Annotated in this window: 56 protein-coding genes (1 of these 56 only partly in view); 33 read left to right on the top strand and 23 right to left on the bottom strand. The window is 37.1% G+C overall.

Annotated features, from left to right (window positions below; all coding sequences use genetic code 11):
* Positions 1 to 145 precede the first annotated feature (145 nt).
* The 7 genes from BM084_RS06455 to BM084_RS06425 form a co-directional block, all read right to left on the bottom strand.
* Positions 146 to 2,365 (bottom strand): NADP-dependent isocitrate dehydrogenase, encoded by a 2,220-nt coding sequence (locus BM084_RS06455; RefSeq protein ID WP_093303736.1) that lies wholly within the window; start codon positions 2,363 to 2,365, stop codon positions 146 to 148.
* Between the two features lie 607 nt (positions 2,366 to 2,972).
* Positions 2,973 to 4,391 carry a S8 family peptidase gene (locus BM084_RS06450; RefSeq protein ID WP_075328014.1) on the bottom strand — a complete coding sequence of 473 codons (1,419 nt, stop codon included), beginning with the start codon at positions 4,389 to 4,391 and terminating at the stop codon, positions 2,973 to 2,975.
* Between the two features lie 233 nt (positions 4,392 to 4,624).
* Complete coding sequence (gene rplS / locus BM084_RS06445) at positions 4,625 to 4,975, bottom strand: 50S ribosomal protein L19 (protein WP_037319936.1); 351 nt, start codon at positions 4,973 to 4,975, stop codon at positions 4,625 to 4,627.
* 114 nt (positions 4,976 to 5,089) lie between these two features.
* A complete protein-coding gene (trmD, locus tag BM084_RS06440) occupies positions 5,090 to 5,776 on the bottom strand; it encodes a tRNA (guanosine(37)-N1)-methyltransferase TrmD (protein WP_093303734.1) in 687 nt (228 codons plus the stop codon).
* A gap of 50 nt (positions 5,777 to 5,826) precedes the next feature.
* The gene (locus BM084_RS06435; protein WP_232228859.1) at positions 5,827 to 6,411 is read right to left on the bottom strand and encodes a hypothetical protein; all 585 of its coding nucleotides are present in this window, start codon (positions 6,409 to 6,411) and stop codon (positions 5,827 to 5,829) included.
* Between the two features lie 197 nt (positions 6,412 to 6,608).
* Positions 6,609 to 8,057: a glyceraldehyde-3-phosphate dehydrogenase gene (locus BM084_RS06430; protein WP_093303731.1), complete on the bottom strand. Its 1,449-nt coding sequence runs from the start codon at positions 8,055 to 8,057 to the stop codon at positions 6,609 to 6,611.
* 214 nt (positions 8,058 to 8,271) lie between these two features.
* Complete coding sequence (locus tag BM084_RS06425; protein ID WP_093303764.1) at positions 8,272 to 9,669, bottom strand: S1C family serine protease; 1,398 nt, start codon at positions 9,667 to 9,669, stop codon at positions 8,272 to 8,274.
* Between the two features lie 135 nt (positions 9,670 to 9,804).
* Here BM084_RS06425 and dapF point away from each other — a divergent pair, with 135 nt between their 5' ends.
* The 4 genes from dapF to BM084_RS06405 all read left to right on the top strand — a co-directional run bounded on the left by dapF (position 9,805) and on the right by BM084_RS06405 (position 13,039).
* Positions 9,805 to 10,599 (top strand): diaminopimelate epimerase, encoded by a 795-nt coding sequence (gene dapF / locus BM084_RS06420; RefSeq protein WP_075327575.1) that lies wholly within the window; start codon positions 9,805 to 9,807, stop codon positions 10,597 to 10,599.
* The gene (locus BM084_RS06415) at positions 10,587 to 11,111 is read left to right on the top strand and encodes a GNAT family N-acetyltransferase (protein WP_075327574.1); all 525 of its coding nucleotides are present in this window, start codon (positions 10,587 to 10,589) and stop codon (positions 11,109 to 11,111) included. The genes dapF and BM084_RS06415 overlap by 13 nt, the downstream gene beginning before the upstream one ends.
* Positions 11,111 to 12,154: an endolytic transglycosylase MltG gene (gene mltG, locus BM084_RS06410; RefSeq protein WP_075327573.1), complete on the top strand. Its 1,044-nt coding sequence runs from the start codon at positions 11,111 to 11,113 to the stop codon at positions 12,152 to 12,154. Before BM084_RS06415 ends, mltG begins: the two co-directional genes overlap by 1 nt.
* A 213-nt stretch (positions 12,155 to 12,367) precedes the next feature.
* Positions 12,368 to 13,039, top strand: coding sequence for a peptidoglycan-binding protein LysM (locus tag BM084_RS06405; protein WP_075327572.1), 672 nt, complete (start codon positions 12,368 to 12,370; stop codon positions 13,037 to 13,039).
* Here the strand turns inward: BM084_RS06405 and BM084_RS06400 are convergent.
* Genes BM084_RS06400 through dnaA form a run of 3 tightly spaced genes read right to left on the bottom strand, consistent with a single transcriptional unit; the run spans position 13,036 to position 15,669 of the window.
* A complete protein-coding gene (locus BM084_RS06400) occupies positions 13,036 to 13,761 on the bottom strand; it encodes an SAM-dependent methyltransferase (RefSeq protein ID WP_093303727.1) in 726 nt (241 codons plus the stop codon). The genes BM084_RS06405 and BM084_RS06400 overlap by 4 nt on opposite strands.
* Positions 13,761 to 14,231 (bottom strand): low molecular weight protein-tyrosine-phosphatase, encoded by a 471-nt coding sequence (locus BM084_RS06395; RefSeq protein WP_075327570.1) that lies wholly within the window; start codon positions 14,229 to 14,231, stop codon positions 13,761 to 13,763. Before BM084_RS06395 ends, BM084_RS06400 begins: the two co-directional genes overlap by 1 nt.
* 10 nt (positions 14,232 to 14,241) lie before the next feature.
* The gene (gene dnaA, locus BM084_RS06390) at positions 14,242 to 15,669 is read right to left on the bottom strand and encodes a chromosomal replication initiator protein DnaA (protein WP_079714042.1); all 1,428 of its coding nucleotides are present in this window, start codon (positions 15,667 to 15,669) and stop codon (positions 14,242 to 14,244) included.
* Positions 15,670 to 15,874: 205 nt separating this feature from the next.
* Here dnaA and BM084_RS06385 point away from each other — a divergent pair, with 205 nt between their 5' ends.
* Complete coding sequence (locus tag BM084_RS06385) at positions 15,875 to 16,270, top strand: acyl-CoA thioesterase (RefSeq protein WP_075327568.1); 396 nt, start codon at positions 15,875 to 15,877, stop codon at positions 16,268 to 16,270.
* Positions 16,271 to 16,380: 110 nt separating this feature from the next.
* Here the strand turns inward: BM084_RS06385 and BM084_RS06380 are convergent, their stop codons facing one another.
* From BM084_RS06380 to ribD, 4 genes are all read right to left on the bottom strand, one after another.
* The gene (locus BM084_RS06380; RefSeq protein ID WP_075327567.1) at positions 16,381 to 16,989 is read right to left on the bottom strand and encodes an IMPACT family protein; all 609 of its coding nucleotides are present in this window, start codon (positions 16,987 to 16,989) and stop codon (positions 16,381 to 16,383) included.
* Positions 16,990 to 17,051: 62 nt separating this feature from the next.
* The gene (locus tag BM084_RS06375; protein ID WP_075327566.1) at positions 17,052 to 17,924 is read right to left on the bottom strand and encodes an EamA family transporter; all 873 of its coding nucleotides are present in this window, start codon (positions 17,922 to 17,924) and stop codon (positions 17,052 to 17,054) included.
* On the bottom strand, positions 17,921 to 18,529 hold the full coding sequence (locus BM084_RS06370) for an HAD family hydrolase (RefSeq protein ID WP_093303724.1): 609 nt from the start codon (positions 18,527 to 18,529) through the stop codon (positions 17,921 to 17,923). The genes BM084_RS06375 and BM084_RS06370 overlap by 4 nt, the downstream gene beginning before the upstream one ends.
* A complete protein-coding gene (gene ribD, locus BM084_RS06365) occupies positions 18,522 to 19,559 on the bottom strand; it encodes a bifunctional diaminohydroxyphosphoribosylaminopyrimidine deaminase/5-amino-6-(5-phosphoribosylamino)uracil reductase RibD (RefSeq protein WP_093303721.1) in 1,038 nt (345 codons plus the stop codon). Before ribD ends, BM084_RS06370 begins: the two co-directional genes overlap by 8 nt.
* A 28-nt stretch (positions 19,560 to 19,587) precedes the next feature.
* On the opposite strand from ribD, the gene BM084_RS06360 reads away from it, so the two are divergent.
* From BM084_RS06360 to BM084_RS06330, 6 genes are all read left to right on the top strand, one after another.
* Entirely contained in the window at positions 19,588 to 20,073 is a 486-nt protein-coding gene (locus BM084_RS06360; protein WP_093303719.1) for a GNAT family N-acetyltransferase, read from the top strand.
* Between the two features lie 274 nt (positions 20,074 to 20,347).
* On the top strand, positions 20,348 to 21,193 hold the full coding sequence (gene prmC, locus BM084_RS06355; RefSeq protein ID WP_093303716.1) for a peptide chain release factor N(5)-glutamine methyltransferase: 846 nt from the start codon (positions 20,348 to 20,350) through the stop codon (positions 21,191 to 21,193).
* A gap of 50 nt (positions 21,194 to 21,243) precedes the next feature.
* On the top strand, positions 21,244 to 21,849 hold the full coding sequence (locus BM084_RS06350) for an LOG family protein (RefSeq protein WP_083634205.1): 606 nt from the start codon (positions 21,244 to 21,246) through the stop codon (positions 21,847 to 21,849).
* Between the two features lie 11 nt (positions 21,850 to 21,860).
* A complete protein-coding gene (locus tag BM084_RS06345) occupies positions 21,861 to 22,529 on the top strand; it encodes a VOC family protein (RefSeq protein WP_093303714.1) in 669 nt (222 codons plus the stop codon).
* A gap of 14 nt (positions 22,530 to 22,543) precedes the next feature.
* Entirely contained in the window at positions 22,544 to 24,538 is a 1,995-nt protein-coding gene (gene ligA / locus BM084_RS06340; protein ID WP_075327559.1) for an NAD-dependent DNA ligase LigA, read from the top strand.
* Positions 24,539 to 24,930: 392 nt separating this feature from the next.
* On the top strand, positions 24,931 to 25,215 hold the full coding sequence (locus BM084_RS06330; RefSeq protein WP_093303711.1) for an addiction module antidote protein: 285 nt from the start codon (positions 24,931 to 24,933) through the stop codon (positions 25,213 to 25,215).
* 71 nt (positions 25,216 to 25,286) lie between these two features.
* Here the strand turns inward: BM084_RS06330 and BM084_RS06325 are convergent, their stop codons facing one another.
* Together BM084_RS06325 and BM084_RS06320 are read right to left on the bottom strand one after the other, a co-directional pair.
* Entirely contained in the window at positions 25,287 to 26,195 is a 909-nt protein-coding gene (locus BM084_RS06325; RefSeq protein ID WP_075327557.1) for a bifunctional metallophosphatase/5'-nucleotidase, read from the bottom strand.
* A gap of 3 nt (positions 26,196 to 26,198) precedes the next feature.
* A complete protein-coding gene (locus tag BM084_RS06320) occupies positions 26,199 to 26,957 on the bottom strand; it encodes a 5'-nucleotidase C-terminal domain-containing protein (protein WP_093303709.1) in 759 nt (252 codons plus the stop codon).
* Between the two features lie 341 nt (positions 26,958 to 27,298).
* Between BM084_RS06320 and BM084_RS06315 the strand changes: the two genes are divergently transcribed.
* From BM084_RS06315 to BM084_RS06230, 18 genes are all read left to right on the top strand, one after another.
* On the top strand, positions 27,299 to 27,997 hold the full coding sequence (locus tag BM084_RS06315) for a hypothetical protein (protein ID WP_143083626.1): 699 nt from the start codon (positions 27,299 to 27,301) through the stop codon (positions 27,995 to 27,997).
* Positions 27,998 to 28,198: 201 nt separating this feature from the next.
* Positions 28,199 to 29,077, top strand: a complete 879-nt coding sequence (gene dapA / locus BM084_RS06310; protein WP_075327554.1) for a 4-hydroxy-tetrahydrodipicolinate synthase — start codon at positions 28,199 to 28,201, stop codon at positions 29,075 to 29,077.
* Positions 29,078 to 29,362: 285 nt separating this feature from the next.
* A complete protein-coding gene (locus BM084_RS06305; RefSeq protein ID WP_232228858.1) occupies positions 29,363 to 30,190 on the top strand; it encodes an outer membrane protein assembly factor BamD in 828 nt (275 codons plus the stop codon).
* Positions 30,191 to 30,203: 13 nt separating this feature from the next.
* Positions 30,204 to 30,539 (top strand): DNA-directed RNA polymerase subunit omega, encoded by a 336-nt coding sequence (locus tag BM084_RS06300; protein WP_075327552.1) that lies wholly within the window; start codon positions 30,204 to 30,206, stop codon positions 30,537 to 30,539.
* Between the two features lie 5 nt (positions 30,540 to 30,544).
* Positions 30,545 to 31,750 carry a bifunctional phosphopantothenoylcysteine decarboxylase/phosphopantothenate--cysteine ligase CoaBC gene (gene coaBC, locus BM084_RS06295; RefSeq protein WP_093303704.1) on the top strand — a complete coding sequence of 402 codons (1,206 nt, stop codon included), beginning with the start codon at positions 30,545 to 30,547 and terminating at the stop codon, positions 31,748 to 31,750.
* The gene (gene porD, locus BM084_RS06290) at positions 31,743 to 32,630 is read left to right on the top strand and encodes a type IX secretion system protein PorD (RefSeq protein ID WP_093303702.1); all 888 of its coding nucleotides are present in this window, start codon (positions 31,743 to 31,745) and stop codon (positions 32,628 to 32,630) included. Before coaBC ends, porD begins: the two co-directional genes overlap by 8 nt.
* A gap of 350 nt (positions 32,631 to 32,980) precedes the next feature.
* The gene (gene recN / locus BM084_RS06285; protein WP_093303699.1) at positions 32,981 to 34,633 is read left to right on the top strand and encodes a DNA repair protein RecN; all 1,653 of its coding nucleotides are present in this window, start codon (positions 32,981 to 32,983) and stop codon (positions 34,631 to 34,633) included.
* 153 nt (positions 34,634 to 34,786) lie between these two features.
* Positions 34,787 to 35,614, top strand: a complete 828-nt coding sequence (locus tag BM084_RS06280; protein ID WP_093303697.1) for an enoyl-ACP reductase FabI — start codon at positions 34,787 to 34,789, stop codon at positions 35,612 to 35,614.
* A 166-nt stretch (positions 35,615 to 35,780) separates the two neighbouring features.
* Entirely contained in the window at positions 35,781 to 36,083 is a 303-nt protein-coding gene (locus tag BM084_RS06275) for a nucleotidyltransferase family protein (RefSeq protein WP_093303694.1), read from the top strand.
* Entirely contained in the window at positions 36,073 to 36,408 is a 336-nt protein-coding gene (locus BM084_RS06270) for a HepT-like ribonuclease domain-containing protein (protein ID WP_075327546.1), read from the top strand. Before BM084_RS06275 ends, BM084_RS06270 begins: the two co-directional genes overlap by 11 nt.
* A 144-nt stretch (positions 36,409 to 36,552) precedes the next feature.
* Positions 36,553 to 36,774 (top strand): hypothetical protein, encoded by a 222-nt coding sequence (locus tag BM084_RS06265; protein ID WP_093303692.1) that lies wholly within the window; start codon positions 36,553 to 36,555, stop codon positions 36,772 to 36,774.
* Positions 36,774 to 37,082, top strand: a complete 309-nt coding sequence (locus tag BM084_RS06260) for a type II toxin-antitoxin system RelE/ParE family toxin (RefSeq protein ID WP_075327544.1) — start codon at positions 36,774 to 36,776, stop codon at positions 37,080 to 37,082. Before BM084_RS06265 ends, BM084_RS06260 begins: the two co-directional genes overlap by 1 nt.
* A gap of 37 nt (positions 37,083 to 37,119) precedes the next feature.
* Positions 37,120 to 38,127, top strand: a complete 1,008-nt coding sequence (locus BM084_RS06255; protein WP_093303689.1) for a glycosyltransferase family 2 protein — start codon at positions 37,120 to 37,122, stop codon at positions 38,125 to 38,127.
* Positions 38,120 to 39,076: a CdaR family protein gene (locus BM084_RS06250; RefSeq protein WP_093303687.1), complete on the top strand. Its 957-nt coding sequence runs from the start codon at positions 38,120 to 38,122 to the stop codon at positions 39,074 to 39,076. The genes BM084_RS06255 and BM084_RS06250 overlap by 8 nt, the downstream gene beginning before the upstream one ends.
* Entirely contained in the window at positions 39,073 to 39,663 is a 591-nt protein-coding gene (coaE, locus tag BM084_RS06245; protein ID WP_093303685.1) for a dephospho-CoA kinase, read from the top strand. Before BM084_RS06250 ends, coaE begins: the two co-directional genes overlap by 4 nt.
* Before the next feature lie 67 nt (positions 39,664 to 39,730).
* Positions 39,731 to 41,302: a sensor histidine kinase gene (locus BM084_RS06240; RefSeq protein ID WP_093303682.1), complete on the top strand. Its 1,572-nt coding sequence runs from the start codon at positions 39,731 to 39,733 to the stop codon at positions 41,300 to 41,302.
* A 4-nt stretch (positions 41,303 to 41,306) separates the two neighbouring features.
* Positions 41,307 to 42,029 carry a response regulator transcription factor gene (locus BM084_RS06235; protein WP_075327539.1) on the top strand — a complete coding sequence of 241 codons (723 nt, stop codon included), beginning with the start codon at positions 41,307 to 41,309 and terminating at the stop codon, positions 42,027 to 42,029.
* A 393-nt stretch (positions 42,030 to 42,422) separates the two neighbouring features.
* Positions 42,423 to 47,069: a T9SS type A sorting domain-containing protein gene (locus tag BM084_RS06230; protein ID WP_093303680.1), complete on the top strand. Its 4,647-nt coding sequence runs from the start codon at positions 42,423 to 42,425 to the stop codon at positions 47,067 to 47,069.
* Positions 47,070 to 47,535: 466 nt separating this feature from the next.
* Here the strand turns inward: BM084_RS06230 and coaD are convergent, their stop codons facing one another.
* Positions 47,536 to 47,988, bottom strand: coding sequence for a pantetheine-phosphate adenylyltransferase (gene coaD / locus BM084_RS06225; protein WP_093303677.1), 453 nt, complete (start codon positions 47,986 to 47,988; stop codon positions 47,536 to 47,538).
* Between the two features lie 553 nt (positions 47,989 to 48,541).
* Complete coding sequence (locus BM084_RS06220) at positions 48,542 to 49,516, bottom strand: D-alanine--D-alanine ligase (RefSeq protein ID WP_093303674.1); 975 nt, start codon at positions 49,514 to 49,516, stop codon at positions 48,542 to 48,544.
* A 178-nt stretch (positions 49,517 to 49,694) separates the two neighbouring features.
* Between BM084_RS06220 and BM084_RS06215 the strand changes: the two genes are divergently transcribed.
* Genes BM084_RS06215 through BM084_RS06200 form a run of 4 tightly spaced genes read left to right on the top strand, consistent with a single transcriptional unit; the run spans position 49,695 to position 51,902 of the window.
* Positions 49,695 to 50,312 (top strand): PASTA domain-containing protein, encoded by a 618-nt coding sequence (locus tag BM084_RS06215; protein WP_075327534.1) that lies wholly within the window; start codon positions 49,695 to 49,697, stop codon positions 50,310 to 50,312.
* Positions 50,312 to 51,358 (top strand): RluA family pseudouridine synthase, encoded by a 1,047-nt coding sequence (locus BM084_RS06210; RefSeq protein ID WP_075327533.1) that lies wholly within the window; start codon positions 50,312 to 50,314, stop codon positions 51,356 to 51,358. The genes BM084_RS06215 and BM084_RS06210 overlap by 1 nt, the downstream gene beginning before the upstream one ends.
* A 36-nt stretch (positions 51,359 to 51,394) precedes the next feature.
* On the top strand, positions 51,395 to 51,628 hold the full coding sequence (locus tag BM084_RS06205; protein ID WP_093303672.1) for a hypothetical protein: 234 nt from the start codon (positions 51,395 to 51,397) through the stop codon (positions 51,626 to 51,628).
* A complete protein-coding gene (locus BM084_RS06200) occupies positions 51,618 to 51,902 on the top strand; it encodes a type II toxin-antitoxin system RelE/ParE family toxin (RefSeq protein ID WP_075327531.1) in 285 nt (94 codons plus the stop codon). The genes BM084_RS06205 and BM084_RS06200 overlap by 11 nt, the downstream gene beginning before the upstream one ends.
* Before the next feature lie 122 nt (positions 51,903 to 52,024).
* Here BM084_RS06200 and BM084_RS06195 read toward each other — a convergent pair whose 3' ends face one another.
* The 5 genes from BM084_RS06195 to BM084_RS06175 form a co-directional block, all read right to left on the bottom strand.
* Complete coding sequence (locus BM084_RS06195) at positions 52,025 to 52,753, bottom strand: SDR family oxidoreductase (RefSeq protein WP_093303669.1); 729 nt, start codon at positions 52,751 to 52,753, stop codon at positions 52,025 to 52,027.
* Between the two features lie 360 nt (positions 52,754 to 53,113).
* On the bottom strand, positions 53,114 to 53,362 hold the full coding sequence (locus tag BM084_RS06190) for a hypothetical protein (protein ID WP_075327529.1): 249 nt from the start codon (positions 53,360 to 53,362) through the stop codon (positions 53,114 to 53,116).
* Positions 53,363 to 53,455: 93 nt separating this feature from the next.
* Complete coding sequence (locus BM084_RS06185) at positions 53,456 to 53,752, bottom strand: TIGR03643 family protein (RefSeq protein ID WP_093303666.1); 297 nt, start codon at positions 53,750 to 53,752, stop codon at positions 53,456 to 53,458.
* 400 nt (positions 53,753 to 54,152) lie between these two features.
* On the bottom strand, positions 54,153 to 55,133 hold the full coding sequence (locus BM084_RS06180; RefSeq protein ID WP_075327527.1) for an HNH endonuclease: 981 nt from the start codon (positions 55,131 to 55,133) through the stop codon (positions 54,153 to 54,155).
* Position 55,134: 1 nt separating this feature from the next.
* Positions 55,135 to 57,671: the 3' portion of a DEAD/DEAH box helicase gene (locus tag BM084_RS06175; protein ID WP_093303663.1), read on the bottom strand. It continues 607 nt past the right edge of the window; the window shows 2,537 of its 3,144 coding nt (coding positions 608-3,144); its start codon lies beyond the right edge, outside the window; its stop codon occupies positions 55,135 to 55,137.

Raw genomic sequence — 57,671 nt, 5'->3', positions numbered from 1 at the left:
TTTTAGGTAAAGATAGTGTAGAAACTCTGTAAAATTGAAAATATACAGAAATTATTAAGATTTGTTTAAAAAGATTAAACAAAAAAATAAAATAAAAAAGCCGAAAAATTAATTTCGGCTTTTAAAAACTATTAAAATTATAAATTTATCCTAGAATATCATTCAATAATTTGCTTGGTCTCATAGCCTTAGAAGTAAGATCTTCGTCTGGTTTATAATAACCTCCAATATTTACAGAAGATCCCTGAGCATCTATTAATTCCTTATTAATTTGCTCTTCGTTTCCTTCTAATTTTGAAGCAACATTAGCAAAATGTTCTTTTAACTCGGCATCCTTATCTTGTGCGGCCAAAGCCTGTGCCCAATATAAAGCCAGGTAAAAATGACTACCGCGGTTATCCAATTCGTTTACTTTTCTGGATGGCGATTTACTATTTTCCAAGAATTTATTGGTAGCGTCGTCTAATGCTTCAGAAAGCACAAGCGCTTTTTTATTCTCATATTTTTCGCCTAAATGCTCTAAGGAAGCTGCAAGAGCAAGGAATTCTCCAAGAGAATCCCAACGCAAGTGGCCTTCTTCAAGAAACTGTTGTACGTGTTTTGGTGCAGATCCACCGGCACCGGTTTCAAATAATCCACCACCATTCATTAAAGGTACAATAGACAGCATTTTTGCACTGGTTCCTACTTCTAAAATTGGAAAAAGGTCGGTTAAATAATCTCTTAACACATTACCTGTAACAGAGATGGTGTCTTTTCCAGCTTTTACTCGTTCCAGCGTATATTTGGTAGCTTCAGCAACCGACATTATTTTAATATCTACACCTTGAGTATCATAGTCTGGAAGATATTGATTCACTTTTTTAATAAGCTCAGCATCGTGAGCACGATTTTCATCTAACCAGAAAATTGCCGGCCAACCGGTAGCTTTTGCTCTGTTTACCGCCAATTTAATCCAATCCTGGATTGGAGCATCCTTAACCTGGCACATTCTCCAGATGTCGCCTTCTTCAACTTCGTGCTCTGTCAAAGTTTTTCCACTTTTATCAATTACACGCACAGTACCGGCAGCGGGAATCTCAAAAGTTTTATCGTGAGAACCATATTCTTCGGCTTTTTGAGCCATTAAGCCCACGTTAGGAACAGTTCCCATGGTAGTAGGATCAAAGGCACCGTGCTTTTGGCAGAATTCAATAGTTTCCTGGTAAAGGGGAGCATAACTACTATCTGGAATTACCGCTTTGGTATCTTGAGTTTCGTTATTTTTATTCCACATTTGGCCCGATGTTCTAATCATAGCGGGCATAGATGCATCTATAATCACATCACTTGGTACGTGAAGGTTGGTAATTCCTTTATCAGAATTTACCATTGCTAAATCTGGTCCTTCTTCAAGATCGGCTTTTATTTTAGATTCAATTTCTGCTTTTTTATCGGCAGGAAGTTTTTCAATGGCATTTAATATATCTCCCAGTCCGCTGTTTGGATCTCCTCCTGCGTTTTTAAGCTCTTCGCCATATTCGTTGAAAACATCTTCAAAAAATACGCGTACTGCGTGACCAAAAATAATGGGGTCTGAAACCTTCATCATCGTGGCTTTCATATGTAAAGAAAAAAGCACTCCTTTTTCTTTAGCATCTTTAACCTGTTCTCTAAGAAACTGTAAAAGTGCTTTTTTACTCATTAAAGTGGCGTCAATAACCTCTCCTTTAAGCAAGTGCAAATTATCTTTTAGAACTTTTTTATCGCCATCTTTAGAAGTAAATTCAATTTTTACATCGGTTTCCTCGTTAAGGGTTAGAGATTTTTCATTGGCTTTAAAATCTCCACCATTCATTGTAGCCACATGAGATTTGGAATCTGAACTCCATTCTCCCATAGAATGCGGATGTTTTTTAGCGAAATTCTTTACCGCTTTTGGAGCTCGTCTATCTGAATTTCCTTCACGTAGCACTGGATTTACCGCACTACCTTTTACTTTATCGTAAGTAGCCTGGATTTTCTTTTCTTCATCATTTGAAGGTTCGTCTGGATAGTCTGGTAATTTATAACCTTTTTCCTGTAGCTCTTTAATGGCAGCTTTTAACTGCGGAATAGAAGCACTGATATTAGGTAACTTAATAATATTAGCTTCGGGTTTTTTAGCCAAATCACCAAGTTCGGCTAAATCATCGCTTACTTTTTGATCGTCTGAAAGGTATTGTGGAAACTGAGATAAAATTCTACCTGCCAGGGAGATATCTTTAGTTTCCATCCCAACATTTGCCGCTTTGGTATACGACTTTACAATAGGATAAAAAGAATAGGTAGCTAAAGCCGGGGCTTCATCTGTTTTGGTATAAATGATCTTTCCAATCTGTGTCATTTTGTAATTTTTATAGCTGATTAATTTTGAAATGTCTAAACTCAATGAACGCCCAATTTTCACTGGGCGTTCGAGCTCTGCGCAATATAATATTTTTCAAGCTTTTATCATAGCTGAAGCAAGGTTAAAGCCTGTTAATTATTACAAAAAGGGCATAAAAAAAGCCATTTCATCTTAATAACTAAAATGAAATGGCTTCAACTGAAATAATACGTTCTCACTGAATTTTCGAAATTCTTTAAGGGAAAAATCCCGGTGTGCATTATTTCAATGATTCAAAAATAAAAACTTAGTAAAGTGAGATTTTTGAATCTAAAGGGTTTTTATCTTTCAAACTATTTTTGACCTGGCAAAACATGAGCGTTATATAGAAGATAAAAACCGTATGTAAAGGATTTTAAGCTTTACGCGGAATTTCAATTTAATAAGAAATCCTTTTGTCATTCCCTTCAACTAAATTCCATATTAAATATACAACAAAACGACAGTAAAATAAAATTTTTAACTTTTTGTTATACAGTGAGTTGGAAGCCTATAGAATGCCGATATTTACGCATAAAAAAGCCCCGAATTTCGGGGCTTTCTATATTATTAAATTTGAAGCAGTTTACTCGGTTACTGCGCGGTAAGCATTTATTCTTCCTTTTCCAAAGAATGTGCTTTGACCGTTGCCATCAACTTTATCTGCAGTTTTTTCAATTTGTTTTGTAACTTCTTGAGGATTCATGTCACCACCATTTTTAGCGATGATTAATGCAGCAACACCAGAAACGTGTGGAGCAGCCATACTTGTACCTGCGCTCCAGAATAATGAATTATTATTACCGGTGCTAAGAATCATATCATCAAGAGCAACGTCTCCATCTCCTCCAGGGGCAGCAATGTCTACTAAAGATTTCCCGTGAGTAGTGTAACTTGAAGGAATATCAAAGTTTGTGTAATCTGCAGTCCAGTCGTAACCTTCGGGTGCAGTTGCAGAGACAGTTACCACATTATTTAATCCACCAGGTAGTTTAATATATGCTGAATTTCCATCGTAATTTACCCCATCATTACCTGCTGAAGCTATAATTGTACTTCCTTTTTTATAGGCATAATCTATAGCTTTTTGCTGAGCATTTACAATTTCCATAACATACTTAGCAGGTATTTTATAGGGATCTCCGTTTGCATCAATTAATTTTCCGTTCTTATTCAAAGTAACACCTAAACTCATATTAATAACGTCAGCCGAGTTTTCGCCTGCATAAACAATACCGGCATTAATTGAACTAAAGGCGCCACTTCCTGTAAATTCAGAAAGAACTTTAACAGCTACAAGTTCAGCGTGTGGTGCAACACCAATAAGGCCTAATCCATTTTGAGCAGCAGCAATGGTTCCTGCTACGTGAGTTCCATGATTATCAAAAGGAGTGCTCTCTAAAACATTCCAATCTTCTCCGGGTACAAATGAAGCTGAAAGTGAAGTATTTAAATTGGGTGCCAGTTCTACGTGTTCGGCATCTATACCAGAGTCAAGAACAAATACATTTGCCCCGCTACCAGTAAAACCAGCATTCCATGCATCTGGAGCGTCAATAGCCTCTAATCCCCAAAGATAATCGTAGAAATAATAAGGTTCTGTGCTTCCAATACTAGGTGTGGCTTCTGGAAGATTTGCTTCTATACCTTTAGAGGTAGGTATCCATGCTATTTCATAATCTGGCACCACAGCGTTTATGTTCTTCTTTTTCATGGTGTTCTCTATGAAGTTTACATCTTTTGAACTTACAATAGAAATTCCAATTTCAGGAATAGAACTTACGATCTCACTACCGCTTGTTTTTAGAGAATTTTCTACACTTTTAGTTAAGTCAGAAGATTCAGAAATTACCATATAATTTTTAAATGGTGGCTCCTGTAAATCAGTAGCAAGGTTTTCCTCACTTTCACTTAAATTCTCTTCTTTCTCACATGAGCTAAATACAGCCCCAAATAAGAAAACGCATACAAGCATTTTCCATAATTTAATTGTTGTTTTTTTCATAAAATATGTTTTAGTTTTTTCAAGGCCATAAATTACAAGAATAACAACTATTAACAAGAATTTAATATCATTAAATTATAATATTTAGCATTTAGGTTAAAGAAATAACGATAAATACTAAAAAGATTAGTGAAATATTAATGATAAAATTGTAGTATGCTGGTTTACTTAAAAATAATCTATAAAAAAAGCCCCGATTTATGGGGCTTTCTATAATTTGAATAAGATGTATTCTATCTTTTAGCTTCCTTAATACGGGCTTTTTTCCCGGTAAGTTCTCTAAAGTAATAAATACGAGCTCTTCTTACTTTTCCTCGTTTGTTCAATTCAATTTTTTGAATTGCAGGAAGGTTTAAAGGAAAAATTCTTTCTACTCCAACGGTTCCACTCATTTTTCTAATGGTGAAAGTTTGTGAAGCACCGCTACCTCTTTTCTGAATTACTACCCCTTTAAAAAACTGGGTACGGGTTTTTTGACCCTCTTTAATTTCGTAATACACAGTAATGGTATCACCTGCAGAAAATTCAGGTAAATCTTTTCTTTCAACGAATTCGTCTTGTACGTACTTAATTAACGATTCCATAATTTCTTATTTAATGTAAAATCTAAAACAACATTCACGGACCTCGCCAGAGGTTATTTTAGAACGAGTGCAAAAGTATTAATTTTAATTTATAATGCAACTTAGAAATTGCAATTATTTTTCTGTTTCATCCAAAAGATCAGGCCTTAAGCGTTTGGTACGCTCCCAGGCTTTTTCTTCCCGCCAGGCTTCTATCTTAGGAAAATTCCCCGAGGTTAATATCTCCGGAACTTTCCATCCTTTATATTCAGCAGGTCTTGTATAAACCGGTGGTGCCAGTAAATTATCCTGAAAAGAGTCAGTTAACGCTGAAGTTTCATTACCCAAAACTCCGGGAATTAATCTTATAATAGCATCACAAACCACGGCAGCACCAAGTTCCCCGCCAGAAAGTACATAATCGCCTATAGAAATTTCTTTGGTAATAAAATGGTCGCGTACTCTTTGATCTACTCCTTTATAATGTCCGCAGAGAATAATGATGTTTTCCTTAAGGGAAAGTGCATTCGCCGTTTTTTGATTAAAACGATCGCCATCCGGGCTCATATAGATTACTTCATCATAATCCCGCTGATTTTTAAGATTAGAAATACACTTATCTATAGGCTCTACCATCATTACCATCCCGGCACCTCCGCCAAATTGATAATCATCAATCTGTTTGTAATTATCGGCTACATAATCTCGTAAATTATGAAGATGAATTTCTACATGACCGCTTTCTATAGCTCTTTTTAAAATAGAAGCCTCAAAAGGGCTTTTAAGTAAATCTGGAACAACGGTAATTATATCTATGCGCATATTTTCTAATAAAATGCAAAGATGCTAATTAAAATTTTAGGTGAAGAAAATTAATCTTTGGCTTTATTCTTTTCATCCTGAAGCATGCGGCCTAAGCGCTGTTCTTTTTCTAAAGCTTTCGCGCGGTATAGGTCAAATTCTTTTTCGGTTTCATCTAACCTATGCTTTGCTTCTTTAGTAGTAGCATTAGAATTTTTAAACTTATAGATAAAGAAAAGTAGTGCGAGAATTAAGACTCCTACAATTCCCCACATCAAGGCCATATAACTTCCTTTGCTAAAGGGCATCCCAAGAAATTTAATAGCATCTTTTTCTTCGTTTACACGCTGAAGATCTTCCTGGGTTTGGGCTAATTGATTTTCAAGATTTTCAATTTCTTCATTTTGATTGGAAATTGTGCTTTGCTCTTCCTGAAGCTCATTTTTTAAATCCTGAACGTGGCGTTTTGTATTGTCTCGTAATTCAATTAAAGCATCATAATCTACTACTTTGTAGCCCTGGTAGTTGTTTGAAGATTCAATAAGGTTGTCAAATTCGTCTTCAATAAAATTAGAAGTAGCCAGGGAATCCTGAGCCGATAAAAAACTGATTGAAAATATTAAAAGTAAACTTGAAAAAATAATATTACGCATCATTTAGGATTTTTCTGGTTGGAATTTATATGCTTGAACGCCTTCTTTTTTTACTTATTGTAAAAGAATTGGTTAATTTGAATCTAATTTTTATAAATTCCTTTAAATTAATTATTTGAGCGCGCAAATGTAAAGTATTCCCAATAAAAAACCCACCAAATTTAGGTGGGTTTTCAGGTATTTTAGCTTATTATAAAATATTAATAATAAGTAAACCTTCTCACTTTCGCGATATACTTTGCCAGCCTTATTAATTGGTGGCTGTACCCATATTCGTTATCATACCAGATATAAAGAATTACCTTTTTACCATCTTCAGAGACTATTGTCGCCTTACTATCATAAATAGCCGGGGCGTTAGAGCCAACAATGTCTGATGATACTAATTCATTATCCAGGGAATATTTAATTTGTTCTACAAGTTCACCTTCAAGGGCGTATTTCTTTAAAATATTATTTACGCCTTCAACAGTGGTTTGACCATCAATTTCCAGATTTAGAATCGCAAGTGACCCATTGGGAACAGGAACCCTAATTGCGTTAGAAGTAAGTTTACCTTCAAACACAGGTAAAGCTTTGGCTACGGCTTTTCCGGCACCGGTTTCGGTAATCACCATATTAAGGGCAGCAGCACGACCTCTTCGGTATTTGCTGTGCATATTATCTACCAGGTTCTGGTCGTTAGTGTAGGCGTGAATAGTTTCTAAATGTCCGTGCACCACACCAAGTGTCTCCTGAACGGCTTTTAACACAGGGGTGATTGCATTCGTAGTACATGAAGCTGCAGAAAATATCGAAATTTTATCAGGATTATATTCTTTATGATTTACACCATGAACAATATTGGGAATGCCTTTCCCGGGAGCAGAAAGTAAAACCTTTGCCGCTCCTTTCGCTTTAAGGTGTCTGCTTAGTGCTTCTTTGTCTCTAAACGCACCGGTGTTATCTATAATTAAAGCTTTATTTATTCCGAATTTTGTATAGTCAATATCCTCCGGTTTATCTGCGGAAATTATCTTAACGGTAGTGCCGTTTATAATAAGTGTGCTATTTTCTTCGTCTATACCAACAGTTCCAGAAAAATCACCGTGAACTGAATCATTTTTTAATAAAGAAGCACGTTTTTCTAAAACATTCCTATCTACAGCACCTCGAGTAACGATAGCTCGCAAACGCAACTGACTGCCCTTACCGGTTCTGGCCATTAATTCTCTGGCTACTAAGCGACCAATACGCCCAAAACCGTAAAGCACAACATCCTTAGGAACAACTTTATCATATTTTTTTGCATCTTTCAGTTTATCTGAAACAAAAGCCATAGCATTAAGATGTCCCTGGTCTTCTAAATGATACTCATAGGTTAATTTCCCAATGTCCAGTTTTGCAGGTGGCAGATCCATATCCTGGATTGCTTTTGCTATTTCTACCGTATCAAATATTGAGATTGGTTTTTCTACAAATTCCCCGGCATATTCGTGTAGATTTAGAATATCGCTTACATTTCGGTTAAGTAATTGATTTCTGAATAAGACCAGCTCAATAGATTTATCGTACCAAAGATCACTTATAATATTAATAAATTGTACGGTCGCTTTGCGCCGGTTTGCCTGAAAAGAAAGTTCCTTTTCGTAAACTTTGTTGAAGCTCATGTGTGGTTTGTGTTGTTTTCCCTCTTTGAGGGTTTAATTTTGCCGAGCCTTAGCTCGAAATTATAAAATAGTTTCTATCTCAAACCTCGTGGACTTCCCCAAGGTTCTTAATTATTGGCGCAAAAGTATATATTTCAAACGTTTTCGTAAAGAAAATTTTGCATAAAAAACTCCCTTTAATTAAGGGAGTTTTAGAAGATTTATTCTTTGCTTTCTATCGCCAAACCATTCGCTGTTTTTCGCCATTTCTATCAACTATGGTAATCACAATATCTTCAGCAAGATTTTTATTTCTAAAGATTCGTTCAACATCACTTACGCTAGCTACCTCTTTATTATCTATTGCGGTAATAATGGTTCCTACCAATTCTTCCGCAGGTAATCTAGGGGAAAGGGTACGGTGAATTCTTACGCCATTTTCAACATTCAATTCCTGTAATTCTTCCTTACTGGCATTAGAAACTTCTATTTTTATAGGTTCTATAGTGTAGGTTTCAAATTTTGTAAGGGTTACCTTAGCTTCTCTTTTCTTGCCATCTCTAATAAATAGTACATCAATTTCATCGTTAGGACGCTTTGAATTAATATATCCAGTTAGATCAGAAAATTTATTAATGTCTATATTATCTAATTTTCTAATTATATCCCCTTGTTTAAGTCCGGCTTTTTCTGCACCGCTTCCCTCGGTTACTTCAGCCACCATAACTCCCTGGGTAGTTTCAAGTCCTAATTCTTCTACCGCCCGTGGGTTAATATTTCCACCTCTAATTCCTAAAATTCCTTTTTGCACATCACCATACTCCATAATATCTTCTACGATTTTACGGGTATTATTAGAGGGTACGGCAAATGCATAACCTATATAACTTCCGGTTTGGGAAGTAATGGCAGTATTAATTCCAACCAGTTCGCCATTAATATTCACTAAAGCGCCTCCACTGTTACCTGGATTAATCGCGGCATCCGTTTGTATAAAAGATTGCGAAGTAAGATCGCGTGTATTTAAATCTCTTGCGGTAGCACTAATAATTCCAGCGGTTACGGTAGATTTAAGGTTAAAAGGATTTCCAACTGCAAGCACCCATTCTCCCAATTTTACATTGTTAGAATCGCCAAACGGAATATAATCCAGGCCTTCAGCATCAATTTTTAATAGAGCGATATCTGAACTTTCATCGGCTCCAACAATTTCTGCAGTATAGGTTTTGTTATTGTTCAAGGTAACTTCAACCTCATTGGCTTCTCTAATTACGTGGTTGTTGGTTACAATATAACCATCTGGAGAAATAATAACTCCAGAGCCGGCTCCCTGCAGTGCTTTTCCGCCACTATAATTCCCCTGAATTAGATCTCTCATAGTACGCGGACCTTTAAAAACAGCTACGTTTTTAACGTGTACCACTCCGTTAACGGTATTTTCTGCTGCTTCAGTAAAATCGGCATTGGTGCCGTAGATATTTCCTGAGTAATTTGCAGGAATTAATTCGGCTGTAGTATTAAAAACCGGGGGTAAACCTGTGGGCGTTTCTTCTTCAAAAAACATTTTATAGCTCCCTAAAGTCAACGTGCCTCCTAAAATAGAAACGAGAAGTAGTTTAGATAAATTTTTCATTTTCAATCTTGTTTTTATATAATTCAACTTTAAAATTATAATATTAGTATTTTCAGTTTTTAACTTTAACGGCCATTTAACACGGCCTAAAATCGTGTTATTTATAGTATCTTTGTTGCCCTTAAAATTCACGTAATGAAAATTCCATTTTATAAATATCAGGGCACCGGGAACGATTTTGTGATGATTGACAACCGTAAACAACTGTTATCCAAAAACAATACCAAAATAATAAAAATGCTGTGCGACCGTAAATTTGGCATTGGGGGTGACGGACTTATACTTTTGGAAAATCCTGACATAGATGGTGACGATTTTAAAATGGTATATTTTAATGCCGATGGTAATGAAAGCAGTATGTGCGGTAATGGGGGACGTTGTCTGGTAGCCTTTGCGAAATTTCTTGGAATAATAGAAAATGCAGCTACTTTTACGGCAATAGATGGTCCGCATAAAGCGACGATTAGCGACCACCAGGTTAGTTTACAAATGCAGAATGTTGCAGAGATAAAACAACTGGGAAATAGTGCTTTTCTTGATACTGGTTCTCCACATCACATAATTTTCACCAAAAATGTCGCCGATCTTGATGTGAAAAAAGAAGGCGCTGTAATTAGATATTCAGATGAATATGTAGCCAATGGCGGTACCAATGTGAATTTTGTAGATATGCAGGAAGATAATACCTTTTTAGTTAGAACATACGAAAGGGGAGTGGAAGACGAAACGCTTTCTTGCGGTACAGGGGTTACTGCAGTTGCGCTGGCGGCGCACGCTTCTGGAAAGGCAAATAAGAATACGGTAAAGCTAATTGTTCCCGGGGGCGAATTATCGGTTTCCTTCAGTAAAGAAAACGAAACTTATACAAATGTGTGGTTAACCGGCCCGGCAGAGCAGGTTTTTAAAGGAGAAATAGTATGCCAGGCTTAAGAGGAAATAAGGTTTATTTACGTGCTTTGGAACCCGAGGATCTCGATTTTGTTCATACTGTGGAGAATATAGAAGAGTTTTGGGAAGTAAGTGCCACCCAAACCCCTTATTCACGGTTTCTTATTAAGCAATACCTGGAAAACGCGCATCGCGACATTTACGATATTAAACAATTGCGCTTGGTGATTTGTGATCTTCAGGATAATGAAGTTGGTCTAATAGATATTTTTGACTTTGAGCCAAAAGACCGAAGGGCAGCTTTGGGAATCTTAATTGCCGATCCCTCTGAACGCGGAAAAGGATATGGTGCTGAAGCTCTAAAATTACTTTGCAATTACTGTTTTACCCATCTCGCCATGCACCAGGTTTATGCAAATATCACCGAAGGAAACGAAACCAGCGTAAAACTTTTTGAAAACCTGGGTTTCCAAAGAGTTGGTATAAAAAAAGACTGGACTTATTCTGAAGGCGGTTTTAAAGATGAAATTCTCTATCAATTGATCAATAAATAATGTACATCAAAAAAATTCTACTGGCTATTGCCATTCTTGGGCTTATAGGCCTTTCTGTTTTTAGCTATTATATTTATACCAGTATTTTTTCTGGAAACACCAGTTTTACGGGAGAGAAAAAGATAGTTTATGTGCCTACGGGTGCAGACTATCAAACCGTGATAGATAGCCTTCAGCCTTACGTGGAAGATATGGAATCATTTGACCTTGTTGCCCGAAAAAAGGGTTATGCATCAAATATCAGGGCCGGGAGATACGCTATTAAACCCGGGATGAATAATAATGAATTGGTAAATGCTTTGCGAAGCGGAAATTTACCGGTAAAAATTACCTTTAATAACCAGGAGAGACTGGAAAATCTTGCCGGAAGGGTTGCCCAGCAAATTGAAGCCGATAGTGCAGCTTTAATTAAAGCTTTTAAGGATAAAGAATTCTTAGCTGAAAATGATTTTACTGAAGCTAATGCCTTAGCAATGTATATTCCTAACCAATATGAATTTTACTGGAATACTTCAGCTGAAGAATTTAGAGAGCGAATGAAGCGGGAATACGATCGCTTCTGGACCGATGAAAAGAAGCAAAAAGCCGAAGAAATAGGCTTGAACCCTAAAGAGGTTTCCACACTGGCTTCAATAGTTCACAAAGAAACTGCCAAAGTAGACGAACGCCCAAAAGTAGCGGGAGTTTATATGAACCGGTATAAAAACGGTTGGAAATTAGATGCCGATCCTACAGTGATCTACGCATTGAAAAATAAAACGCAAAAATGGGATACCATTATTAAAAGAGTGCTTTATAAAGATCTGGAATTAGATTCTCCTTATAATACCTATATATACAAAGAGTTACCACCGGGACCTATTTTTATGCCAGATATTTCTGCTATAAACGCCGTGCTTAATTATGAAGATCACGATTACTTCTATTTTGTAGCCGATGTTAAAAATTTTGGCTATCATAAATTCGCCAAAAATTTAGCTCAGCACAATCGAAATAAGCAGGAATATGTGCGTTGGATTAACAAACAAGGTGTAAAAAGATAAAAATAATTTTTACTCAAAATTATTAAGAAAGTTCTAACGCCTTAGCATACGTACTCTTAGAGCGATGTTAAGTCATTCCATAACTTTATAATTTACTTAACAGGTTGTGCTTCAGATTTTTAAAATTTGTTGTACATTTGCACGGCAAAATTGAAAGGGGCGTAAGCTTAATTTTTTTAGCCCAAACCGTTAACCTTTCAGAAACAAAATGTAATGAGAAGGAAAATTGCAAAATTTTCAATCTTGCCTGTTTTTGCAGGCTGCATGTTTTTCAGTTTTTCAACTAGAGAAGCAGCGAATTTGGAAATTGAAGGTTATTCAACTTCCAATTTAGATCTAAACTATACCGTAGCCCTTGTAGAGGAAAGCGAGTTAGCAAAAGATCAAAGCCTTGAAAGGGCGTTACCTGAACTGGGAAAGTCCTATGTTGGTTTTAAAGAAGCGCTAGGTTTTAAAGAATCTCGCGGAAATTATCAAACAATTAATGAGTTTGGTTATATGGGGAAATACCAGTTTGGTATTGGAACCCTGGAATTACTTGGCATTTACAATAGTGCAGAATTCCTTAACTCACCACAACTCCAGGAAGCCGCATTTTATACCAATGCTTCCAGAAACAAATGGATATTAATTCGTGATATTGCACGTTTTGAAGGTAAAGTAATTAATGGGGTGAAAGTAACCGAGTCTGGTATTCTTGCCGCTGCCCATCTTGCTGGACCGGGAAGTGTGAAAAAATACCTTAGAAGCTGGGGAGCCCAGTCTTTTAGTGATGCTTTTGGAACTTCAATTAGAAATTATTTGAAGAAATTTGGCGGTTATGATACTTCGTTTGTAAAACCGGAAAAAAACCCGAGAGTAGATATTCAAGCTTTTAGAGCTTAAATTTCTTTCTGAAATATAAAAATAGCAGGCCTCTTATGGAGGTCTGTTTTTGTTTTACTCCATTCTGAAACCGGTTTGGTTACGATGTACTCTGTAGGTAAGGTAAGATCACAAGCCACGCAAAGCCTGGTCGTGGGATTTAAGAGCTGAAGCAGATCTTCAAGCAATTTATTGTTTCGGTAAGGGGTTTCAATAAAAATTTGCGCTTCCTGCTTTTCAATAGAAAATCGTTCTAAATCTTTAATTTCCTTTTTCCGTTCTCTTTTGTCTATCGGCAAATAGCCGTTAAATGTAAAACGTTGTCCGTTCATTCCGCTGCCCATCATTGCTAATAGAATTGAAGAGGGTCCCACTAATGGAATTACCTGGATGCCTTCATTATGCGCAATTTTCACAATTTCAGCACCTGGATCTGCAACACCGGGACAACCCGCTTCGCTCAATAAGCCTATATTTTTTCCTTCTTTACAATCGTTTAAAAATGAAGGAATTTCTGAAGCTTCAGTGAATTTATTTAGATGAAAAAATTTTAAAGTAGATTGTTGCTTTTCAGGAACCAGCTGTTTTATATGTCTCCTGGCAGTTTTTTCATTTTCGGCAATAAAAATATCCAGGTTTTCCATAATTTCTTTAACCTGAATTGGTAAAACCTGCGTTGGGTTTGCCGCTCCCATAGTTGTGGGAATCAGGTAAAGTTTTCCTGAATATCTAAAGTCTGTCATTATGCTTTGTTTTCTTCCTTCAGCTGGTCTGCTATTTTTTCGCAAGCTTCATCCAGCATCTGGTATACATTTTCAAACCCGTGGTCGCCACCAAAATAAGGATCTGGAACATCTACATTTTCAGAAGGGAATATTTCATTAAGAATTAAATGAACTTTCGTCCGGTCGTCATCGTTTCTGGTCAGGGCCATTACATCCTTAAAATTGGAATTATCCATCACATAAATGCGATCGAATTTATCAAAATCTTCCACCTGAAATTGTCTTCCGCGCTGGTATGTAATATCAAGGTTATTCTTTTTCGCTATTGCAACAGAGCGAGGATCTGGCGCATCGTCTATGTGGTAATCTCCGGTCCCGGCCGAATCTACAAATACCTTAGATTGGTCTACCTTAGATTTTAAAATTTCCTCGGCAAGCGGTGATCTGCAAATATTGCCGAGGCACACCATCAATACCTTAGTCTTCATAAAAATGCTTTTATATGGTAAGTTTTTTGTTGAGGTCTTCAACAAACTTTTTGAATTGCTTATCAGTCGTCGCCAGGTTATCTACCGTTTTGCAAGCGTGTAAAACCGTAGCGTGATCGCGTTTTCCAATTTGAGAGCCAATACTTGCCAAAGAAGCTTTTGTAAACTTTTTAGCAAAGAACATGGCCAATTGTCTCGCCTGTACAATATGCCTTTTTCGGGTTTTAGACTGCAAAGTTTGCACATCCATCTGGAAATAATCACTCACCACTTTCTGAATATAATCTATAGAAACTTCGCGCTTGGTATTTTTCACGTAGTTGTCTACGATCTTTTTAGCGAGTTCTAAAGTGATATCTTTTTTGTTGAAAGAAGAGTGGGCAATAAGAGAAATAATAGCACCTTCCAGTTCCCTAATATTGGTTTTAATATTATTAGCCAAAAACTCAACAATTTCTTCCGGCATTTCTACTCCGTCGCGATAAAGTTTGCTTTTAATAATAGAAATACGGGTTTCAAAATCGGGGTGTTGTAATTCTGCTGAAAGTCCCCATTTAAATCTAGAAAGCAGGCGTTGTTCAATATCCTGCATATCTACCGGCGCTTTATCACTGGTAAGAATTACCTGTTTTCCGTTTTGGTGTAAATGATTGAAAATGTGGAAAAATACATCTTGAGTTCCTGCTTTTCCTGAAAGCAATTGGATATCATCCACGATCAAAACATCAATAATCTGGTAAAAATGAATAAAATCGTTTCGGTTATTTTTCTTTACAGATTCTATATACTGTTGGGTAAATTTTTCAGCAGAAATATATAAAACCGTCTTTTCTGGATATTTATCTTTTATTTCAACCCCAATAGCGTGCGCCAAATGTGTTTTTCCCAATCCTACACCACCAAAAATTAGTAACGGATTAAAAGAAGTTCCACCTGGTTTATTGGCTACAGCTAACCCCGCCGATCTTGCCAACCTGTTGGAATCTCCTTCCAGAAAATTTTCAAAATTATAACTCGGGTTAAGTTGAGACTCGATTTTTACATTTCTAATCCCGGGAATTATAAAAGGGTTTTTTAATTCGGGGTTTTTATTTTTTAGTGGCACGTCTACTTCCTGGGAAGCCATATGACTGCGCTGCGTACTCGGGATTTTCTCGGTAAATGGCATTTTATTGCCGTAGGTATTTTCCATTTTGATCACATAGACCAATTTGGCTTTTTCCCCTAATTCTTTGGTAAGAGAAACTTTTAAGAGCTTAACATAGTGTTCTTCTAACCATTCGTAAAAAAACTTTGAGGGCACCTGTATGCTTAGTGCACAATCTGTAAGTTTTACTGCTTGTATAGGTTCAAACCACGTTTTATAAGCCTGTGGAGTGATGTTATCTTTGATAAAAGCCAGACAGCTATTCCAAACTGATTGCGCAGTTTTTGACATGCTTTGTGTTGTATTATTTTAGATTAGTAGTGGTTTATTAGCAGTTAAAAGATTTAGGAGTCTCTCAACTTTGGTAGAACAAATATGTGAACAAATTATGTAATAAAAAAACCGGTTTAGGGTTGAATTTTAAGAAAATTATGTGCATACTTAATTCCGCTTATGAAAGTACAAAACCTCATTCAATTTAGCTGTTAAATTCAATATGAAAAGTCACGTTTCTTATGTTAAAGTCCGTTATGCGGAAACCGATCAAATGGGTGTGGTGCACCACGGTAATTATGCTCAATACTTTGAAATTGCCCGTTTAGACTGGCTTTCGGCGCTTGGGATTTCTTATAAGTCTATGGAGGAAAACGGGGTGATGCTGCCTGTTTATGAGTTGAATACAAAGTTTTTAAAACCTGCGGTTTTTGACGATGAACTTAAAATTGAAGTGCGATTGAAAGAACTTCCCTCGGTAAAAATTACTTTTGAATATTTAGTTTTTAACCAATGTGAAGACTTAATTACAAAAGCTTATACAACATTGGTTTTTATGGATTCCAAAACCAAAAAACCAATTCGCTGCCCGCAGTATATTTTGGATAAGCTGAAGTAGATATTAAACAAACCTCACAGTTTTCAAAACCTCGTATGTTTAATTTTTACTGTGATCCTGTCCCGAAGTTTCGGAACTAATTTAAAACCTAATATTTTTTAAAATCACCTTCAATCTTCCAACCTTTTAATCTCAACCTTATATGTTGAATCAAACTTTTCAAAAATTGCTTCAGCGTCTTTTTTTCTAACCGAAATATAGATCTTGCAATCCAGCTCCAGTTTTTGTTCGATGATATTGAGATTGTTTTCTTTAATTAAACGCATCACAATATTCATTTCAGGATAATCAAAACTGATCTCAAAAGCTTCGTCTATGGTTCGGGTTACTATATTCGATTCTTCCAGCGCCATTTGTGAGGCCGTTTTATAAGCGTTAATCAAGCCGCCTACACCGAGTTTTACACCACCAAAATATCTTACAACGACTATTAATATATTAGTAACCTCAAAAGATTGTATTTGTCCGTAAATAGGCATTCCGGCAGAATTTGAGGGTTCTCCGTCATCATTGGCACGATATTGAAAATCTTGTTTTCCTAATTGCCAGGCGTAACACCAGTGCCGCGCTTTATGATGTTTGGTTTTTAGTTCTTCTAAATGAATATTGGCTTCCTCTTCTGTCTTTACCGGAAAAGCATAACCAAAAAACTTGGAGTTCCGGTCTTTAAACAAGACTTCGGGAGAGGCTTTGGTTATGGTTTTATAGGTGTCTTTCATTATGTATCGCTATTTTTTAGACCTCACAGGTTTCCAAAACCTGTGAGGTCTTTTCAGTAAAACTACTGGCTACTCGCCACAAGGATAATACTTATCACGGCTAACGCAATTCCAATCCAGTTTTTCTTCAAAAGAACTTCTTTAAAAAGTATAATTCCAAGAATTGTAGATGCTAGCACAATCCCTACATGGTTTAAAGTAAAAATAACCGAGTTTTCAATTCCGGGAGCACGCAATGCCATAACCAGGAAATAAATGGAAAAATAGTTCGGAATTCCCAGCGCGATCCCGCCGGCTATATTTTTCCAGGTAATTCTTAATTTTCCTAAAACTGCCTGTCCAATTAAGATTGTTATTCCAATAATCCCGGCGATTCCAAAAATACTGGAAGAAAAAAGGCCGACATCGGTTTCAGAAACATAAAAATTTTCAAGGTAGTTTATGGTGGTGTCAATAATCCCACTTCCAATAAAAACCAAGAGCGGAAATACTAAATTCCTTTTCTTTATTTTAATGCCTTTTGCGGTTTTAATGGAACTCAAATAAACCGCTGCTAGTGCAAGCAGAATCCCCGAAATTTTTAAAAAGCCCAGGCTTTCATCATAAATAAATATTCCGAAGAAAACAGGAATCGCAACCGACATTTTGGTGGCTACTGAAACGACTGAAAGTCCGCTGCGTTGGGTGGTAATCGCGGCAAGATTAAAAACCGTAATAAAAAGCGCACCTAAAATGAGCGTTCCAAAAAACCATTTTTCTGAAGGAATTCTCACAATATCATCAACACTTTCTATATAGCCAAAAAAGCCCACTATACAGGCGATAAAATAGTTAACAATGATAGCTTGCAGTGTATTTACCCCGTATTTTTTATAGAGCCTAAATACGATAAAAATAACCGTAGAAGAAAGGATGCTAAGCAGCAGGTAGATCAAAATAATTCCTTTTTAGCGGTAAATAAATCGATGACATCTTCTCGGGTAGGTTCAATATTCCAGGTGTGGATTCCTAAATCTTCTGCAGCATCAGTGTTTTCTTTGGTGTCGTCAATAAAAAGACATTCTTGAGGTTTTAAGCCGTGTTGTTTTAGCACAAACTCATAAATTTCAGCATCTGGTTTTCTAAAATTGATCTCGTGTGAAAGATAAAAAGCATCGAAACAAGCTTTAAAATCTTCAAAAAACGGTACATTTTCTTTAACCCAATCTATATGAATTTCGTTGGTGTTACTCAAAAGAATTAATTGGTAATTTTTTTCTTCGGAAATTTTCTTTAAAAACTGGTAACGATATTCAGGGAAATCAACCAAAATAGCGTTCCAGGAATTTTTGAAATGTTCTTCCTGAAGCTGAGTATATTCGCTCTGATAAGATTTTACAAATTCTTCAGAAGAAATAAGCCCTTTTTCATATTTCTGATTGATATTGAGCAAACTTTCTGAAAGTTCTTCGATTTCATGTTTATTCATTTCGCGCATCGTGGCCGGTTTGTCCAGGTTGATGAATACGTCTCCGAAATCGAAAATTATGGTTTTAATCATTCTTATAATTCTTTAAAGTATCACGCTCCAAATTAGTTTCTGAAAGCTTAATTCCTGAAAATTGCGGAGCATTTATTCCCTCGTGAAATTCTGAAATTCCGGTAAAAACTCTGGCTTCATCCCAAAGATTGGCGTCAATAAAAGTCTGAAGTGTTTTTGCGCCACCTTCTATAATAACCGATTGTAAGTTGTGCCGATAAAGCACCTCGCAAATTTGTTTCACTATATCCTGTTGAAAATCAATCTTTTCAAATATCAAATTATCTCCTGAATTTTTTACATATTCGGTTAAAACAATGGTCTTGATACTGCCATTAAACAATGCAGATTCCTGCGGAATTTTTAATTCTTTGTCTATCACTACCCGCACCGGGTTTTTGCCATTCCAAAGCCTTGTATTTAGTTTGGGGTTATCAGCAATGGCCGTATTGGTGCCTACTAGAATAGCCTGTTCTTCACTTCTCCATTTATGCACCAATTGTTTTGAATATTGATTCGTGATCCAAACCGGCTCGCGTTTTTCCTGGACTTTTGGAGCGATAAATCCATCAGCGGTTTGCGCCCATTTCAAAATAATATAAGGCTGTTTCTTTTGATGGAAAGTGAAAAAACGTTTGTTGAGATCCTGGCATTCTTTTTCCAGAATTCCTACCTGAACTTCGCAACCGGCTTCCATCAGTTTCTTGATGCCGCGACCGGCAACTTCAGCAAAAGGATCTACTGTACCAATAATCACTTTTTTAATACCCTTAGCGATAATTAGATCGCTGCAAGGCGGCGTTTTTCCAAAATGACTGCAGGGTTCCAGACTCACATAGATGGTAGACTTTTTTAAAAGCGATTCATCTCTCACAGAATTTACAGCGTTTACCTCGGCGTGTGGGGCTCCTGCTTTTTGATGCCAGCCTTCACCGATTATCTTGTTTTTATAAACAATTACGCTGCCTACCAGCGGATTGGGATAGGTGGCTCCCAGTCCGTTTTTGGCCAGTTCAATACAGCGTTTTATATATTTTTCGTGTATATTCACGCCTCTAAAATAGGATTATTTACCAAGAATGAGCACGTTAAAAATACGGGAAATTCAACCCGAAGACAATCAACAAGTTGCCGAAGTAGTAAGAAAGGTTTTGGTAGAAATGGGCGTTCCAAAAGTAGGAACCGCCTATGAAGACAAGGCGCTAGACGATATGTATGCAACTTATCAGCCTCCGCGAATGAATTATTTTGTGGTGGAAGATGAAGGGAAAATTATTGGAGGAGCAGGAATTGCACCGTTAATTGGGCTGGAAGAAAAAATATGCGAATTGCAAAAAATGTATTTCTTGCCTGAAGCTCGTGGCAAAGGTCTTGGCGCCCAAATGATGGATACCTGTCTTAAGTTCGCCAAATCTCAGAATTTTGAACAATGCTATATTGAAACCCTTCCTTATATGAAAAGCGCACGGAAACTCTACGCACGCAGTGGCTTCAAATCTTTAGAAAAACCCCTTGGAGACACCGGCCATTATAATTGTACGATGTGGATGATTAGGGATGTTTGAGAAGTAGGAGTAAAGAGTAAAGAGTGAAGAATGAAGAGGGAGGAGTCTTTTTTACGTTATCGCGAGACAGGGAGGAACGCCACGATTTTATGTTTTAATCAAGAGAAAAGAGTAGAGAGAAAAGAAAGAAAAAAGATTTAAGAAACAAGAAACAAGATCCAGGAGATAAGAATCAGGAATTTGGATTTTCCTCAAACTGACAACGCCCAACTCACAACTGATAACAGATAACCCAAAACCGAGAACCGAGAACTCACAACCCACAACTGGAAAGATGAAACTAAAAGCCCAAAAAGAAATTTTTACTAAATCGCTGGAAAATGAATATCCTGTGGAAGAAGTGCATTCTTTTTTCTTTATGCTAACAGAAGCTTTTTTCAAGATCAATCGGTTAAATCTTGCTTTAAATCCTGAGCTTGAAATTGATAAAAGTCAGATTGAGAAACTAGAGTCAGCCTTAGCGGGTTTAAAAAACCACGAACCCATTCAGCATATTATTGGGGAAACAGAGTTTTTCGGATTGACTTTTAAGGTTGATAAAAATGTATTAGTACCAAGACCAGAAACCGAGGAATTGGTTGAATGGATTTTAGAAGAATTTTTCGAAGAGGAATCTGGGCGAATCCTGGATATTGGGACGGGGAGTGGTTGCATCGCTATTAGCCTGGCAAAAAATCTTCCGGAAGCTCAAATTTCGGCTATAGATATTTCTGAAGCAGCTCTGGTAATGGCGAAAACCAATGCAGAAATTAATAATGTTGACATTAATTTTATCCAGGAAGATATTTTAAAAACCGAAGCTCTTAAGGGAAACTGGGATGTTATTGTCTCTAATCCGCCCTACGTTAGGGAACTGGAGAAAAAGGAAATGCACCGAAATGTTTTAGAATACGATCCACCTACTGCATTATATGTAAAAGACGAAAATCCTTTAATTTTCTATGAGAAAATCACGAAATTGGCTAAAAGTAGCCTAAATCCTAGCGGGAAGCTCTATTTTGAGATCAACCAATACCTGGCCGAAGAAACCGAAAAGATGATGCAGAAATATGGTTTTAGCACCGAATTGCGAAAAGATCTTTTTGGAAATTTCAGAATGCTAAAAGGAGAATTGCGTTAATATTAAGGTTTTTAAAACCCAATAGTTCTAAATTTCATAAACCAATAATTTTGGAAAACAACAGTAAAAACCAACTTAAAAGCATTGCCGTTTTTTGTGCAAGCAGCGAAGGCAACGATGAGAAAATTTTCTCAGAATCTTATCGTCTGGGAAAAGTTTTAGCTCAAAAGAATATTAAATTGGTATTTGGCGGAAGTAAACTTGGCTTAATGGGGCAGGTTGCTGCCGGTACCCTTCAAAACGGAGGAGAAGTTATTGGGGTGATTCCAGATTTTTTAAAGACCAAAGAAGTAGTCCATACCGGTTTAACCGAATTGATCACTACCAAAGATATGCACGAGCGCAAGCTTAAAATGCACGAATTAAGCGATGGTTTTATTGCCCTGCCTGGCGGGTTTGGAACTTTTGAAGAGCTTTTTGAAATTGTAACCTGGGGCCAATTAGGGCTGCATCAAAATCCTATTGGATTATTAAATATTAACGGGTTTTACGACGATCTTATCGCGATGCTTAAAACCATGGTGAGAAAAGGTTTGCTTAGAAAAGAGAATTTTAATCTTTTGCTTATTGGGGAAGATATTGAGGAATTACTGGAAAAAATGTATAATTTTAAGCCTATGCCTGTTCCCAAATGGATGAATAAAGACCAGACCTAAATTAAGACATTATGAAAATCCATAAACTTCAAATTTATTCCGATAATATTAAGGAACAACTTCGGTTTTACCGGGAGCAGTTAAATTTAAATATCACGGGTTATTCCGAAGACTATTTTGAAGTTGAAACCGGGTATTCTACCATAAAATTTCAGCAAAAAGAAAACGCAACAGCTTACCATATCGCATTTCATATTCCCGATGGGCAGCATAAAGAAGCCCTGGAATGGGTAAAAGAATGGGTTCCGGTTTTGAAAGGTAATGGGCAGGAAATTGTAGATTTTATGGCCTGGAATGCTAAATCTTTGTACTTCTATGACGAAGATAAAAATATTATAGAATTCATTTCTCGTGAGAGTTTCAGTAAACCGGAATCAGCATTATTTTCAGAAAAAAGTATTTTGGGAATTAGTGAGGTAGGCCTGGTAACAGAGAACATTCAGGAGAAATTCGACTTTCTAAATTCAAATTTTCAGTTAGATAAATATGATGGCGATTTTGAGCATTTTTGTGCGATAGGTGATGACGAAGGTTTGCTCATCACCATAAACCAAAAACTTAAAGATTGGTTTCCTACAGATGATAAAGCCTATAAATCTGAATTTAAAATAGAATTTACGCACCAGGGAAAAAAGCATTCCCTTGTTTTTGAAAACGATCAACTAAAAGCCCAGCAATAACTTACCAGCCTTTTATGAGTACCGAAGAAAAGATCAAACAGTTACGCGAAGAATTACACCGCCATAATTATTTATATTATATAGAGGATAAGCCCGAGATCAGCGATTACGATTTTGATATGAAGCTGAAAGAATTACAGGAGCTGGAAGAAAAAAATCCTGAATTTGATGACCCTAATTCTCCCACGCGCCGTGTAGGTGGTGCGATAACTAAAAATTTTGAGACCGTAGTTCACGATTATAGAATGTACTCGCTTTCCAATTCTTACTCTAAAGAAGAGCTGGAAGACTGGGAAAAGCGAATCGAGAAATCTATTGGGGGTAAAGTACAGTATGTTTGCGAATTAAAATACGATGGAGCTTCTATTAGCCTGACTTATGAGGATGGAAAATTAAAACGTGCAGTTACCCGTGGGGATGGGTTCCAGGGAGATGATGTTACCAATAATATAAAGACCATTAGATCTGTACCTTTAAAACTGAAGGGAGAATTTCCGCAGAAATTTGATATTCGGGGTGAAATAGTGTTGCCTTATGAAGGTTTTGCAAAAATGAATGCCGAAAGGGTAGAAGCAGGCGAAGAACCTTATGCAAATCCTAGAAATACCGCTTCCGGAAGCTTAAAACTCCAGGATAGTGCTGAGGTTGCCAAAAGACCTTTAGATTGCCTGCTTTATAGTTTGGTAGCCGATAGTTTACCGGTAAAATCACAATTTGAAGGTTTGGAAAAAGCCAGGGATTGGGGCTTTAAAGTGCCACCTGAAGCCGAGTTAAAAAATAGTATAGCTGAAGTTCTCGATTACGTGAATTATTGGGACCAACACCGCCACGATTTACCTTATGAAACCGATGGGGTAGTGGTGAAGGTAAATAGTTTTGATCAGCAGGATGAATTAGGTTATACCGCTAAATCCCCACGCTGGGCAATGGCTTATAAATTTAAGGCTGAACAGGAGAGTACTAAATTAAATAAGATCACCTACCAGGTTGGGAGAACAGGAGCAATCACGCCCGTAGCAAATCTTGAACCGGTACAATTAGCCGGAACTACTGTGAAACGTGCGTCTTTACACAATGCCGATCAAATTGAAAAACTGGATGTACGGGAAGGAGATACTGTTTTTGTTGAAAAAGGAGGTGAAATTATTCCGAAGATTGTGGGGGTTGATTTCACTAAAAGAGATCCCGAAACTCCCGAAACTAAATATGCCGAAACCTGTCCCGAATGCGATAGCGAGTTAATTAGAAAAGAAGGCGAAGCGCAACATTACTGCCCTAATTATAATGGATGTCCGCCGCAAATTATAGGGAGAATTCAACATTTTATTTCCCGAAAAGCAATGGATATAGAAGGCCTGGGTGGAGAAACCGTTGCTTTGTTGGTGAATGCTAATTTAATTACCAATTATGCCGACCTATATACCCTGAAAAAAGAAGATATTCTTCCATTGGAACGAATGGCAGAGAAATCGGCGGAAAACCTTATTAATGGAATTGAAAAATCTAAAGAAATTCCTTTTGAAAGGGTTTTATTTGCCCTTGGAATAAGATATGTGGGCGAAACTGTAGCTAAAAAACTAGCAAAGCATTACAAAAATATAGATGCTTTGGCTTCGGCTTCAACCGAAGATCTTACAGCGGTTGATGAAATTGGAGAGCGCATAGCCGAAAGTGTAACCGATTTTTTTGCTTCCGAAGAAAACAGGGAGATCGTGCAGCGTTTAAAGGACTACGGACTTCAATTGGAAATTGCTGTAGAAGAACTGGAAAACCAGAGCGATTTACTTGAGGGCATTACTTTTGTGATTTCCGGGGTTTTTGAAAAAGTTGCCAGAAATGAACTCAAGAAAATGATAGAAGATAACGGCGGAAAAGTTTCCGGTTCAATTTCAGGAAAAACGGACTATTTGGTTGCAGGCGAAAATATGGGGCCCAGCAAACTGGCAAAGGCAGAAAAACTGGGGACTAAAATTATTACGGAAGAAGAATTCCTGGAGATGTTATCTTGAGTCTGGATACACTTTAAAAACTTCATTATTAGAAATCTGAATTCAAAAAAATTATATACTTTTGTATCTAAGTGAATACACTTAGAAGGATGTATTTTATAGAGAAAACAGTAGAATTTGACAAGTGGCTAAGGAAATTAAAAGATTTGAGGGCATAATCTAAGATTTTGTTCAGAATCCAGAAACTGGAAAACGACGAGCACTTTAGAGACTGTAAACCTGTTGGAGATGGAATAAGTGAACTAAGAATAAATTACGCTAAAAGCTTATAGAATATATTTCAAGGAAAGAGATGGGAAAATTATTATACTGCTTATTGGCGGTGATAAATCAACCCAGCAAAAGGACATCGAAAAGGCAAAAGAAATTTGGAGCAAATTAAAAAATTAAGAATGGAAACATCAAAATTTGATATTGCAGATTATTTGGACAGCAACGACATGATTGCTGAATATCTTAATTCTGTTTTAGAAGAAGGGGATACTTCAGATTTAATTATAGCATTAAGGCATATTTCAAAGGCCATTGGAATGACAAAAATTGCAGATGAAACCGGGTTAAGTCGGCCTAGTATATACAAAGCTTTATCTGATGGTGCAAAACCACAATTTTCAACAATAATGAAAGTTTTAAAAGCTGTTGGTGGCCAAATTAAAATAAACCCGATTTCAAATTAAAGGCAACCCATTATCGCTTCAATTCTCACATTCAAAAGTTAAATCAGATCTTTTTTGACTTTTAAAAATCGCTAAACCTCGATCTTGACTCCATTTGTTTCAATATTATTTTTATCATCTAAATAAAAATCAATTCTTCCCAGGTAAAGTCCGTAACAACCCACCTGATTTACTAAAACCTTTTTACCGGCCTTATTGGTTTCAACCGTTGGTTTATCCAAAAAAGTATGAGTGTGGCCGCCAATAATGAGATCTATGTTTTCGGTGGTTTGTGCTAGTTTAATATCAGAAATCTTATCACTGCTGTATTTATAGCCTAAATGCGAAAGGCAAATAACCAGGTCACAATTCTTTTCTTCTTTTAGAATTCGGCTTTGATCCTGCGCAATTTCTATGGGATCCAGATATTTCGTTTCCTTATAAAGACTATCGTTCACCAGACCCTGCAGTTCAATTCCCAAACCAAAAATTCCAATTCTCACACCATCCTTAGTGAAAATTTTATGCTCGTGGGTATTCCCATCCATCACCGTATTGCTGAAATCATAATTAGATGAAATAAAATCGAATTCGGCGTGTGGAAGTTGTGCATATAATCCATCTATCCCATTATCAAAATCGTGGTTTCCTATGGTAGCCGCGTCATATTTCATTTTACTCATCAGCTTAAACTCCAGTTCGCCTCCATAGAAATTAAAGTAAGGCGTCCCCTGAAAAATATCCCCAGCGTCTAAAAGTAAAGTATTGGGATTTTCATTTCTAATCTGCTGAATTAAAGTCGCTCGCCTGGCAACACCGCCCATATTAGGATTCCTGGAATCATCAGGGCCAAAAGGCTCAATATGACTATGCACATCATTGGTGTGTAAAATGGTAATGTGCTTTTTATAGTTAGGTTTAAATGAAAGTGAACTTAAGCCACCAATCCCTATAAAAGCCGTTGCTGCCGAGGTTTGTTGTATAAAATTTCTTCTTTTCATTTCTTACTTTCTTATAAATCTATTGTCTTTCTCAACCGTTAAAGTATCTACCTTTTTAAAATAATCTATAATGGCATTGCGCAGTTTATAGTCTACTTTATATAATTGGATTGGATCTTTAAAAAAGTTCATATTATCGCCGCCTTGTTGCAAATAATCTGAAGTAGCTACAAAATAGGTTTTATCTTCATCAAAATCTTCACCGTTTATTTTTGCGCTGGTAACCTTATAATCCTGATCCATTTCAATCTGGATTCCGCTAACAGGATGTGCGGTTTTTGCACGTTCCAGGTAAGTAAGCATTTCCTTAATTTTTTCTCCGGAAAGTTCTGCTACTACAATTTCATTTTCAAAAGGCATTAGGGCGTATGCACTTCGGGTAGAAATATTTCCTTTGTTGAGACCAGCTCTAATTCCGCCGTGATTTAGCAAAACCATATCTATTTCATTTCCGGTTCTGCTTTTAAAAATAGGGTTGGCCTGTTCTATTACCAAATCGGCCATTAAGTTTCCAATTGCGGTGTTGAGGTCGCCGTCACTTTTCACCATATCATTTGGATTGTAAGCTAAAGTGCTATCTAGCGTTTTATTGAGATGCTCTTTAAACGGTGCTACAAATTCCTCAATTTCGGCATCGGGTTCAATCTTTTCATCTATAGCTATTCGTTGCCCTTTAATTTCTGAAGGTTTAACCTCGTTTCCTTTACAACTTAATAGAATTACTGAAAGAAGCAGGAATAAACTTAATCTGGTTTTTTTCATTCGTATATAATTTTCACCCTTTTTATGAATTTGAAGATAATTATTTATCAATTTCTAGGATTGGGAATTAGGCCGGTTATATTCATTTTTAAAAACTCAAAGATAAATAGATTATCCGGGTCAAACTTAACTGTTCAACTCTAAAGCCCGGAATATTTTTATAAAACGACTCCTGAAATTGAATCAGCGATTTTTCTGTTAAAAAATTAAAGGTATTTCAACGGAATAATTAATCATTTTGTCGAAAAATGGGTTAAAATTTCTAAAAATAGCAATGCTTTACTCAAATGGACATTATTGATAACATGAATTTTATATTTTCGGTCCGCAATTGAATGAAAATGAGTCTTTTTCAATACATTTTAATTTTACTCGTTCCGCTTCTAGCTATAAATTTATATGCTGCCATAGCTGAAGCCGATTGGTTAATGCAGGCCACACAGCTTATTTTTGTGCCCGGCCTTGCCGGTATTTATATCAAGCTTAAAAAAAATATGAGCTTGAATGCTATACTCTTTTTTATCTTTTTCTTTCTGGCTCAAATTAATGGCTTCATATTTAATACTAATAACTTAACTCTTATTTCCTTCTTCTTTTATATTATCGCCTATTTTGGTTTAAGCAGGGAAGCTTTGCAGAATACCCAACTGGAAACTGCCAGTAAAACCATACTGGTTTATTTTTTTCTATTAATAGCCATAAATGCTTATTTGCTATTTACCCACGTGCTGGAACTTAAACAATATATGAGTGATGAACTTGAATTTGGCATTTATATAGCTTATTACGGCGTCTTACTGGTAATGGGCATTATTTCCCTTATTTATTATTTGAATTCTTACTCAAAAAAATCAATTTATTTTATCACGCTGGTTCTTACTTTTATTTTTTCAAATGTGTTTAGGGATTCCGCTTATTTTTATATGAAAGATTCTGCTATTTTAATTACCGGTAATTTGTTGTGGTATAACGGCTTAATCTTTAGTTTGCTGTTTTTTCTAACTCCAGAGAGAAAGCTGCGTTTATTGAACCTTCTCTAAAAAGCGAAAGCTAATTCCTGTTTATTTTTTAACAGAAAAAACAAAGCTGTTAAATATGTGCTTTTGTTTAAATACAAAAGCAGATTTTGGTCCTTTAAATTGTCGAAATCTATACATTTGTCGCCCGAAAATTTTGCATTTTTCAGTTTTAAGGTGAAATTCCGCAAATCTTTTCGATTATCATAAAAAATTTAAACAGCAATGAACTCATTTATTGGTACCGGTGTGGCTTTGATAACTCCTTTTAAGGAAGATTTATCTGTAGATGTGCAAGCACTGGAAAACCTGGTAGAAAACCAGATTGAAAATGGAATAGATTACCTGGTGGTTTTAGGAACTACCGCCGAAAGCGCCAGTCTTAATAAAGAAGAAAAACAGCTTGTAATAAATACGGTTGTAAAAAAGAATAATAAACGTTTGCCTCTGGTATTGGGAATGGGAGGCAATAATACATACGCCCTTTGCGAAGAACTCAAAGCTGCAAATCTTTCTGGCTTTGAAGCTATCCTTTCGGTTTCTCCTTTTTACAATAAGCCAACCCAGGAAGGTATTTACCAGCATTTTAAGGCTGTGGCTGCCGCTTCCCCGTTGCCAATAATTCTTTATAATGTACCGGGAAGAACTGCGTCTAATATCCTGCCGGAAACTATAAACCGTATTGCCCGCGATTTTAGCAATGTAATCGGCGTAAAAGAGGCTGCCGGCGATATGGTGCAGGCAATGAAATTAATAAGCCTGGTACCCAAAGATTTCCTGGTAATTTCTGGAGACGATATGCTTACCCTGCCTATGGTTTTAGCCGGCGGAAAAGGAGTGATTTCGGTAATAGCACAGGGATTCCCGGTTGAATTCTCTAAAATGGTTTCGCTAGGTTTAGAAGGGAAACCTGCTGAAGCTTACGAACTTCATTATAAATTACAGCGCTCTATAGACTTGATTTTTGCTGAAGGAAATCCTGCAGGAATTAAAGCTTTACTTGCTCTAAAACAAAGTATTCAGAACAACCTGAGATTACCGCTGGTGAAAGCCACACCAGCACTTCAGCAGCAGATTGAAGATTTTTTGAAGAATTTTAGCTAAAATTATTAATTACAAGGTCTAAAAAGTTTTAAATATCGTCATTCTTTCCCGAAGCGTTGGGATTATTTCAGGATCTAATAAATTGCCAGTCGATCAATGTTAGAAGCTGAAACCAGTTCAGCTTGACGATAGAATAATTTCTTAGACCTTTTATTTTTTCAGCAAAAGCCTTAGATTATCTTTCTTTCAGGATAATAAGAAGGCACATTTTGAGTTATCTAAGCCTGCAACACAAAGTTTTTTTTATACTGAAGAAAAATGTACTTTTGCCAGATGTTTTTACAAATGATGAAGAAAGCAATTTTATTAGTAACAGTTTTAATTTTAACTGTATCCTGTGGGGAGTATCAAACCTTGCTAAAAAGTGATGATGCCGGCGCAAAGTATACATATGCTGAAGAGCTGTACAATGAAGCCCAGGAAGAAAATAGCAATAAAAAATATCGTAAGGCCCTTAGGTTATTTGAGCAAATTGTTCCGCAATATCGCGGGAAGCCTCAAGGTGAGAAACTCAGTTATTTATTTGCCAACACCTACTACCAGTTAGGGGATTTTTACCTTTCTTCATACGAGTTTGAGCGTTTTCAGCAATCTTATCCTAACAGTGATAAGGTAGAAGAAGCCGCTTTTAAAAAGGCGAGAAGTTTCTACGAGCTTTCTCCAAGATACGATCTTGATCAAACCGATACGCATAAAGCAATTGCAGAACTTCAGGCTTATTTAAACACTTATCCTGAAGGCGAGCACGCCGAAGAAGCCAACGATATGGCAGCCGAATTACGTATAAAACTGGAAAAAAAGGAATACGAAATTGCCAAACAATATCATCTAACAGGAGAGGCTAGAGCCGGTAATTACCAGGCAGCAATTACTTCCTTTACTAATTTCCTTTCTAATAATCCCGGGTCTCCTTTTAGAGAAGACGCCCATTATTACAGGTTTGATTCTGCTTACCAACTGGCAGTAAATAGTTTTAGAGATTTAATGCAGGAAAGACTGCAACAAGCCCTGGAATATTCCCAGGAGTATAAAAAATATTACCCTGAAGGTGAATATTCTGAAGCCATAGAAGCTTCAACCGAAGACATAAAATCACGCTTACAAAATTTTTAATAGTAGAAGAAAGATGGATATTAAAAAGACAGACGCACCAATTAACACAATTACCTTCGATAAGAACAAGGTAGACGAGCCAACTAACAATATATACGAGGCTATTTCTGTGGTTGCAAAAAGAGCAAACCAAATAAATTCTGAGATCAAAAAAGAATTGTTGGAGAAGCTTGACGAATTTGCGACTTATAACGACAGTCTTGACGAGATTTTTGAAAATAAAGAGCAAATTGAGGTTTCTAAGTTTTACGAAAAACTTCCAAAGCCACACGCGCTTGCTATCCAGGAATGGTTAGACGGTAAGATCTATTACCGGAATACTAAAGATTCTGAAGAAGCAGAAGCTTAATTAAGATGTCTGTACTAAAAGGCAAAAAAGTGCTTTTGGGCATAAGTGGTGGTATTGCCGCTTACAAATCTGCATTTTTAGTACGATTATTTATTAAAGCCGGTGCACAGGTAAAAGTCGTGATGACGCCGGCTGCAAAAGAATTTGTTACACCGCTTACGCTTTCAACACTTTCCAAGAACGAAGTGTTTTCTTCTTTTACCGAAGACGATGAAGATGAGCAATGGAACAATCACGTAGAACTCGGCCTTTGGGCCGATTTTATGGTTTTGGCCCCTGCCACTGCCAATACCTTATCTAAAATGGCTACGGGGAATAGCGACAACTTTTTGCTCGCAACCTATCTTTCAGCTAAATGTCCGGTATTCTTTGCACCTGCAATGGATTTGGATATGTATAAACACCCTTCCACAAAAAAGAGTTTTGAGAGCCTTAAGTCCTACGGAAATATTATGATTCCCGCAGGAACGGGTGAACTTGCCAGTGGTTTAAAAGGCGAAGGGAGAATGGCAGAGCCCGAAGAGATTATCGAATTTTTAGAAACATATTTTTCTGAAAACTTACCTCTGCAGGGAAAGAAAATTTTAATTACCGCTGGGCCAACTTACGAAGCCATAGACCCGGTTCGTTTTATTGGAAACCATTCCAGTGGAAAAATGGGCTTTGAACTTGCTAAAAAAGCCGCTGAACTTGGAGCTGAGGTGATCCTTATTTCCGGTCCTACACATTTGGAAATCGATGATCCAAAGATCAACCTAATTAGAGTAGTAAGTACAAGAGAAATGTACACCGCTGTACATGATCATTTTGAAAATGTAGATGTTGCTATTGCTGCTGCTGCGGTTTCAGATTATAAGCCAAAGATAGTAGCGGCCCAAAAAATTAAAAAGGCCGAAGAAAACCTAAGCCTGGAACTTACCAAAACCCAGGATATTCTCTTATCGATGGGGAAAAAGAAAACCCATCAAAAATTAATTGGTTTTGCCCTGGAAACCAATAACGAATTAGAGCACGCCCGGGAAAAACTGGCAAAGAAAAATCTGGATTTTATCGTGCTCAATTCTTTAAACGATGTCGGTGCTGGTTTTAAGAAGGATACCAATAAAATTACTTTGGTCTATAAAGATTCAGAAAAGGCTTTCGATCTAAAATCCAAGGCCGAGGTTGCAACCGATATTTTAAACGAAATTGTACATTTGTTAGATGCGTAAATTGCTATTTCTTATTCTTTTAGTTGCCGGGATGCCTTTTGCGGCCGCCCAGGAACTCAACTGTGAAATAGTGATTAATACCGAGCAAACCGGGCAAAGCAATCTTTCGGTTTTTAGAACTTTAGAGAGTTCGTTGCGAGAGTTTGTAAATCAAACCTCTTGGACCAATAAAGAATTTGAACCCGGCGAGCGCATTAACTGCAGTATGTTTATCACCATAAATGAGTTTGAAGGCGAATCTTTCAGCGGCACTATCCAGGTGCAGTCATCAAGACCGGTTTACGGCTCTAATATGGTGAGCCCAATTTTAAATTTTAACGATTCTCAATTCAGCTTTAATTATAGGGAATATCAGCCATTAAATTATAGTCAGAACTCATTTTCCAATAACCTGGTTTCTGTAGTTTCCTTTTATGTCTACACCATTTTAGGCATGGATGCCGATACTTTTTCCCCTGAAGGTGGAACCGATTATTATCAGGAAGCTAATCGAATTGTAAATACCGCGCAACAAAGTGGTAGAACCGGTTGGAGTGGAGCCGATGGACAAACGTCAAGGTTTCGCTTAAATGCAGATTTGCTTTCTAATATGTTTACAGAATACCGTACCGCTTTATATCAATATCATCGCCGTGGGTTGGATGTAATGCATAAAGATCCTGAAGCTGGAAAAATTGCCATTGCCGATGCGCTGGAAAGTTTAACTACAATGAATTCCAGGAGGGCAAATTCTTTATTGCTTAGAAGTTTTTTTGATGCCAAGGCCGATGAGGTAACCCAAATTTTTAGCGACGGCCCCGAAATTAACCGCCCAGGTTTAAGTCAAACACTAAGTGGCCTGGCGCCCCGTTATTCCCGTAACTGGAGAAATATTCAGTAAAGAATTTTTACTTGATAATCGCGGTTTTAAGTTGAATATCCGTAAACAGTCATACTTTAAAATTTAGACGTCACCCTGAACTGGTTTCAGAGCCTGCTCCGATTTCTATCGGAGGTCTAAATTGAATGGTAGGTACTATCGTGTTAGATGCTGAAACAATCAGCATGACGATTTTTTCATAAATTCACTTCTATGAGGAAAACCGGATATACATTTGAAAAGTATTATTTCTTTAGCAAACATCTGTATAATCGAATTTTTCCCTTTTGATATAACTTCCGGGTTTACCCAAAGTTTATTGTTGATTGGGAAAAATTTCTCTCGTATATTTAGCCCAAATTTAGTACACTTTGCTCACAGCTCTATCTATAAAAAATTACGCCTTAATTGAAGATATAAACATCAAACTTCAGGAAGGTTTTACCATTATTACAGGTGAAACCGGTGCCGGTAAATCTATTATGCTGGGCGCACTTGGGCTTCTTTTAGGTAACCGCGCCGATTACGGAAGTATTCGTGATACCGATAAGAAATGCGTAATAGAAGGCAGTTTTAATATCGCTAATTATAAGCTAAAAGATTTTTTTATCACTGAAGACCTGGATTATGAAGAAAACACCATAATTAGAAGAGAAATTTTGGCTTCAGGGAAATCGCGTGCTTTTGTAAACGATACGCCGGTAAAACTCACCTCCTTAAATAAACTGGGAGAATACCTTATTGATATTCACAGTCAGCACGAAACTTTGAGTTTGGGGAATAATGATTACCAATTCCAGGTAATTGATACTATTGCGAACAGTGAAACCTTACTTCTGGAATATAAAACCGAACTAAAAACTTATAAAAAGTTACAAAAACGGCTTGTTGAATTAAAAGAAGAACAGGCCCAGGCCACAAAAGAATACGATTATAATTTATTTTTACTGAATGAGCTTGAAGAAGCGCGTTTAGTAAACGGGATGCAGGAAGAACTGGAAACCCGTTACGAAGAATTGAGCAATGTTGAAGAACTTACCGAAAACCTAAGTTCAGCTTTAAATTTACTGGAACAGGAAGAAATAGGAAGTTTAGACAGCTTAAAACAAGCTCGTGCCTCGCTGGCCAGGATTGCCAATTTATCGGCTAATTATGAAGCTTTGCATCAGCGTATTGAAAGTGTAATTATTGAATTAGACGATCTTTCTTCAGAAGTAAGTGATGCGTTAGATAGGGTAGAGGCCAACCCTGAAGAGCTGGAAGCCACCAATCAAAAGCTTCAGCTAATTTATAATTTACAGAAAAAACATTCCGCAGAAAATATTGCCGAATTACTGAAGATTAAAGATGAACTTCAGGAAAAAGTTTCGGTAAGTGAAAATGCAGAAAATGCACTTTCAGAATTGGAGAATGCCATTGTAAAACAAGAAACCAAATTGGGAGCTGTGGCTGCAAAACTCCAGGAAAAACGAAAAGCAATAGTACCGGCTTTTATCAAAGAAGCCGAAAGTTTACTGGCCGATCTTGGAATGCCAAACGCCCGATTAAAAATAGAGCTGAAAAAAGCCGCGCATTTTCTAGCCAACGGGCAGGATGAATTATTCTGGTATTTGGCAGCGAATAAAGGTGGCGATTTTAAAGAGATCAAAAAAGCAGCTTCTGGCGGGGAACTTTCCAGGATTATGCTGGCGGTTAAAAGTATTCTCGCGGCACAAAGTAAACTTCCAACCATTATTTTTGATGAAATTGATACGGGAGTTTCAGGAGATATTGCTCAAAAAATGGCCGGTATTTTACAACGAATGGGGAATGCCATGCAGGTAATTGCTATTACCCACCTACCGCAAATTGCCGGGAAAGGAAACAGCCATTTTAAGATTTTTAAAGAAGATTCTGCTAACGCTACTACTACCAAGATAGAAGAATTAAAAGGTAGCGAGCGTGTAGAAGAACTGGCAATGATGCTTGGCGGTAAAAATATTGGAGATTCGGCGCGGGCTCACGCACGTGCACTCCTGGATTAAAACTATGGCCTGAAAGTAATTTTGCTATCTTTACCCCATAATCGGGATTTAAAAAATTTCGGGCGGGCCCCGGAATATAAATTTTATATCCAAATCGCTTTGTGAGCTTGCTCCGGGCTGATTTATACTAACAAAACGAAAAAATTTATCACTATGTCATACAACCTGTTAAAAGGAAAAAAAGGAATTATTTTTGGCGCATTAGACGAGAATTCTATCGCCTGGAAAACCGCTGAGCGTGTTAAGGAAGAAGGCGGAGAGTTTGTGCTTACCAATGCTCCAATTGCGTTAAGAATGGGAAATCTTAAAGAGCTGGCCGAGAAAACCGGTTCAGAAATTATTCCTGCTGATGCTACTAAAATTGAAGACCTGGAAAACCTGGTTGAAAAATCTATGGAGATCCTTGGCGGAAAAATAGATTTCGTGCTTCACGCTATCGGGATGTCGGTAAATGTTAGAAAGGGGAATCATTATACTGAGCAGAATTACGATTTCACCCAAAAAGGATGGGATATTTCTGCGGTTTCTTTTCATAAAACTATGCAGGTTCTTTACAAAAAAGAAGCGATGAACGAGTGGGGAAGTATTGTTGCGCTTAGCTATATGGCCGCACAACGTGTATTTCCAGATTATAATGATATGGCCGATAATAAAGCGTTTTTAGAATCTATAGCACGTAGCTTTGGTTATTTCTTTGGAAAAGATCATAAAGTTAGAGTAAATACTATTTCACAATCGCCAACCCCAACTACTGCAGGACAGGGTGTAAAAGGATTTGACGGCTTTATTGCTTACGCTGATAAAATGTCGCCGCTTGGTAATGCAACCGCATTAGAATGCGCCGATTACACGGTAAGCTTATTCTCTGATCTAACTAAGAAAGTTACGCTTCAAAACCTTTTCCACGATGGTGGTTTTGCTAATATGGGTGTAAGCCAGGAAGTTATGGAGTCTTTTATTAAAGGACAGGAGGAGAAATAAAAAAATGAGTTTAGCATGACGTTTTGGTTTCACGTCATGCTTAATTTATTTCAGCATCTAGGATAATAGGAAATCTTCCCAAACTTGATTGGGAAATCCTGCTTTAATATGTCATCCTTCTTAGTGAAGTGATCAAACAGGTTTTTAGTATATTTGATAGGTTAAGATGAAAGAAATCAATCAACATATCGATCAAATAAAAAAGCTTTGTGATACCAATAAAGTTAAGTCATTATTTGTTTTCGGGTCTGTAGTTAAAGATAAACTTAGACCCGAAAGTGATATTGATTTTGTGGTTGATATAGATGATCAAGATCCACTTTCTTATTCCGATAAATATTTCGATTTAAAATTTAACCTGGAGAAAATCTTTAAAAGAAGAATTGATTTACTGGAATTAAAAGCTATTAAAAATAAGTTTTTAAAGCAGGAGATTGATCAAGCCAAACTCCACATTTATGGAGAATGAAGTTAAAGCCTGGTTGGAAGATATTAGACAGGCGATTTCTGAAATATATTCCTTTTTACCGGAAAACAGAGATTTTAATGAATTTCTCAACGACTTAAAAGGTAAACGTGCTATTGAAAGAAACCTGGAAATTATTGGAGAAGCGGTTAATAGAGTTCTGAAATCAAATCCAGATTTTTCTATCACGAATGCACGAAAAATTGTCGATACACGAAACAGGATAAGCCACGGTTATGATACTGTTTCAGATGAAATTTTGTGGTCCATTATTGTTAGGGATTTAGAGCCTCTAAAAGGCGAAGTTGATAAATTATTGAAGGAATAATCATCGAGCTGACTCTATAAAAGGGTTCAGGGTGACGGTTTCGGAAATTTAAGATAAAAGTAGCTGGATTAGAGCTCTTTTTAAAATTGAAATATGAATTTAATTAAACAGGGTTTCGTACTTTTATTACACATTTATTAAATTATGGATATTCAAACTGAGAAAATAGAGTTAGCAAAACTGCTGTTAAATACTAACGATCCCGAGATTATTCAGTCTATAAAGAAAATCCTTAAAAAAGAGACTTCAACTGATTTTTGGGATGAATTAAATGCTGAACAGAAACAAGAGATCAACGACGCAAGGAAGGAAATTGAAAATGGAAATTACACCGATTATGAGGTGTTTATAAGTAAACATAAGTAATGAATAGAAGGCTTATAATTTCTCCTATTGCGGAAAAAAAATTAGAAGCTCTTCTTGAATACCTTGTAGAGGAATGGTCTCTTAAAGTGAAGACAAATTTCATCATGCATTTAGATGAATACCTTCAAATCATAAAAAAAGAACCGGAAAGTTTTCCGGAATCTGAAAAAGTGAAAGGTTTAAGAAGGTGTGTGCTCACTAAACAAATCTCCATTTATTACGAATTTAATGATGAGGAAATTAGAATTCTTACCTTTTTTGATACCCGTCAGGAACCCGGGAAATTAGCCGATGATTTTAAAAAATGATTTTACACGGCATTCAATCCTCAAATCAATTCCTTAAATGAAATTAAACTATTCCTTTATAATTCCTGTATATAACCGCCCCGGGGAGGTGAGGGAGTTGTTAGAGAGTATGCTCAAACTTAAGTTTGATCGGGATTTTGAAATTGTGCTTGTAGAAGATGGTTCCAGTATTTCTTCTGGAGGTATTGCAACCGAGTTCCAGCAACAACTCAACATTAGTTACCACTACAAAAAGAATACAGGCCCCGGAGATTCCCGGAATTTTGGGATGCGAAAAGCCAAAGGCAATTACTTTCTTATCCTGGATTCTGATGTTTTATTACCTGAAAATTATCTGCAGGAAGTAGATAAATTCCTTCAGCAGGATTACTGCGATTGTTTTGGCGGGCCAGATGCTTCTCATCCTTCATTCAGCAAGATTCAGAAAGCCATAGATTATTCCATGACCTCTTTTCTTACCACTGGTGGGATTCGAGGTAAAAAGTCGGCGGTAAATGATTTTCAGCCCAGGAGTTTTAATATGGGGATTTCAAAGAACGCCTTTGAAGCTTCCGGCGGATTCGGGAAAATTCATCCCGGCGAAGATCCCGATCTTTCGCTTCGGCTTAAAAAAATGGGATATAAATTATGTTTAATTCCAGGTGCGGTGGTTTTTCATAAACGCCGCATAGACTGGTCTAAATTCTATACCCAGGTTCAAAAATTTGGGATGGTACGGCCAATTCTCAATAAATGGCATCCAGGCTCGGGGAAAATCACTTATTGGTTTCCCGCGGTTTTTAGTTTAGGCTTTTTATTCGCTATTTTGCTTTTAAAACTGGGAATTTGGTGGTTATTTCTTTTATATGTACTATATTTTGTGATTATTGCCATAGATGCCGCTATTAAAAATAAAAGTTTAGGAATTGGTTTCCTGGCGGTTTATGCCACTTTGGTACAATTTTTTGGATATGGTTATGGCTTTATAAAATCCCTCTGGCATATTCATATTTTAAAACAGGACCCGGAACACGAATTCCCGAATTTATTCTTTAAAAATGTTTAAAAACATAAGATTTAAAAGAATTTCTATAAAAAAATCCAGCTTAAAAAGCTTCGGGTTTTTCTTGCTGTTTTCTTCACTTATTTGGTTTTTTGTTCAAATTTCTAAAGAATATACGCAAGTAATAGATATTCCGGTTTCTTATGAAAATGTACCTTTAGATAAAACCCTATCTAAAGAACGGCCAGATAATTTACAATTAAGAATTCAGGATAAAGGTTTTGCCATTTGGTACTACCAGATCTTTAAACCCAGGGTGGAATTAGATCTTGGCAAAGCCACAGAAGAAGATGGCGAGCTGGTTTATAATTTTGAAGCCAACCGCGAAGTTTTGGAAGAGCAGGTGAATATCAATTTTGAAAAAGCCCGTTTTATCCAGGAAAGCCTTTCGGTAGAATTTCAGCCTAAAAAGAATAAATGGGTAAATGTTAGGCCACGTATAGATCTTAATTACGCGGTAGGTTATTCGGCAGGGGAGCCGGTAAGCCTGCAACCCGATTCGGTACAGGTAAGCGGCCCCGAAAATATTATTGATACCCTTCAAAATTTAAATACGGTTTATTTAAAGATCAACAACATTAATACTAATGTTTCCGGCAGGGTTAAAATTGATACTACCAACCTGGGAATGTTGAGTTTTTATAATACCGAGGTTACCTATAGCCAGGAAGTAGAGAAGTTTACCGAAGGCAGTGTAAAAGTGCCGGTAGAAATTCTAAATAAGCCCGAAGATACCAATATTGCTATTTTTCCGAAAGAAGTTTTGGTGTATTATCAGGTGAATTTAAAGCAATACGAAATGGTGAAAGCCGAAAACTTTAGGGTGGTTTGCGATTTTAATGATATAGATGATGGCGACGATTTTATTATCGCCAGGATTACAGAAGCGCCTTTAATGGTGAGAAATCTTCGGCTTAACGAGCGTAAAATTCAATTTGTTATAAAACGATGATGGTAGTGGGACTCACCGGCGGTATTGGCAGCGGGAAAACTACCGTGGCCGGCTTTTTTAAAGAAAAAGGCGTCCCGGTTTATATTGCCGATGATGCCGGGAAACGCCTCCTGGAAACTTCAGCAGAGATAAGGGAAAAAGTTACCGCGCTTATTGGTAAAGAAGCTTATTCTGGCCAAACGCCCAATCGTAAACATATCGCTTCCGTAGTATTTAATGAATCTGATAAACTGGAGGCACTTAACGCAATAATTCACCCAGCCGTAGCCAAAGATTTTGAAAGCTGGAAAAACGAGCAGAATTCGGTTTATGTAATTTATGAAGCAGCAATTTTGTTTGAAGCCGGCGGTTATAAAAAATGCGATATAAATATTTTAGTTACTGCTGATAAAGCAGAAAAAATAAAAAGATTACAACAACGCGATAATAGTTCCCTGGAAGAAATTGAAGCCAGGATGGCCAAACAATGGAGTGACGACCAAAAGAAAAAATTGGCCGATTTAGAAATAGAGAATCACGATTTATCCCTTACCAAATCGCGGGTTGACGAATTACATCAGATTATCTTAAAACGAGGTAAAAATTAGCAGAAGTTTTGTTAACATTTGGTTAAACGCTTGAAGCACTAAATGTTAAAATCTTACTTTTGGCAGCATGAATAAAAAGCTTTTTTTACTTCTCGTTATCTTAATGAGCCTTTCCCTTATCGGTATTATTTTTGTGCAGGGATACTGGATTAAGAGTACCGTAGACGACAAAGAAGCACAGTTTACCTACGATGTGAAACAGGTACTCTTAAGAGTGGTTAACGAAATTGAAAACCAGGAAATTGAAGATTACTGGATGAAATTTAAAGATGCCGACAGCACAAATAGTCGGTTGCAGGCCGCCACGATTACCGAATATTCTTACGTAAACGAAAACAAATTAAGAAACCAAACCCTCTTTCATTCAGATGCTATTCTGGAAGAAGATTATAAGGTTTCTTCAGGCTTTATAGAATCGGCCCGCGATAGTATTCCCTTCACCAAGCTCATCAATAAAAAGGTGACCAGTATTGTGAATAACCGTAATAATATAGACGGTAGCGGCCTAAGCTCTCAACAGCAAATTGAGCGTATTATTCGTATGGACGAGTATGAGAAGAATTTGCTTAAAGAATATATTGCCGAGCATACCAGCAGGCTTCCGCTGCACCAAAGAGTGAACGAAGCTACTATAGAAAGGCTTTTAGCCCAGGAATTGAGCAACCGCGACATCAATTCAGAATTTGAATATGGTGTTTACAGCAATAGTATTTCTACAAATCTGCACAGCGATAATTTTTCGCTAAGCCATCCCGCCACCTACGGGGTTCCGCTTTTTGCAGACGATATGGGAAATAGCAATTACCAGTTGCTGGTTAATTTTACCGAAAAGAAAAAAGTAGTGCTTTCATCTATAACATTAATGGCTGCACTTTCTATAATTTTTACCCTTATTATCGTGATCGCTTATTCCAGCGCATTATCACAATTGATAAAGCAACGGCAAATTTCACAGATAAAGACCGATTTTATAAATAATATGACGCACGAATTTAAAACGCCTATTGCCACCATAAACCTGGCTTTAGACGCTATTAAAAACCCTAAGATTAGCAGCGACGAAGAAAAGAAAAAGCGCTATCTTAAAATGATTCGTGATGAAAATAGAAGAATGCACGCCCAGGTAGAAAACGTTTTACGAATTTCTAAACTGGATAAAAATGAGCTGGACCTTAAAAAAGAAAGGCTTCAGCTTAATGAGATTGTAGAAGATGCCATTAACCACATAGAATTAATTGTAGAAGATCGTGGCGGTTATATACAAACGCATTTTGGGGCCCTGCGCTCTTCAATTTTGGCCAATCAGGATCATTTTACCAATGTGATAATAAACATACTGGACAATGCCGTAAAATACTCTCCAGAGACGCCTAAGATTGATATTTATACTGAAAATGTAAAGAACTACATCATCCTTAAAATTCGCGACCAGGGAGCGGGAATGTCTAAGTTGGTGCAAAAGAAAATATTTGAAAAGTTTTATCGTGAACATACCGGGGATATCCATAACGTGAAAGGTCACGGTTTAGGTTTAGCCTATGCCAAAAGAATTATAGAAGATCACCACGGGCAGGTATCGGTAGAAAGCGAAAAAGGAAAAGGAAGCACATTTATAATTAAATTACCTCTAATATCTTAAATATATGGAAACTGAAGACAAGAAAATTTTGTTAGTAGAAGACGATCCAAACTTTGGAACCGTCTTAAAAGATTATTTGGCGATGAACGATTACGAAGTAACGCACGCCAAAAACGGAATGGAAGGTTTTGAAAAGTTTAAAAAAGACGATTTTGATCTTTGTATTCTTGATGTCATGATGCCTTACAAAGACGGCTTTACGCTGGCTAAAGAGATAAGGGAAAAGAACGAAGAAATCCCAATTATCTTCCTTACCGCCAAAGCGATGAAAGAAGACGTGCTTAAAGGTTATAAAGTAGGAGCAGACGATTACCTAAACAAACCTTTTGATAGCGAAGTATTGCTTATGAAGATAAAAGCCATTATGCAGCGTAAAGCTACAGATAGTGTGGCAGACTCTAAGCAATTTGAGTTCGAGATTGGTGGTTTTCACCTTAACTCTAAACTAAGGTTTTTAACCTATAAAGACGAAGAAGCTCAAAAACTTTCTCCAAAAGAGAACGAGTTATTGCGTTTACTTGCCTTGCACGAGAACGATTTAATGCCAAGAGAACTGGCACTTACCAAAATTTGGAGAGACGATAACTATTTTACCTCCAGAAGTATGGATGTATATATCGCCAAACTGCGTAAATACCTTAAGAAAGACGAGAATGTAGAGATTTTAAACATTCACGGCGAAGGATTTAGATTGGTGGTAAAAAACAACGAAAATGCCGAAGCATAACGCGAGGTAATTTTCAGTTTCCGGGAATAATGAGAGTGGCTAATATTCTATTTTAGTCCATTTAGCTTATGTTGAACCTGACCGTTCAGGCGGACTCGTTTCAATAAAGAGAACGTCATCCTGAATTTATTTCAGGATCTAGGTTGTTAAAAAGTTAGATGCTGAAACACCCCGAAGCTTCGGGGCAGCATATCGTGGCGAAGCGGCTGTAGCAAAAAGCCACTCTCATTGTTTTCTTACCCGGAAAAATTTAACAATACTTCCCCGGCCGCTACCTGGCCATGCATTTTTATGCCCCGGTTTTAATTACGGAAAACCGTATAATTAACGTAATTTTTAAATCTTTCACGCCACAAGTTTTATCTTTACTGCCGGAAGCGCTAAAATCCGGCTATGAAGCAAAGTTACTTTACATCACCCGGTTTTACTTTTCGGCTACAGCCGTTTGGTACACCTACTGCGCTTTTTTTACTCTTTTTTTTACTGAATATTTCGTTTGGGTTTGGGCAACAGCCGAATTATACTCACAACCTACCGGAAGCTAGAAATTTGGATTATTTTACCTTAACCGCAGGAGACGTATTTAATCCACAAGCTAAAATTGATAGATTAATAATTTCCGTAGATGTAAATTCCGAAGGAGAAAGATTTGTTTTGACCTTCGGTAACGGAATAAAGAAAGTAGGAGAGAATGATGGATTAATAGATTTTATTACAAATCAAAATGATAGGTTAAGTAATCCACTGGATTTTGCCATTAATAGTGAAGGTAAATTTTATGTAGCTACAAATGAAAGCAATCGACGGTTTATTAGAGTTTATTCAGCTGAAGGAGTTTATTTGCCAAATGAAGAATTAGGTAATGGTGAATATGACACTTCCGGAGCAGATCGCTTTAAAGGCCCAGTAGGACTGACTTTCGATAATGAAGATAATCTCTATGTAGCTGACCATTATATAGGAGATGCTGATCCTCCTCCTTCTAGACCAAGTTCAATTAAAATTTACAGAAAGGACAATACAGGTAATTATAAAAATAATTTAATCAATGAATTTGATAATGTTCAGGGAACTGTACTGAATTCACCATACAGATTAGCTGTGAATAGTGATGGGCATCTTTATATGGCCGAATTAGGTCAAAATAATAATGCAAGTGTCAAGATTTTGGAGTTCGATAATAATTTCAATCCTACTCAAATAGGTGTAATCAGTGGTAATCAAATTGCAGCCCCTGGAAGTATTATTATCGATAAATTTGATAATATATTTATTGCAGATTTTGGTCCTGATATCAATTTAGCTAGAGTTCTAGAAGCTACTGATGATATTGATGAATTTTATGAAGTTTTTGAACTCATTAAACAGGGGATAGAAGATAATATATTTAATATCAACATCTATAATCCAGATAATAGTTTTCATTCAAAAATTTCTTCTCAAATAGATTTTCCTGTTGATCTTGCTATTTCAAACTGTGGAACATTATATGTAAATAACGCTATTTTTGAGGGAAGGATTATAACTTTGTTTGGTCAAAGAGTTCCAGATATTTCCATAGATTTTGACTTAGAGGTTTATCAACGTTCTCCAGGCTATGATACGGAAGATCCAGTTACAATTTCTTGCCCGGAAGACCAGGAAGAAAATTTAAATAATGGATCATTTAATTTATTGGATTACAGGGATCTTGCTGAATTTACCGATAATTGCGATAATAACCTAGAGATTGTACAGGACCCACCAGAAGGCTTTACAATTACTGAAACTACTGAAGTTTCAATATTCGCAATTGATGAATCTGGTAATGAATCCGAACCATGTATTTTCGAGGTAATTATTAATGAAGAACCAGATACACCACCAGAATTCGTAAACTGTCCCCAGGAAATTATTGAAATAGATGCAGATTCCGGAGAATGTGGGGCAATCTTAGATTTTGAAACTCCCGAAGCCGTAGATGATAATGGCAATCCTACAGTTACACAAATTAGTGGTCCAGAAAACGGTGACTTTATTAATGTAGAAAATGGAACAGTTGAATTAGTATTTCAAGCTGATGACGGGGTAAATGATCCTGTGAATTGTACCGTTCAAATTAAAATTATTGATAGCGAAAATCCGGTTATTTTAGATTGTTCACCAGAAAATATTGAATTTACAATCCAGGAAGGGGAAACTTATCCATTACCAGATTATACAGATCAAGTTACTGTAGAAGATAATTGTGATACCGGTCTAGAACCCGTTCAGGATCCTCCACCTGGAACTCCAATCGATGCAGATGAGGTTGTAACTTTAACGGCAACTGATGAGGCCGGGAATGTATCTAATGTTTGCAGTTTTACAGTAAAAATAAACGTAGAAGAAACTTACGAATTTCAATGTATAGAAGAATATACAGTAAGGTTAGGAGAGGGGGCTCAAAATTCAGGAGTAGAAGAAATTGCAACTTCAGAATTTATAATTAGTGAAACTTCAAATCTGGATTTTGAACTTACAAATCAACAATTTACTTGTGATGATATTGGTACTAATCCGTTGACTATTAGAGCTACAAATAGAGAAACCGGAGAATCATATTCCTGCGAGGTAGACGTTACTGTTATAGATGTTGGAGCACCTTTAATTATTTGTCCGGCAGAGACCATAACTACAAATCTTCCTGAAGAAGGCTATAAAGTACCAAATTTCTTTGAAAACAGGATTTCAGATAACTGCGATAATATAGAAGATTTAGACTTGGTACAGGATATTCCGGAGGGGACCATATTAGATTCAGCAGGAACCTATACAATAAATTTAACCGCTACCGATTCTTACGACAATGAAGAAACCTGCAGAATTACTTTAATTTTAGAAGAAGACGACCCTAACGCACCCGAAATAGAATGTGTAACTCACGAGCTTTTCCTGGACCAAAATGGGCAGGCTACTTTAGATCCTGAAGATATTTTTTCTGGTGAACGGGGAAATCTGGAACTAAGTGTAGATATAGAAAATTTTGATTGTTCCAATCTTGGCCAAAACACTGTGATTTTAACCGCTACAGATCCTGATACAGGCTTAAGCGATACTTGTGTCACTGAAGTAATGATCTCTGATGATATTTTACCTGTAGCAAATTGTGTAGCACCGGGAAGGGAATTTAGATTGCAAAATGGGAGTGTTACAATTTCACCATCGGCCATAGATTTAAATTCCGAAGATAATTGTGAGCTCACCAGGACACTTTCCGAAGATACTTTTACAATTCCCGGAACAAAAAATATTATTTTGTATGTAGAAGATGTTGCGGGAAATACCGATCAATGTCCCACTACAATAGAAATTCTGCCTGAAGATACAAATCGCGTTTACCGCTGTATCGAGGAAGAAGATATCCCGGATATTAGGCTGGATGAAGATTGTGAGCTTAATATTCCCGATTATGCCCGATTAATTGAAACCGAAAATTTCAACGCGGCAATCACACAAACTTACGAAGCGCTAACCGAGGACACCTATTTAATAACTGTTGAAATCAGGGATGACGATACCGATGAATTTGTAGGAGATTGTGAATTTTCGGTGAATATTGTAGATTTAATTCCGCCAGGTATTTCCTGTCCCAACGATCAGATAGAAAACTTTGATCCCGATACCGGTTTTGAGGTTCCCAATTACGAAAATATGGCCGGGATTTCAGATAATTGTGGCGAAGTAAGTTTCCGCCAGGAACCCGCTGCCGGGGAGATAATTTATAATAACACTACGGTAAATCTTTTTGTAGAAGATGAAGGCGGCCTGGAAGCCAGTTGTAGTTTTGAGCTGGAATTAACCGAAGCCGATGTTTTAAATATTTCCTGCCTAATAGATAAAAATGTAAACCCAGACGATAATTGCAGTTTTTGGTTACCAGATTATACTTCCAATGCCGATGTTAATTTTCCCGGTGCCGATATAACACAAACTCCACCGGTAGGCACCATACTTACTGAAAGTACCCAAATTAAACTTACCGCCAGCCTTAATGGCGAAACAGACGAGTGCTATTTTATGGTAAACCTGATAGATGATCAGGACCCGGTTGCAAATTGTGTTTCCGGTTATGTAGTGAATTTAGACAATAATGGTACTGCAAGCATAACTCCAGAAGACCTGGACAATAACTCTACCGATAACTGCGGAATTGTTTCCATGGCTTTAAGTCAGGTAGATTTCACCACCGCCGATATTGGCGACGTGCCGATAACTTTAACGGTGAGAGACGATGCCGGAAATATAGATTATTGTGAGACCACGGTAGAAGTACGGGACGAAGCTTCAGGAGAATTTGAATGCCGGGAAAATATTGAAGTTTTTCTTGATGAAAACGGCGAGGCCAATCTCAATATTCAGGAGCTCTACACCGGCGACGCCAGCGGACTTAATTTAGAAGCAAGTCGGTTAAATTTTACTTGCGAAGATTTAGGTGTGGCATTTATTCAGTTAGATTATTCCGGCGATGAAACAGGCAGTTGCACCATAAACGTAGATGTTCAGGATGAGCTTCCACCAGAGATCAATACAAACCTGGTAGAACTCACACTTGATAATGAAGGTTTCGCCTACCTTGAAGAAAGCGATATTTTAGCCGAAGATAATTGCAGCGAAGAGTTAATTTACCGTTTTAGCAAGTCGGTTTTCACCTGTAAGGATGTGGGGATGAATTCAGTAAACGTTGAGGTAGAAGATATTAACGGAAACAGGAGCGATAAAAATATACAGGTAAGAATTAGCGGCGAAGGCTGTGATCTTCCCGAACCGGGGGAGAACGAATATTTATTTATCTACCCAAACCCCAACAACGGTATTTTCACCATTGTCACCCCCGAAGGAATGTTTGTTGAACAGGTTCGGGTTTTTGATTCCCGTGGGCGTTACATTATGCAACAAGACTATAGCGCCAATGCCCGCTTCTACAGAATGACTATCCAGGGTGTGGAAGAATCGGTCTACACCCTACAGATCTTCACCAACGAAGGTGTAATAGTAAAACGCGCGATAATTAAGAGATAGTTTTTTCAGTGAGCAGTTTTTTAGTTGGCAGTTTGCAGTCTCAGTTAGCAGTGATTCAGTAAGCAGTTGGCAGTCTCATTTAGCAGTGGGTTTGTTGATTGTTTTGTGGGATTTTCCGGTTCTCGGTTGTAAGTTTTCAAGCTCTTTACATTCGTCGTCGCGAGCGAGGAACGAGCGCGGCGATTTTTTGTTATGAGTGAGAATCTCCCAGGAAATAGAATTAACCCAAAACAGATTGCCACGTCCTGCTATCGCAGTTCTCGCAATGACGACCTCATTTAAAGCTCTCCTCCTTTCCAAGGAGGAGTACCCGAAGGGGGAGGTGGTTTGTTGTTTGCTGTTGGAGAGTTCTCGGTTCTCGGTTATGATTTTTCAGGCTCTTTACATTCTTCATCGCGAGCGAGGAACGAGCGCGGTGATCTTTTCTGATATCTTAGATTCTCCCTTATTAGGAGGTTAGTAGGCTTTATTTCCTCACCACATCTGGCACCATAAACTCATAATTGCCATTATTGCGAATCACGTCCCGAACCACAGTAGAGGAAATATGACTTTTTCCGGAAGAAGTGATAAAAAACAAGGTGTCTATCCCGCTCATTTTGTAATTGGTTTGCCCAATGGCTTTTTCAAATTCAAGGTCCTGTGCGTTTCGTAATCCGCGTAGGAGGAAAGCCGCGTTTTGTTCCTTACAGAAATCAACGGTAAGTCCTTTGTAAGTGGTTACGCTTATTTTGGGCTCATTTTTAAAGGTTTCCTTTAAAAAATGAAGTCGTTCCTCCAGCGAGAACATATATTTTTTATTAGAATTGGTACCAATAGCCAAAATAATTTCATCGAATAACGGGAGTGCTCTTTCAATGATATCGGTATGGCCTAAAGTAATAGGATCAAAAGACCCCGGAAATACTGCTTTTTTCATAAATCAAATTTAGTCTTCCCTTGAAAACGGAAATCTAATTTAGTCATTTTTAGATGAATTTATTCCAGTTCTTCCGTCACTTCGGGTTTTTTGATGTAAGGAGGAAATATGTGAAGTGGAAATTACCAGGGAACGTCATCGTGAGGGAGGCACGAGTGTGGCGATCTTTTGTTAGAAATTAAAACCTCCCAGGGAAATAAAACTAATCCAAAACAATTACCACGTCTCACTATCATTTTTCATTTTTTGCTCGCCCAAAAAACGAAACAAAAAAAGGCGTCCTATGTGGAGGTGTTTTTTGGCAGTGCCTTCCTCTCCCTTCAGTCGTCGGAGGCAGAAAAAATCGCAAATCAGCAGCTAAATTTTCTCCAGGGCTTCAAAAATTTTTAAGGCTGCTGATTCTCTACACTCACACACGGAGTGTATGTCTCGCTACGTTCGCCTATCGGCACCTCCACTTGAAAGGAAGGAACTTTAAAATAATTATTTACTTATAGAAATCTTTGATTTCCTATAGAGCGAGAAAATTCCCCCTTTGGGGGTTAGGGGGCTGCTACTTCAAAGCCGTTTCAATCGCACTTCCGTAGAGATCGGTTAACGTGATTCCGGCGGCTTCGGCTTGTTGAGGTAGAATACTCGCCTGGCTTAATCCGGGAGTGGTGTTCATTTCAATAAAATGAGGCTCGCCATTATGAAAAATAAACTCGGAGCGGGTAAAGCCTCGCATTTTGAGTTTTTTATAAATCAACTTGGCGATTTCCTGTACCTGTTTGGTTTTTTCTTTAGAAATATTGGCCGGGGTGATTTCCTGTGATTTTCCTAAATATTTAGCCTCGTAATCAAAGAATTCATTTTCAGAAATTATCTCGGTAACCGGAAGCGCCTTTACTTTTCCTTTATAAGTGATCACGCCAACAGAAACCTCGGTGCCATCCAGGAAAGATTCAATAATCACTTCATCATCTTCTTTAAAGGCAGTTTTTGTAGCGGGAACTAATTCTTCTTCGGTTTTAACCTTGGTAATTCCAAAACTACTGCCGGCGCGATTGGCCTTAACAAAACAAGGCAACCCGACCTTCGCAATAATTTCTTCCGCATTCACTTTGTCCTCCTTATTCAGAAAATAATTAACTGCAGTTTTTATTCCATAAGGTTTTAAAACGCTTATCAGGTCGCGTTTATTGAAGGTTAAAGCTGCCTGATAATACCCACAGGTAGTTTGTGGGATTCCCACCAATTCCAGATAAGCTTGCAAGAGTCCGTTTTCTCCCGGTGTACCATGAATAGTATTAAAAACGCAATCGAAGGAAATTGTTTTTCCGGCAATTTTTACGGTAAAATCGTTTTTGTTAATCGGGTAGGGAGTATCATCATCGGCCACCACAAACCATTCTTTTTGCAAGATATGCACGCGGTATGGTTCGTACAAATCGCGGTTAAGATGTTTATACACCATATTTCCACTATTGATGGAAATTCTATATTCACTGGAAAAGCCGCCCATGGCGATGGCAATTTTTTTCTTCATTTCTCCGTTATCAGTTGTCAGTTATCTGTTTTCGGTTAACAGTTTTTCAGCTATTTGGCCTGGTTAGAATACTCTCTGAGGACTCAAAACCCAGTACCGATAACTGTGAGAACAAATCTACAAACAATCTGTCACCAAAAGCAGGGGTTTTATATCTTTGCTGCTTAGAAACAAATGTATGGGATTCTTTAAATTTATTTTCAGCAAAACCTTTTTAATTCAATTGGTGATTGCTGCCATTGTAATTGTGGTACTCGCTTTTTTAGCTCTTAGATGGTTGGATTATTCTACCAACCAGGATCAACGAATTGCAGTGCCAGACCTCTCTAAACAGTCTTTAGATGTGGTAGACGATCAACTGGCTGAACTCGATTTAAGGTATGAAATCCTGGATTCGGCAAATTTTAATCCCGATTTTCCGCGATATTCTGTAATAGAACAAGTACCGGAACCGGGACAATTTGTAAAGGAAAACAGAAAGATTTACCTTACATTGAATCCGTCTGGTTACCGAAAAATAATGATCCCCGATTTGATTAGGAGAACCCGTCGCCAGGCCGAACCTACCTTGCGATCTTTAGGTTTTGAAATTGGTGACGTAAGTTATAAACCCGATATTGCCGAAGACGCGGTATTGGAATTAAGACATAAAGGTAAAAAACTGGAACCGGGAGATGAGTTGATGAAAACTTCTAAAATTGATCTTGTATTGGGCGATGGCTCGGGAAGATATAGAATGGAAGGTGAAGAAGAGCAGGATAGTATAACTTCTGAAGAGGAGGAAATAGAATTTTAATGAAGGAAGACGAGCAACACGAAATAGAGGAACAGGACGAAACTTTATACGAACATCATAAATTTGAGGCCGGTCCCGGCCAGAGTCCGTTGCGGGTAGATAAATTCTTAATGAATTTTATTGAAAATGCCACGCGGAATAAAATTCAGAAAGCCGCCAAAACCGGAAACATCTACGTTAACGAAGAAAAGGTTAAGCAAAATTATAAAGTAAAAGCCGGTGATGTGGTGCAGGTAATGTTTGAGCATCCGCCGTACGAGTTTTTGCTTACTCCAGAGAATATTCCGTTAGATATTGTTTATGAAGACGATACCTTGCTTGTGGTAAATAAACCGGCAGGAATGGTAGTACATCCCGGTCACGGAAATTACAGTGGCACGCTTATAAATGCACTGATTTACCATTTTGAAAATCTGCCGAATAACTCCAGCGACCGGCCAGGTTTGGTGCACAGAATTGATAAAGATACCAGCGGACTTTTAGTTATCGCCAAGACTGAGGAAGCAATGGCGCACCTCTCCAAACAGTTTTTTGATAAAACCAGCGAACGCGAATACGTGGCCCTGGTTTGGGGAAATGTTGAAGAAGATGAGGGCAGGGTAGAAGGCAATATTGGTCGTCATCCTAAAAACCGTTTACAAAACACGGTTTATGAAGGTGATGAAGCCGAAAAAGGAAAACCCGCAGTAACCCATTATAAAGTTTTAGAGCGCTTTGGTTATGTAACTTTGGTTTCCTGCCAGCTCGAAACCGGAAGAACGCACCAAATTAGGGTGCATATGAAACACATTGGGCATACACTGTTTAACGACGAGCGCTATGGTGGTGAAAAGATTTTAAAAGGAACTACTTTTAGTAAATACAAGCAATTTGTAGATAACTGTTTTAAGATTTTGCCCCGCCAGGCACTACACGCCAAAACCCTTGGGTTTATCCACCCAAAAACCGGCGAAGCAATGAGTTTCAATACAGAAATCCCTGAAGATATCCAGGCTTGTATTGAAAAATGGCGTAACTACGCCAAAAACCAGAAAGAGGTTTTGTAAGGTTTTTTCGTTAACTTTATAAGAAAGCTTGTTGAAATGGAAAACATACACCTAAAAGTTAGTACTAGAGAAGCCTATAAAGACTTAATGGAGTTTTTGGAAAAGTTCGATAAAAATGAACTCGAAATTATCCCTGATTCAGATTTTGAAAAGCAAAAAGCAAATCTTCAAAAGGAGCTGGAAGCAATTGAAGAAGGGAATTCCGATTTAATGGATCTCGAAGAATATGACAGCTATTTGGAAAAGGTTATAAGTGAATATGAAGATTAAATTATCTTCAAAATTCAGGACTAAACTTGAACGTCAGGTAAGATATATTGCAAAAGATAAACCCGCAGCGGCTAGAAAATTTAAAACCGACTTATTGTCTGAAATTCGAAAAATTTCAGATTACCCATACTCTTTTCGTCCATCAATTTATTTTGAAAATGAAAATATTCGAGAAATGATTTTCAAAGGATATGTAATCATTTTCAGGATAGATTCTGAAAATAAAATGATTCTGGTTTTCGCTCTTCTAAAACACGAAGATTTCTCTCAATAAATTGTTTTAAAAACAACCCAAAAGTTCCCCCCCCCCCCCCCCTTTATTTTTAAGGGGAGGTGGCCGCAGGCCGGAGGGGTTCCTGTTCAAATATATTTTTCAATTTTAAAAACTACTGCTTTCTAGCTCTTTCCGGTAGGTTTTATAAGCAACTCGTTTACATTCACACTATCGGGTTGGGTAGTGGCGTAAAGAACCGCATCGGCAATATTTTGGGGAGCTAATTTAGGTTCGCCGTTGCCATAATCCTTGTCTTCCAGTAATTCTTCATCGCTAATGTCTTCCCTAAGCCGTGTTTCTACAGTTCCCGGTTCAATAGAAGTTACTCGAATATTAAAGTCGGGAGAAAGTTCCATTCGCATGGCGCGGGAAAGTTCTATCACTGCAGCCTTAGAAGCACCATATACAGCGCCGCCTTCAAAAATCTCTTTTCCATCTACCGAGGCTATATTAATTATATGTCCGCTTTTTTGCTTTTTCATTGTTGGAAGCGCAGCGTGGATACCACGTAGCGTTCCTTTTACATTAACTTCAATAGTTTGTAGCCAGTCTTCTAGCTTGCGGTTTTTAAGGTAGGTAAGGGGCATCACTCCTGCCGAATTTACCAGAATATCTATCTTTCCAAATCTATCGTATATTTTCTCAAAAGCTTCAGTCACACTTTTATCGCTGGTAACGTCCATTTCCACTTCAAAACTATCGCTAAGGCCTTTTCCTATATCTTTCAATTTATCCAGGCTACGGCTGGCTAAGGCTACTTTACAGCCTTTTTTAGAAAGTTCTTCGGCAATAGATTTTCCAATTCCGCTACTTGCGCCGGTTACTACGGCTACTTTATTATTCAAATTCATGTTGTTTGTTTATTGGTTGGTTTGCAAGTTGGGAGGAATTAGAAGTTTAAGGCGTTAAAGAAGTTTGAAATAACAGGAATTTAACGAGTAAGATCTTTAATTAGGAATCCAGGATTAAGGGTTCCCCCATCACCCCGAACTTGTTTCGGGGTCTAAGTAATTTTAATTCCATCAGATTGTCAGAGCCTGCGCCCAATTCTTGATCGGGGGTTCTAATAGGTATAGATTAATCATCATTCTAGCTCCTGAAATATCCCGAAGCTTAGGGACATCATATCGTGAGATCGTCACCCTGAGCTTGTCTCAGGGTCTAGGTTGTTTCTTAAATCTGCAAAAGAATTAAATATATAAACGCTAATCTCAATTCAACGAACAATTTACATTCGTCATCATTTTCCACGCGCAGTTAAATTTTGGTAGTTTTTTAGCCGAATTCAGTTTTTTCTTAAATCTTATTTTTATGAATTTCCCTCCAGAAGTCTTGTATTGGTAATTCGCCGAATTAAGCAAACGCCCGTTATAATCTATAATAATTCCTCCGGTATTTCGCCAAAGAAAACTACCGCTAAAGGCTTTAACAAGCTTGGGATGTTTACGGGAACCTTCCATTTTTTGAGTTTTTTGGAAGTATAAGATAAGGAAAAGTTGTGTTAAAATTAAGTTTAAGAAGAAATTAATTGATTTCCAGAGTGTTTCAAATCCTTAATATTTCTTTTTTGAAATGCGATTCCCGGTAATTTGGCGTTGTGCGGCAGACTTAAACCTGGAGATCTCCATATCCCTTAATTTTGCGTGTTTGGTCTTTCTACCCTGTACCCTGGCGCGCCATTTTCTCCAGTTGCGCGGGTGCATTTGCTCTTGCATAAACTTAATCACCTCTTTTTCGGTAAGTCCAAACTGGTATTCAATAGCTTCAAATGGCGTACGGTCTTCCCAGGCCATAGCAATCACCCGGTCCTGCTGCCGCTCATCTAATTCAAACTTTTCAGCGATGCTCATTTTTACTCGATAAGTGAGGTTTTAAAATTCATTCCGGGTTCTCCTCGAAATCAATTTTTTTAAGCCTTGCCGGCCTACCCCGAAATTGCTTATTTCAAATTTAAGAAAATAGAAGACTTTGAAAGCTTGAACATTGGTGAAGGTTTTGTAAAAAAGAAAGCAATTTTATAGAAATCAATAAATTGAAGCAGAATAAAAATTATTTGGGCGTTTCCCTGGCGGGTCGGGCTTTACGCTACAATCTTTTTGCTCGATAATCGAGATTTAATGATTTATGGTTTGTCTTGAAATTGAAGTTTTTTTAAATATTTCAGGTTCTTGCTCTGGGGTAGTTTGCTCGTTTCTCCCAAAAAGGATTTCCACTGCAATCCCTAACGCAAAAAAAATGTTGATTATGAATTTATAATATGAAAACTTCCCTATTATGCCATTTTAAAGCTTCCGGTGATGGAAACCAATTTTCATTTTCTGGTAATAAAATTTGCTTTCCTTCAAAAGCTGACAGTGGGAAGCTTGAGTTTTCATCCTCTATTGTTGGTGAAATTCTAACTAAGAAATCTGAATTAATTGTTACTAGACCACGATCGAAGGCCCGATGAAGTGTTGGTGATAATGCAATACCATTCGTGACTGTATCATCATTCGAAATACTGAAAGGATAAATATGGCAGGCATCTACCATTTGTACATTTTGAGTAGAATTTATTTTTAAACCCGAAATACAACAGGTGTAATCGTAAATTTTGGGTATAGTTTTTTTAAACATTCCACCTCGCACGAAAATTTCTTCTTCAAAATCGCTCTGCTCCAAAGTTTCCCTTAATTCGGCAATATGATTCTGATAATATTCTTTGGGCTCATTTAGTATCTCGTTTTTAATTTTATTTTCTTCATAATAATTGTCTTGTCTCAAGTAATTATTTCTGAAATCAGGAAAAAAAGCTTCAATTAAAAGCTGCTCGAACCACAATTGGTTTTCTGGAAGCTGAAGTAAGAAAAATAAATCCTTATCTATCTCAGCAAAGGCAATTGATTCATTTAAATTATTAAAGCTTTTGATACTTTTAGAACTTGTGGTTACGATATCTTTTCCCGGTTTAGGAACTAGATGCCAGAATGGCTCTGATCTCATATGAAAAAATGGTAAAGAGAAATTTCGAGAATGACCAGTTTGTACAAGTTCTTCCCAATTTTGCTTAAAAGCTAGAATAATTTCGGAGATAATAAATATTCTGTTTGATTTAATCACTCCTTTAGCAATTAGCTGAATTATGGCGAGAAGAAGAATTGGTTTATGAGGAGCTCTACCTAGATTTTCGCTGAAACCACGGTTTAGTTTTTTAAAATAGTTCGAATATTTATAAATAATTTCTTCAGACATATTATCCTACTGCCAATTTCTGACTTTCTTTTAAAATATAAGAAGGCATTTCTTCATGAAGTTTCCATTTAACGTTCATTGGTTTAGCGCCTTTCGATTTCACGAAATCTGCTTCACCTAAAAAGGTATAAGACATTGTAAACCCATATTCATCCACGTTCTGTTCTCTAACAAATAAGAGTATTTTTTTTCCTTTATCCCGGTGCTTAATATAGGACTCGCCTTTTGGAGAATCTGGAGCAGTACTGTTTTGCGATTGCCAGTGGAATAATCTCTTATTCAATGCATAATCTTCATACATTGTGGTAGGGGAATATTCTTTTTCAGTTTTTTTAAGTGTTACAAAGAGCGCTTCTATATTCAAATCTTTATTTTGAGCTACTCCTTCCCGGTTTGATGATTTCTTCTTAAAGCTACTCAAACCTAATGCTACTAAAATTTCTTCTCTATTATATCTACTATGAAGTTTTAAAGGGAAATCGAATTCCAAATCTATATCTTTTTCTACAAATTCAATTTTTTCAATTTGGTATTCTATGAACTCCTGCATTTCACGAAGCATATTTTTATTTTTCAGAAGAGAACGAATACTTTCTCTAACATTTGAGAAGCCTAAATTGGTACCAGTTTCTTTCCAAACGTCGTAATGAAACATTAGAAGCATAACCTCTTCCTCTTTGTTTAACAAATCAAGATTTATATTTTCCGAAATCAATTTTTTAATGAATTTCAAGTAAGTAAGAGAATTGGCGTGAATAAGCTTTCTTTGCAGGCAAGCAGTTAATTCTTTCTCTTGAGGTTCATTAAAATCTGGAATTACTTTAGCATCTGCACATAATCTTTTCCAACTTCCTTTTTTATAGACCTGTCGGATATCTAAGTGGTGAAACTCTAAAAAATTATGTAACGTAAGCGGGAGTGTCGAGTGATGTTTGAATCTTTGAATTTTCTGAAGAAGTTGAGGTCTTCTAAATTCAGTAGCCTCCCTAATATTTCGCAGAATTACTTCTTTAGCTTTTTTCTCTAGTACAATTGAGCATCCTAATGGAAGATGTGGAAATTCATCCTCGATCTCTGTGATTATAGATGTATGAGTTTTACCAACAAGCGCTCTAAACTTATGCTCAAAATCATACTCTGGCCTAGCATTTCCTACAAAATCAAGTACCGTTAAGCAATCTTTATCTTCAGCTAAGCGTAATCCACGCCCTAGCTGTTGTAAGAAAATTGTCAAACTCTCAGTTGGCCTTAAGAAAAGAACTGTATCAATATTTGGGATATCAACACCTTCGTTGAATATATCGACCACAAATAGATAATTAATTTCTTTTTTAATGAGTTTGTTTCTAACCAAATCTCTTGAGCCGCTATTTCCGCTAACGATATAATCTGCTTTTAAACCAGAAAGAACAAATTTCTCAGCCATATATTTGGCGTGTTCCTGACTTACACAAAACCCAAGAGCTTGAACATCATTAATGTCGGTTAAATATTCTTCACAATTCTTTATAATGTCAGCTAATCGCCGATCATTTTCAGTATAAAGTTTAGTAAGCTCCTTTACTTCGTATTTACCTCGCCATTGAACGCTGGAAAGATCAACGGAATCGGAAAGTGCAAAATACTGGAAAGGACTAAGAAGCTTCCTGTTTAGGGCTTCAGGTAGTCTTATTTCCGCAGCAATTCTATTATGAAAATCTTCTGCTATGTCACCACCATCCATTCTTTCTGGAGTTGCGGTTAGACCTAAGAGAATTTTTGGATTAAATCTTTTTAAAATTGGACGATAGCTGTCAGCTTTAATGTGATGAACCTCATCTATAATTATGTAGTTGAAAAAATCCTCTGCTAAATCTAGCATTTTCAATCTACTGTGCAGTGTTTGAACAGACGCGAATAGCTCATCATACTTTTCTGGTTCATTCCCATCTACCCAAAGTTCACCGAAATTAGCATCGCATAGAACGTGCTGAAAGGTGGAACGTGCCTGCATCAAAATTTCTTTACGATGCGCAACGAATAAAAATTTTGAGTTTGGATTTTTGTTCTTAAATTTCTTAAAATCAAAAGCAGAAATAACGGTCTTTCCTGTTCCCGTAGCTGCAACTAATAAATTTTTATTTCGATTGTGAATTTCTCTTTCTGCCTGTAATTTAGATAAAATTTCTTCTTGGTAAGAATATGGTTTTAGTTCGAAGAAAGTGGTAATTTGACTTGTATTATATGAACTCTGTCTTTTAAGAGCAGTGCTTAGCTTTTCTCTATGTGTGCCTTTTTTATAAAATTCGAATTCAGGATCTTCCCAATAAGTTTCAAAAGTTTTTTGAAACTTATCTATAATATGACCTATTTCTTGGGTGGTAACTTTAAGGTTCCATTCCAGGCCATTAGTTAAAGCTGAACGAGAAAGATTAGAAGAACCAATATAGCCAGTATGAAAACCTGAATTTCGTAAAAATAAATAAGCTTTTGCGTGCAGCCTTTCGTGTTCTGAATTATAGGAAACTTTTATTTCAGTATTTGCAAGCGATGAGAGGT

The sequence above is a fragment of the Salegentibacter agarivorans genome (assembly GCF_900113135.1).
GTDB classification, from domain to species: Bacteria; Bacteroidota; Bacteroidia; order Flavobacteriales; family Flavobacteriaceae; genus Salegentibacter; species Salegentibacter agarivorans.
This window is presented reverse-complemented; position numbering and strand designations above follow the sequence as displayed.

Coding starts and splice junctions, on each gene's coding strand:
- BM084_RS06260 (WP_075327544.1), top strand. CDS start 36,774: ATGAATAGAAGGCTTATAATTTCTCCTATTGCGGAAAAAAAATTAGAA.
- BM084_RS06330 (WP_093303711.1), top strand. CDS start 24,931: ATGGAAACATCAAAATTTGATATTGCAGATTATTTGGACAGCAACGAC.
- BM084_RS06180 (WP_075327527.1), bottom strand. CDS start 55,133: ATGTCTGAAGAAATTATTTATAAATATTCGAACTATTTTAAAAAACTA.
- coaBC (WP_093303704.1), top strand. CDS start 30,545: ATGTCTGTACTAAAAGGCAAAAAAGTGCTTTTGGGCATAAGTGGTGGT.
- BM084_RS06325 (WP_075327557.1), bottom strand. CDS start 26,195: ATGAAAAGAAGAAATTTTATACAACAAACCTCGGCAGCAACGGCTTTT.
- BM084_RS06250 (WP_093303687.1), top strand. CDS start 38,120: ATGTTTAAAAACATAAGATTTAAAAGAATTTCTATAAAAAAATCCAGC.
- BM084_RS06320 (WP_093303709.1), bottom strand. CDS start 26,957: ATGAAAAAAACCAGATTAAGTTTATTCCTGCTTCTTTCAGTAATTCTA.
- BM084_RS06400 (WP_093303727.1), bottom strand. CDS start 13,761: ATGACAGACTTTAGATATTCAGGAAAACTTTACCTGATTCCCACAACT.
- BM084_RS06450 (WP_075328014.1), bottom strand. CDS start 4,391: ATGAAAAAAACAACAATTAAATTATGGAAAATGCTTGTATGCGTTTTC.
- rplS (WP_037319936.1), bottom strand. CDS start 4,975: ATGGAATCGTTAATTAAGTACGTACAAGACGAATTCGTTGAAAGAAAA.
- BM084_RS06230 (WP_093303680.1), top strand. CDS start 42,423: ATGAAGCAAAGTTACTTTACATCACCCGGTTTTACTTTTCGGCTACAG.
- BM084_RS06315 (WP_143083626.1), top strand. CDS start 27,299: ATGAGTCTTTTTCAATACATTTTAATTTTACTCGTTCCGCTTCTAGCT.
- dnaA (WP_079714042.1), bottom strand. CDS start 15,669: ATGTCAAAAACTGCGCAATCAGTTTGGAATAGCTGTCTGGCTTTTATC.
- BM084_RS06360 (WP_093303719.1), top strand. CDS start 19,588: ATGAGCACGTTAAAAATACGGGAAATTCAACCCGAAGACAATCAACAA.
- BM084_RS06415 (WP_075327574.1), top strand. CDS start 10,587: ATGCCAGGCTTAAGAGGAAATAAGGTTTATTTACGTGCTTTGGAACCC.
- BM084_RS06395 (WP_075327570.1), bottom strand. CDS start 14,231: ATGAAGACTAAGGTATTGATGGTGTGCCTCGGCAATATTTGCAGATCA.
- coaD (WP_093303677.1), bottom strand. CDS start 47,988: ATGAAAAAAGCAGTATTTCCGGGGTCTTTTGATCCTATTACTTTAGGC.
- BM084_RS06215 (WP_075327534.1), top strand. CDS start 49,695: ATGGGATTCTTTAAATTTATTTTCAGCAAAACCTTTTTAATTCAATTG.
- trmD (WP_093303734.1), bottom strand. CDS start 5,776: ATGCGCATAGATATAATTACCGTTGTTCCAGATTTACTTAAAAGCCCT.
- BM084_RS06370 (WP_093303724.1), bottom strand. CDS start 18,529: ATGATTAAAACCATAATTTTCGATTTCGGAGACGTATTCATCAACCTG.
- BM084_RS06455 (WP_093303736.1), bottom strand. CDS start 2,365: ATGACACAGATTGGAAAGATCATTTATACCAAAACAGATGAAGCCCCG.
- BM084_RS06240 (WP_093303682.1), top strand. CDS start 39,731: ATGAATAAAAAGCTTTTTTTACTTCTCGTTATCTTAATGAGCCTTTCC.
- BM084_RS06195 (WP_093303669.1), bottom strand. CDS start 52,753: ATGAATTTGAATAATAAAGTAGCCGTAGTAACCGGCGCAAGTAGCGGA.
- BM084_RS06300 (WP_075327552.1), top strand. CDS start 30,204: ATGGATATTAAAAAGACAGACGCACCAATTAACACAATTACCTTCGAT.
- BM084_RS06200 (WP_075327531.1), top strand. CDS start 51,618: ATGAAGATTAAATTATCTTCAAAATTCAGGACTAAACTTGAACGTCAG.
- BM084_RS06185 (WP_093303666.1), bottom strand. CDS start 53,752: ATGAGCATCGCTGAAAAGTTTGAATTAGATGAGCGGCAGCAGGACCGG.
- BM084_RS06430 (WP_093303731.1), bottom strand. CDS start 8,057: ATGAGCTTCAACAAAGTTTACGAAAAGGAACTTTCTTTTCAGGCAAAC.
- prmC (WP_093303716.1), top strand. CDS start 20,348: ATGAAACTAAAAGCCCAAAAAGAAATTTTTACTAAATCGCTGGAAAAT.
- BM084_RS06205 (WP_093303672.1), top strand. CDS start 51,395: ATGGAAAACATACACCTAAAAGTTAGTACTAGAGAAGCCTATAAAGAC.
- dapF (WP_075327575.1), top strand. CDS start 9,805: ATGAAAATTCCATTTTATAAATATCAGGGCACCGGGAACGATTTTGTG.
- coaE (WP_093303685.1), top strand. CDS start 39,073: ATGATGGTAGTGGGACTCACCGGCGGTATTGGCAGCGGGAAAACTACC.
- mltG (WP_075327573.1), top strand. CDS start 11,111: ATGTACATCAAAAAAATTCTACTGGCTATTGCCATTCTTGGGCTTATA.
- BM084_RS06305 (WP_232228858.1), top strand. CDS start 29,363: ATGATGAAGAAAGCAATTTTATTAGTAACAGTTTTAATTTTAACTGTA.
- BM084_RS06190 (WP_075327529.1), bottom strand. CDS start 53,362: ATGGAAGGTTCCCGTAAACATCCCAAGCTTGTTAAAGCCTTTAGCGGT.
- porD (WP_093303702.1), top strand. CDS start 31,743: ATGCGTAAATTGCTATTTCTTATTCTTTTAGTTGCCGGGATGCCTTTT.
- BM084_RS06280 (WP_093303697.1), top strand. CDS start 34,787: ATGTCATACAACCTGTTAAAAGGAAAAAAAGGAATTATTTTTGGCGCA.
- BM084_RS06380 (WP_075327567.1), bottom strand. CDS start 16,989: ATGAAAGACACCTATAAAACCATAACCAAAGCCTCTCCCGAAGTCTTG.
- BM084_RS06385 (WP_075327568.1), top strand. CDS start 15,875: ATGAAAAGTCACGTTTCTTATGTTAAAGTCCGTTATGCGGAAACCGAT.
- BM084_RS06425 (WP_093303764.1), bottom strand. CDS start 9,669: ATGAAAAATTTATCTAAACTACTTCTCGTTTCTATTTTAGGAGGCACG.
- BM084_RS06210 (WP_075327533.1), top strand. CDS start 50,312: ATGAAGGAAGACGAGCAACACGAAATAGAGGAACAGGACGAAACTTTA.
- BM084_RS06435 (WP_232228859.1), bottom strand. CDS start 6,411: ATGATGCGTAATATTATTTTTTCAAGTTTACTTTTAATATTTTCAATC.
- BM084_RS06235 (WP_075327539.1), top strand. CDS start 41,307: ATGGAAACTGAAGACAAGAAAATTTTGTTAGTAGAAGACGATCCAAAC.
- BM084_RS06405 (WP_075327572.1), top strand. CDS start 12,368: ATGAGAAGGAAAATTGCAAAATTTTCAATCTTGCCTGTTTTTGCAGGC.
- BM084_RS06270 (WP_075327546.1), top strand. CDS start 36,073: ATGGAGAATGAAGTTAAAGCCTGGTTGGAAGATATTAGACAGGCGATT.
- BM084_RS06265 (WP_093303692.1), top strand. CDS start 36,553: ATGGATATTCAAACTGAGAAAATAGAGTTAGCAAAACTGCTGTTAAAT.
- BM084_RS06345 (WP_093303714.1), top strand. CDS start 21,861: ATGAAAATCCATAAACTTCAAATTTATTCCGATAATATTAAGGAACAA.
- dapA (WP_075327554.1), top strand. CDS start 28,199: ATGAACTCATTTATTGGTACCGGTGTGGCTTTGATAACTCCTTTTAAG.
- BM084_RS06220 (WP_093303674.1), bottom strand. CDS start 49,516: ATGAAGAAAAAAATTGCCATCGCCATGGGCGGCTTTTCCAGTGAATAT.
- ligA (WP_075327559.1), top strand. CDS start 22,544: ATGAGTACCGAAGAAAAGATCAAACAGTTACGCGAAGAATTACACCGC.
- BM084_RS06255 (WP_093303689.1), top strand. CDS start 37,120: ATGAAATTAAACTATTCCTTTATAATTCCTGTATATAACCGCCCCGGG.
- BM084_RS06275 (WP_093303694.1), top strand. CDS start 35,781: ATGAAAGAAATCAATCAACATATCGATCAAATAAAAAAGCTTTGTGAT.